General features: G+C 74.0%; 57 protein-coding genes and 1 riboswitch (1 of these 58 cut by a window edge). Of the genes, 22 read left to right on the top strand and 35 right to left on the bottom strand.

The window, feature by feature from the left end; all coding sequences use genetic code 11:
- Complete coding sequence (locus ACIRNI_RS22385) at positions 1–567, top strand: zinc-binding dehydrogenase (protein ID WP_403553576.1); 567 nt, start codon at positions 1–3, stop codon at positions 565–567.
- Here ACIRNI_RS22385 and ACIRNI_RS22380 read toward each other — a convergent pair.
- The gene (locus ACIRNI_RS22380) at positions 557–1,291 is read right to left on the bottom strand and encodes a hypothetical protein (RefSeq protein WP_403553574.1); all 735 of its coding nucleotides are present in this window, start codon (positions 1,289–1,291) and stop codon (positions 557–559) included. The genes ACIRNI_RS22385 and ACIRNI_RS22380 overlap by 11 nt on opposite strands.
- Before the next feature lie 165 nt (positions 1,292–1,456).
- Here ACIRNI_RS22380 and ACIRNI_RS22375 point away from each other — a divergent pair, with 165 nt between their 5' ends.
- Positions 1,457–1,843: a rodlin gene (locus ACIRNI_RS22375; protein ID WP_403553572.1), complete on the top strand. Its 387-nt coding sequence runs from the start codon at positions 1,457–1,459 to the stop codon at positions 1,841–1,843.
- A 134-nt stretch (positions 1,844–1,977) separates the two neighbouring features.
- Here ACIRNI_RS22375 and ACIRNI_RS22370 read toward each other — a convergent pair whose 3' ends face one another.
- The 3 genes from ACIRNI_RS22370 to ACIRNI_RS22360 are packed head-to-tail and all read right to left on the bottom strand — an operon-like array spanning position 1,978 to position 2,933.
- Positions 1,978–2,169, bottom strand: a complete 192-nt coding sequence (locus tag ACIRNI_RS22370) for a hypothetical protein (RefSeq protein WP_403553570.1) — start codon at positions 2,167–2,169, stop codon at positions 1,978–1,980.
- A gap of 30 nt (positions 2,170–2,199) precedes the next feature.
- Positions 2,200–2,694 (bottom strand): metallophosphoesterase family protein, encoded by a 495-nt coding sequence (locus tag ACIRNI_RS22365; RefSeq protein WP_403553777.1) that lies wholly within the window; start codon positions 2,692–2,694, stop codon positions 2,200–2,202.
- A 14-nt stretch (positions 2,695–2,708) separates the two neighbouring features.
- On the bottom strand, positions 2,709–2,933 hold the full coding sequence (locus ACIRNI_RS22360) for an acyl-CoA carboxylase subunit epsilon (RefSeq protein ID WP_403553568.1): 225 nt from the start codon (positions 2,931–2,933) through the stop codon (positions 2,709–2,711).
- 319 nt (positions 2,934–3,252) lie between these two features.
- On the opposite strand from ACIRNI_RS22360, the gene ACIRNI_RS22355 reads away from it, so the two are divergent.
- The 3 genes from ACIRNI_RS22355 to ACIRNI_RS22345 all read left to right on the top strand — a co-directional run bounded on the left by ACIRNI_RS22355 (position 3,253) and on the right by ACIRNI_RS22345 (position 6,227).
- Complete coding sequence (locus ACIRNI_RS22355; protein WP_403553566.1) at positions 3,253–4,341, top strand: type III polyketide synthase; 1,089 nt, start codon at positions 3,253–3,255, stop codon at positions 4,339–4,341.
- A 72-nt stretch (positions 4,342–4,413) separates the two neighbouring features.
- A complete protein-coding gene (locus ACIRNI_RS22350) occupies positions 4,414–5,661 on the top strand; it encodes a cytochrome P450 (protein ID WP_403553775.1) in 1,248 nt (415 codons plus the stop codon).
- Positions 5,658–6,227: a cupin domain-containing protein gene (locus ACIRNI_RS22345; protein ID WP_403553565.1), complete on the top strand. Its 570-nt coding sequence runs from the start codon at positions 5,658–5,660 to the stop codon at positions 6,225–6,227. Before ACIRNI_RS22350 ends, ACIRNI_RS22345 begins: the two co-directional genes overlap by 4 nt.
- 50 nt (positions 6,228–6,277) lie before the next feature.
- On the opposite strand, the gene ACIRNI_RS22340 is transcribed toward ACIRNI_RS22345, so the two are convergent.
- Both ACIRNI_RS22340 and ACIRNI_RS22335 read right to left on the bottom strand, forming a co-directional pair.
- Positions 6,278–7,573 (bottom strand): MFS transporter, encoded by a 1,296-nt coding sequence (locus ACIRNI_RS22340; protein ID WP_403553564.1) that lies wholly within the window; start codon positions 7,571–7,573, stop codon positions 6,278–6,280.
- Positions 7,574–7,794: 221 nt separating this feature from the next.
- Positions 7,795–8,262, bottom strand: coding sequence for an SPW repeat protein (locus ACIRNI_RS22335; RefSeq protein WP_403553562.1), 468 nt, complete (start codon positions 8,260–8,262; stop codon positions 7,795–7,797).
- A gap of 204 nt (positions 8,263–8,466) precedes the next feature.
- Between ACIRNI_RS22335 and ACIRNI_RS22330 the strand changes: the two genes are divergently transcribed.
- Positions 8,467–8,697 (top strand): hypothetical protein, encoded by a 231-nt coding sequence (locus ACIRNI_RS22330; RefSeq protein ID WP_403553560.1) that lies wholly within the window; start codon positions 8,467–8,469, stop codon positions 8,695–8,697.
- On the opposite strand, the gene ACIRNI_RS22325 is transcribed toward ACIRNI_RS22330, so the two are convergent.
- Positions 8,670–10,208 (bottom strand): SulP family inorganic anion transporter, encoded by a 1,539-nt coding sequence (locus ACIRNI_RS22325; RefSeq protein WP_403553558.1) that lies wholly within the window; start codon positions 10,206–10,208, stop codon positions 8,670–8,672. The two genes, ACIRNI_RS22330 and ACIRNI_RS22325, sit on opposite strands and share 28 nt — an antisense overlap.
- A 662-nt stretch (positions 10,209–10,870) precedes the next feature.
- Between ACIRNI_RS22325 and ACIRNI_RS22320 the strand changes: the two genes are divergently transcribed.
- Together ACIRNI_RS22320 and ACIRNI_RS22315 are read left to right on the top strand one after the other, a co-directional pair.
- Positions 10,871–11,305: a subtilase-type protease inhibitor gene (locus tag ACIRNI_RS22320; RefSeq protein ID WP_403553556.1), complete on the top strand. Its 435-nt coding sequence runs from the start codon at positions 10,871–10,873 to the stop codon at positions 11,303–11,305.
- A gap of 404 nt (positions 11,306–11,709) precedes the next feature.
- On the top strand, positions 11,710–12,663 hold the full coding sequence (locus ACIRNI_RS22315) for a hypothetical protein (protein ID WP_403553554.1): 954 nt from the start codon (positions 11,710–11,712) through the stop codon (positions 12,661–12,663).
- 27 nt (positions 12,664–12,690) lie between these two features.
- On the opposite strand, the gene ACIRNI_RS22310 is transcribed toward ACIRNI_RS22315, so the two are convergent.
- The 4 genes from ACIRNI_RS22310 to ACIRNI_RS22295 form a co-directional block, all read right to left on the bottom strand.
- Complete coding sequence (locus ACIRNI_RS22310) at positions 12,691–13,089, bottom strand: two-component system response regulator (protein ID WP_403553552.1); 399 nt, start codon at positions 13,087–13,089, stop codon at positions 12,691–12,693.
- A gap of 111 nt (positions 13,090–13,200) precedes the next feature.
- Positions 13,201–14,874, bottom strand: coding sequence for a phytoene desaturase family protein (locus tag ACIRNI_RS22305; RefSeq protein ID WP_403553550.1), 1,674 nt, complete (start codon positions 14,872–14,874; stop codon positions 13,201–13,203).
- A gap of 69 nt (positions 14,875–14,943) precedes the next feature.
- Positions 14,944–15,420 carry an SRPBCC family protein gene (locus ACIRNI_RS22300; RefSeq protein WP_403553548.1) on the bottom strand — a complete coding sequence of 159 codons (477 nt, stop codon included), beginning with the start codon at positions 15,418–15,420 and terminating at the stop codon, positions 14,944–14,946.
- Positions 15,421–15,494: 74 nt separating this feature from the next.
- Positions 15,495–15,881, bottom strand: a complete 387-nt coding sequence (locus tag ACIRNI_RS22295; protein ID WP_403553546.1) for a hypothetical protein — start codon at positions 15,879–15,881, stop codon at positions 15,495–15,497.
- 159 nt (positions 15,882–16,040) lie between these two features.
- On the opposite strand from ACIRNI_RS22295, the gene ACIRNI_RS22290 reads away from it, so the two are divergent.
- Positions 16,041–16,427 carry a plasmid stabilization protein gene (locus ACIRNI_RS22290; protein ID WP_403553544.1) on the top strand — a complete coding sequence of 129 codons (387 nt, stop codon included), beginning with the start codon at positions 16,041–16,043 and terminating at the stop codon, positions 16,425–16,427.
- A 69-nt stretch (positions 16,428–16,496) separates the two neighbouring features.
- On the opposite strand, the gene ACIRNI_RS22285 is transcribed toward ACIRNI_RS22290, so the two are convergent.
- Positions 16,497–17,168, bottom strand: coding sequence for an HAD family hydrolase (locus tag ACIRNI_RS22285; RefSeq protein WP_403553542.1), 672 nt, complete (start codon positions 17,166–17,168; stop codon positions 16,497–16,499).
- 264 nt (positions 17,169–17,432) lie between these two features.
- Here ACIRNI_RS22285 and ACIRNI_RS22280 point away from each other — a divergent pair, with 264 nt between their 5' ends.
- Positions 17,433–17,909 (top strand): DUF6328 family protein, encoded by a 477-nt coding sequence (locus tag ACIRNI_RS22280; protein WP_403553540.1) that lies wholly within the window; start codon positions 17,433–17,435, stop codon positions 17,907–17,909.
- Here ACIRNI_RS22280 and ACIRNI_RS22275 read toward each other — a convergent pair.
- The 3 genes from ACIRNI_RS22275 to ACIRNI_RS22265 all read right to left on the bottom strand — a co-directional run bounded on the left by ACIRNI_RS22275 (position 17,885) and on the right by ACIRNI_RS22265 (position 20,979).
- Positions 17,885–19,441, bottom strand: coding sequence for an ATP-dependent DNA ligase (locus tag ACIRNI_RS22275; protein WP_403553538.1), 1,557 nt, complete (start codon positions 19,439–19,441; stop codon positions 17,885–17,887). The two genes, ACIRNI_RS22280 and ACIRNI_RS22275, sit on opposite strands and share 25 nt — an antisense overlap.
- A gap of 81 nt (positions 19,442–19,522) precedes the next feature.
- Entirely contained in the window at positions 19,523–20,485 is a 963-nt protein-coding gene (locus ACIRNI_RS22270; protein ID WP_403553536.1) for a DUF6397 family protein, read from the bottom strand.
- A 98-nt stretch (positions 20,486–20,583) separates the two neighbouring features.
- Complete coding sequence (locus ACIRNI_RS22265) at positions 20,584–20,979, bottom strand: roadblock/LC7 domain-containing protein (protein WP_355361445.1); 396 nt, start codon at positions 20,977–20,979, stop codon at positions 20,584–20,586.
- A 245-nt stretch (positions 20,980–21,224) separates the two neighbouring features.
- On the opposite strand from ACIRNI_RS22265, the gene ACIRNI_RS22260 reads away from it, so the two are divergent.
- The 5 genes from ACIRNI_RS22260 (at position 21,225) to ACIRNI_RS22240 (ending at position 24,993) form a co-directional block, all read left to right on the top strand.
- A complete protein-coding gene (locus tag ACIRNI_RS22260) occupies positions 21,225–22,643 on the top strand; it encodes a UDP-glucose dehydrogenase family protein (RefSeq protein ID WP_403553534.1) in 1,419 nt (472 codons plus the stop codon).
- 91 nt (positions 22,644–22,734) lie between these two features.
- The gene (locus ACIRNI_RS22255; protein ID WP_403553532.1) at positions 22,735–22,908 is read left to right on the top strand and encodes a hypothetical protein; all 174 of its coding nucleotides are present in this window, start codon (positions 22,735–22,737) and stop codon (positions 22,906–22,908) included.
- Positions 22,909–22,952: 44 nt separating this feature from the next.
- Positions 22,953–23,561, top strand: a complete 609-nt coding sequence (locus tag ACIRNI_RS22250) for a class I SAM-dependent methyltransferase (protein ID WP_403553530.1) — start codon at positions 22,953–22,955, stop codon at positions 23,559–23,561.
- A 127-nt stretch (positions 23,562–23,688) separates the two neighbouring features.
- Positions 23,689–23,952: a hypothetical protein gene (locus ACIRNI_RS22245; protein ID WP_403553773.1), complete on the top strand. Its 264-nt coding sequence runs from the start codon at positions 23,689–23,691 to the stop codon at positions 23,950–23,952.
- A 111-nt stretch (positions 23,953–24,063) separates the two neighbouring features.
- Positions 24,064–24,993 carry a hypothetical protein gene (locus ACIRNI_RS22240; protein ID WP_403553528.1) on the top strand — a complete coding sequence of 310 codons (930 nt, stop codon included), beginning with the start codon at positions 24,064–24,066 and terminating at the stop codon, positions 24,991–24,993.
- A 4-nt stretch (positions 24,994–24,997) separates the two neighbouring features.
- Here ACIRNI_RS22240 and ACIRNI_RS22235 read toward each other — a convergent pair whose 3' ends face one another.
- From ACIRNI_RS22235 to ACIRNI_RS22220, 4 genes are all read right to left on the bottom strand, one after another.
- The gene (locus ACIRNI_RS22235; protein WP_355361456.1) at positions 24,998–25,243 is read right to left on the bottom strand and encodes a hypothetical protein; all 246 of its coding nucleotides are present in this window, start codon (positions 25,241–25,243) and stop codon (positions 24,998–25,000) included.
- A gap of 76 nt (positions 25,244–25,319) precedes the next feature.
- Positions 25,320–25,865, bottom strand: coding sequence for an MOSC domain-containing protein (locus ACIRNI_RS22230; RefSeq protein WP_403553525.1), 546 nt, complete (start codon positions 25,863–25,865; stop codon positions 25,320–25,322).
- 95 nt (positions 25,866–25,960) lie between these two features.
- The gene (locus tag ACIRNI_RS22225; protein ID WP_355361460.1) at positions 25,961–26,143 is read right to left on the bottom strand and encodes a hypothetical protein; all 183 of its coding nucleotides are present in this window, start codon (positions 26,141–26,143) and stop codon (positions 25,961–25,963) included.
- A gap of 83 nt (positions 26,144–26,226) precedes the next feature.
- Positions 26,227–27,312 (bottom strand): acyl-CoA desaturase, encoded by a 1,086-nt coding sequence (locus tag ACIRNI_RS22220; RefSeq protein ID WP_403553523.1) that lies wholly within the window; start codon positions 27,310–27,312, stop codon positions 26,227–26,229.
- A 255-nt stretch (positions 27,313–27,567) separates the two neighbouring features.
- Here ACIRNI_RS22220 and ACIRNI_RS22215 point away from each other — a divergent pair, with 255 nt between their 5' ends.
- Both ACIRNI_RS22215 and ACIRNI_RS22210 read left to right on the top strand, forming a co-directional pair.
- Positions 27,568–30,501, top strand: a complete 2,934-nt coding sequence (locus ACIRNI_RS22215) for an SNF2-related protein (RefSeq protein ID WP_403553521.1) — start codon at positions 27,568–27,570, stop codon at positions 30,499–30,501.
- Entirely contained in the window at positions 30,498–31,799 is a 1,302-nt protein-coding gene (locus ACIRNI_RS22210; RefSeq protein WP_403553519.1) for an SWF or SNF family helicase, read from the top strand. Before ACIRNI_RS22215 ends, ACIRNI_RS22210 begins: the two co-directional genes overlap by 4 nt.
- A 65-nt stretch (positions 31,800–31,864) precedes the next feature.
- Here the strand turns inward: ACIRNI_RS22210 and ACIRNI_RS22205 are convergent, their stop codons facing one another.
- Complete coding sequence (locus ACIRNI_RS22205) at positions 31,865–32,731, bottom strand: bifunctional 5,10-methylenetetrahydrofolate dehydrogenase/5,10-methenyltetrahydrofolate cyclohydrolase (RefSeq protein ID WP_403553517.1); 867 nt, start codon at positions 32,729–32,731, stop codon at positions 31,865–31,867.
- 20 nt (positions 32,732–32,751) lie between these two features.
- Positions 32,752–32,841, bottom strand: a riboswitch (ZMP/ZTP riboswitch).
- A gap of 118 nt (positions 32,842–32,959) precedes the next feature.
- On the opposite strand from ACIRNI_RS22205, the gene ACIRNI_RS22200 reads away from it, so the two are divergent.
- Complete coding sequence (locus ACIRNI_RS22200) at positions 32,960–33,772, top strand: aminoglycoside N(3)-acetyltransferase (protein WP_403553515.1); 813 nt, start codon at positions 32,960–32,962, stop codon at positions 33,770–33,772.
- 136 nt (positions 33,773–33,908) lie between these two features.
- A complete protein-coding gene (locus ACIRNI_RS22195; protein ID WP_403553513.1) occupies positions 33,909–35,132 on the top strand; it encodes a phosphodiester glycosidase family protein in 1,224 nt (407 codons plus the stop codon).
- A gap of 14 nt (positions 35,133–35,146) precedes the next feature.
- Here ACIRNI_RS22195 and ACIRNI_RS22190 read toward each other — a convergent pair whose 3' ends face one another.
- The 13 genes from ACIRNI_RS22190 to ACIRNI_RS22130 all read right to left on the bottom strand — a co-directional run bounded on the left by ACIRNI_RS22190 (position 35,147) and on the right by ACIRNI_RS22130 (position 48,043).
- Positions 35,147–35,341 (bottom strand): hypothetical protein, encoded by a 195-nt coding sequence (locus ACIRNI_RS22190; RefSeq protein WP_355361474.1) that lies wholly within the window; start codon positions 35,339–35,341, stop codon positions 35,147–35,149.
- A 125-nt stretch (positions 35,342–35,466) separates the two neighbouring features.
- Positions 35,467–36,384: a phosphatidylinositol-specific phospholipase C/glycerophosphodiester phosphodiesterase family protein gene (locus tag ACIRNI_RS22185; RefSeq protein WP_403553511.1), complete on the bottom strand. Its 918-nt coding sequence runs from the start codon at positions 36,382–36,384 to the stop codon at positions 35,467–35,469.
- 109 nt (positions 36,385–36,493) lie between these two features.
- Positions 36,494–37,360 (bottom strand): ANTAR domain-containing protein, encoded by an 867-nt coding sequence (locus tag ACIRNI_RS22180; protein ID WP_403553509.1) that lies wholly within the window; start codon positions 37,358–37,360, stop codon positions 36,494–36,496.
- Positions 37,361–37,403: 43 nt separating this feature from the next.
- Positions 37,404–38,066 carry an ABC transporter ATP-binding protein gene (locus tag ACIRNI_RS22175; protein ID WP_403553507.1) on the bottom strand — a complete coding sequence of 221 codons (663 nt, stop codon included), beginning with the start codon at positions 38,064–38,066 and terminating at the stop codon, positions 37,404–37,406.
- On the bottom strand, positions 38,059–38,994 hold the full coding sequence (locus ACIRNI_RS22170) for an ABC transporter ATP-binding protein (protein ID WP_403553771.1): 936 nt from the start codon (positions 38,992–38,994) through the stop codon (positions 38,059–38,061). Before ACIRNI_RS22170 ends, ACIRNI_RS22175 begins: the two co-directional genes overlap by 8 nt.
- Positions 38,995–39,029: 35 nt before the next feature.
- On the bottom strand, positions 39,030–39,896 hold the full coding sequence (locus ACIRNI_RS22165) for an ABC transporter permease (protein ID WP_403553505.1): 867 nt from the start codon (positions 39,894–39,896) through the stop codon (positions 39,030–39,032).
- On the bottom strand, positions 39,889–40,854 hold the full coding sequence (locus ACIRNI_RS22160) for an ABC transporter permease (RefSeq protein WP_403553769.1): 966 nt from the start codon (positions 40,852–40,854) through the stop codon (positions 39,889–39,891). The genes ACIRNI_RS22165 and ACIRNI_RS22160 overlap by 8 nt, the downstream gene beginning before the upstream one ends.
- A gap of 38 nt (positions 40,855–40,892) precedes the next feature.
- Positions 40,893–42,497 (bottom strand): ABC transporter substrate-binding protein, encoded by a 1,605-nt coding sequence (locus ACIRNI_RS22155; RefSeq protein ID WP_403553503.1) that lies wholly within the window; start codon positions 42,495–42,497, stop codon positions 40,893–40,895.
- An 87-nt stretch (positions 42,498–42,584) separates the two neighbouring features.
- The gene (locus tag ACIRNI_RS22150) at positions 42,585–43,670 is read right to left on the bottom strand and encodes an acyl-CoA dehydrogenase family protein (protein ID WP_403553501.1); all 1,086 of its coding nucleotides are present in this window, start codon (positions 43,668–43,670) and stop codon (positions 42,585–42,587) included.
- Positions 43,649–44,836 carry an acyl-CoA dehydrogenase family protein gene (locus tag ACIRNI_RS22145; protein ID WP_403553499.1) on the bottom strand — a complete coding sequence of 396 codons (1,188 nt, stop codon included), beginning with the start codon at positions 44,834–44,836 and terminating at the stop codon, positions 43,649–43,651. The genes ACIRNI_RS22150 and ACIRNI_RS22145 overlap by 22 nt, the downstream gene beginning before the upstream one ends.
- The gene (locus tag ACIRNI_RS22140; protein ID WP_403553497.1) at positions 44,833–45,810 is read right to left on the bottom strand and encodes an NADPH:quinone oxidoreductase family protein; all 978 of its coding nucleotides are present in this window, start codon (positions 45,808–45,810) and stop codon (positions 44,833–44,835) included. Before ACIRNI_RS22140 ends, ACIRNI_RS22145 begins: the two co-directional genes overlap by 4 nt.
- Positions 45,811–45,929: 119 nt before the next feature.
- A complete protein-coding gene (locus ACIRNI_RS22135) occupies positions 45,930–46,685 on the bottom strand; it encodes a PIG-L deacetylase family protein (protein WP_403553495.1) in 756 nt (251 codons plus the stop codon).
- Between the two features lie 41 nt (positions 46,686–46,726).
- Positions 46,727–48,043 (bottom strand): alpha/beta fold hydrolase, encoded by a 1,317-nt coding sequence (locus tag ACIRNI_RS22130; protein WP_403553493.1) that lies wholly within the window; start codon positions 48,041–48,043, stop codon positions 46,727–46,729.
- A 146-nt stretch (positions 48,044–48,189) separates the two neighbouring features.
- Between ACIRNI_RS22130 and ACIRNI_RS22125 the strand changes: the two genes are divergently transcribed.
- A complete protein-coding gene (locus ACIRNI_RS22125; protein ID WP_403553491.1) occupies positions 48,190–49,161 on the top strand; it encodes an acetylxylan esterase in 972 nt (323 codons plus the stop codon).
- A gap of 98 nt (positions 49,162–49,259) precedes the next feature.
- Entirely contained in the window at positions 49,260–51,983 is a 2,724-nt protein-coding gene (locus ACIRNI_RS22120; protein WP_403553489.1) for a SpoIIE family protein phosphatase, read from the top strand.
- A 63-nt stretch (positions 51,984–52,046) separates the two neighbouring features.
- Here the strand turns inward: ACIRNI_RS22120 and ACIRNI_RS22115 are convergent, their stop codons facing one another.
- Positions 52,047–52,424 carry a transglycosylase family protein gene (locus ACIRNI_RS22115; RefSeq protein WP_403553487.1) on the bottom strand — a complete coding sequence of 126 codons (378 nt, stop codon included), beginning with the start codon at positions 52,422–52,424 and terminating at the stop codon, positions 52,047–52,049.
- 143 nt (positions 52,425–52,567) lie between these two features.
- A complete protein-coding gene (locus ACIRNI_RS22110; protein ID WP_403553485.1) occupies positions 52,568–53,617 on the bottom strand; it encodes a M28 family peptidase in 1,050 nt (349 codons plus the stop codon).
- Between the two features lie 70 nt (positions 53,618–53,687).
- On the opposite strand from ACIRNI_RS22110, the gene ACIRNI_RS22105 reads away from it, so the two are divergent.
- On the top strand, positions 53,688–53,964 hold the beginning of the coding sequence (locus tag ACIRNI_RS22105) for a PP2C family protein-serine/threonine phosphatase (protein ID WP_403553483.1). Its footprint extends 464 nt past the window's final position; 277 of the gene's 741 nt are visible here — the first part of the coding sequence; its start codon is at positions 53,688–53,690; its stop codon lies off the right edge, out of view.

Below are 53,964 nucleotides of genomic sequence, written 5' to 3'. Positions count from 1 at the left end.
GTGGGCTCGGACCTGAGGCCCGGTCAGACGCTGCTGATCCGCGGTGGGACCTCGGCCCTGGGCCTGGCCGCGACGGCTCTGGCAAAGGACATGGGCGCCACCGTGCTCGCCACGACCCGTGATGCCGGGCGCACCGCGGCCCTCACCGCCCACGGTGTCGACCACCCCTTGGTGGACGACGGCAGCGTCGCCGACGGGGTCCGCGCCCTCGTCCCCGGGGGTGTGGACGCCGCGCTCGAACTGGTCGGCACCCCCACCCTGCCGGACACCCTGGCGACCACCCGCGTCCACGGCACGGTGTGCTTCACCGGGATGCTGTCCAACCAGTGGACCGTACGCGGCTTCTATCCGATCGCCTACCTGCCCACGGGGGTGCGGCTGACCGCCTACTCCGGCGACGCGGCCGACCTGCCCGCCGCCGTCCTGCAGGGCTACCTCGACCGGACCGCCACCGGCGAGATCGGCCTCGGGCCCGTCCACGTCTATTCCCTCGACGAGATGGCCACCGCCCAGCGGGACCTGGAGGAGGGCCGCAAGGTCGGAAAGCTCGTCGGCCTCACCGCGTGACGCGGTCGTCCGCCGCCACCAGCAGCCGCCGCTGGAGCACCGCCACCTGATGCGGGTGGCGCGTGTGCGCGTGGCGGAGCAGCAGGTCGCGGGCGGTCGCGCCGACGCGGCGCTTCTTCGGGTGGCGGGTCGTGAAGTGTTCGCTCGCGAAGAAGGTCACCGCGCCGTCCAGCCCCGTGGCGTCCGTACGGCGCACGGCCCAGGCGAGATCCGCCGTCGGCGCCTCCGTCAGCAGGGCGAAGGGCGCCAGGTGTGCGACCGCGTAGGCAGCGTCGTCGGCGCGCGGGGCCCCCAGCCAGCCGAACACGGTCTCCAGCGGGACGGACCGCGCCGTCCGGGAGTCCGGCACGTCGCCCCCGGCCCAGGCCCGGGCGTAGTGGCGCAGCGGTGCGGGGGCGGCCGCGGCCCAGGCCTCGCGGTGGCGCCTCGGGATGCTCTCCGGGGCAGACGGTTCGAGCAGGTCCGAGGGGTGCCAGCCGACTGTGCGGATGCGTTGGCGTCCCGCGTCGTAGAAGGCCAGCCGGGGATGGTCCTGGCACATGCACGCGAACGCGAGCCGCCCGGGGTCGGCGGCGGTCGCCGCCTCGGCAGCCGCGACGGCGGTGACCACCTCCCGCACCTCCGCCGGATCGGTGATCTTGTACGTCGCGGGGTGACCCGGCAGCGCGGGGACGGGCGCGCCGTCGGACACGACCACGCGTACCGCTCGGGACAGTGGCTTCATCGTGCGATCGTACGGCGCACCGCGATGCACACCGGTGGAGTGTCCCGATGTATGGCAGAAGAGTGACGTGTGCGCGGCGGCTCACGGGGCCGTGGCACCGGAGGGGTTGTGCTGTGAGGCACAGCAGACCCGGTCGTCGGGTCTGTCGACTCCGAAGGACGGAACATGATCAAGAAGGTTCTGGCGACCGCCGGTATCGCCGCGGTGATGCTGGGCGCGTCGGTTCCGATGGCCGTCGCCGTGGGAGACGGAAACGTCGACACGCAGAACGGCAACCACTCGCAGCAGGTGTACGGCAACACCGTCACCGGCGGCCACCAGAGCGGCCAGTTCGGGCTCGTGCAGGGGTCCCTCAACAAGCTCTGCGCCGCTGTGCCGATCGAGGACCTCCAGAACATCCTGCTGATCAACATCGGTGTTCAGGACGTCTTGTCCGACTCGCAGAACCAGCAGTGCACCGAGAATTCCACGGCTGTGAAGGGTGACAGCGCCCTGTCGCACATCCTGGCGAACGTGGCCTCCGAGAACGCGTCGGCGGCCGTCGACGGCTAGCCGGGCCCGCGCGCGGACGGCGCCCGGCAGGGCGGCGGACGCGACGCGGCTCACGGGCCGGGGACCGGCGGGCCGCCGGGGTGGCACCGCCTGCCGCCCCGGCGGCCCGCCGCTGTGCGGCCCGGTGCGGGGCCCTACCCCTCGCGGTCCTTCTCGCGGCGTACCGACTCCTGGGCCGTCGGGCTCGGCGTCAGGGTGTCGGCCGCCTCGCCGTCCTTCCGCCGCCTCTTGTCCCGCTCCCCCTCGCCGATGCGGAGTTCGGCCTCCTCGAACTCGTGCAGGACCTCTTCCGTCGCCGTCTCGGGCGTGTGCTTCCGCTCGTTCATGGTCTGTCGTGTTCCTCGGCGCGCGCCGTACTAACCCAGGCGGTGCAGCTCCGCCGCGGTGAGGCGGCCGCCGGTCACCAGGGCCGTCATGTACGTGCGGTACGGCTGGCGGCGCCGGTCCGTCGGGGAGCCCGGGTTCAGCAGCCGCAGCCCGCCCGGTGCCGTGGTGTCCCACGGGATATGGCTGTGTCCGAACACCAGGACGTCGAGGCCGGGGAACCGCTCCTCGCAGCGGCGCTCGCGGCCCTGGGCCGGCCCTGTCTCGTGGACGACACCGAAACGCAGGCCGCCGAGGTCGGCGTGGGCCACCTCGGGGAGGCGGGCGCGCAGCTCGAGGCCGTCGTTGTTGCCGTACACCGCGATCAGACGCCGGGCGCGGCTCTCCAGCAGGTCCAGCGTGGCGGCGTCCACCCAGTCCCCCGCGTGCAGCACCACATCGGCCCGGTCGACGGCGTCGAGCAGTTCGACGGGCAGGTGCCGGGCGCGTTTGGGCACGTGGGTGTCGGAGGTGAGGAGCAGCCGCAGGCCGTCGCCGTCGCTCATCGCCGGTGGTGGACGACCGCGCCCAGACGGGCGCGCCACGAGCCGGGCGCCGGATGCGCCCGCCAGCCGCGGTCCCACTCGGCCCTGCGCGGGGCGGGTGCGAAGTCCGCTTCCGGGCCCTCGACGGCGTACCTGGAGGCGAGTGCGGTCAGCACGGCGGTGAGCGCCGCGAGCTCGGTGGCGGTCGGGCGGCCGTGGACGATACGCAAGTGGTGCGGCATTCCCTCATGCTGCGCCGACGCCCTCCGCCGGGGCATGCCGTGCTCGTCCGCACGGGTGAGTCGTGGTCACGCCACGCCGTCGCTGTTGTTGCGCACGCCGCGCACGCCACTTCTGCGCGTCGTGCGCGTCGCGCACCGGGGTCACGGGGCCTGACGTCGTGATGCGGCCCATGAGCGGGGCGCCGGGCGTGCGGCGACGGCCCGGCGCCCCGGGCCGCGGCGGCGGTCAACCAGTGCCGGCGAGGGCCTTCGCTCCCCGGTTCGGCCCAACGGCGCCGGATTTCTTCGACGCGCGACCTGGCCGCAGGTCCGTGATTCTTTGAGCAAACGCGACGAAAGGGCTTACCTCATGGCCACGTTGTGCAGACCCGCGGTGGCGGTCCCCGAGCATGTGATCACCATGCAGCAGACGCTCGATCTTGCGCGCTCCATCCACGCGGACCACCCGCAGTTGGCGCTGGCGCTGCGACTGATGGAGAACACCGGCGTGCGCAAACGGCATCTCCTGCGACCGATCGAGGAGACGCTCAAGCACCCCGGTTTCGAGGCCCGCAACGCCGTGTACGAGGCGGAGTCGAAGGCCCGTGTGCCCGCCGTCATCCGCCAGGCTCTCGAGGACGCCGAGCTACGTGCCCAGGACATCGATGTGATCATCTACGTGTCCTGCACCGGCTTCATGATGCCGTCATTGACGGCCTGGCTCATCAACACCATGGGGTTCCGTACGGACACCCGGCAGATCCCCATCGCGCAGCTGGGCTGCGCCGCCGGGGGCGCGGCCATCAACCGCGCCCACGACTTCTGCACCGCCTATCCCGAGGCGAACGCCCTCATCGTGGCCTGCGAGTTCTGCTCGCTGTGCTACCAGCCCACCGACCTCGAGGTCGGCAACCTGCTGTCCAACGGGCTCTTCGGTGACGGCCTCGCCGCCGCGGTGATGCGCGGGCGCGGCGGCACCGGCATCTCGCTCGAGCGCAACGGCTCGTACCTGGTGCCGCAGACGGAGGAGTGGATCGCGTACGACGTCAAGGACACCGGGTTCCACTTCAAGCTCGACAAGCGGGTGCCGGGCACCATGGAGCCGCTGGCTCCGGCGCTCAAGGAGCTGGCGGGGCAGCACGGTTGGGACGCGTCCGACCTGGACTTCTACATCATCCACGCGGGCGGGCCGCGCATCCTGGACGACCTCAGCAAGTTCCTCGGGGTCCCACCGGAGGCGTTCCGCTTCAGCCGGGCGACGCTGACCGAGTACGGCAACATCGCCAGCGCCGTCGTCCTGGACGCGCTGCGCCGGCTGTTCGACGAGGGCAGTGCGGAGCATGAGGCGCGCGGCCTGCTGGCCGGGTTCGGTCCCGGCATCACGGCCGAGATGTCCCTCGGTCGCTGGACCATCTCCGATCAGTCCTGATTGAAGTCTGATCAACCTCAACCATCCCTGGACCGTTCCCGATCGCGTCTTCAACAGAGGATTCGCACCGTGCTGGATGAGACGACCACGGCCACCACGGCCGACCCGGCCGCTACGGCCGACACGGCCACGCTGCCGCCCGTACGCCCCTGGCCCGCGCTCGACCTGTTCGGGGTCGACTTCGACCCGGTGCTGGCCGAGCTGATGCGGGAGGGGCCCATCACCCGGATCAAGCTGCCCAACGGCGACGGGTGGGCCTGGCTGGTGACGCGCTACGACGACGTGCGGACCGTGACCAACGATCCGCGCTTCAGCCGCAAGCTGGTCACTCAGCACAACGTCACCCGGCTCGCCCCGCACTTCATCCCCGTCGACGGGGCGGTCGGCTTCGAGGACCCGCCCGACCACACCCGGCTGCGCCGGGCGGTGGCGCCGGCGTTCACCACGCGCGGTGTGGAGCGGGTGCGGGAACGGGCCAGGGAGAGTCTCGACGAGCTCGTCGAGGAGCTGCTGCGCGACGGGCCGCCGGCCGACTTCACCGAACGGCTGCTGGAGCCGTTCCCGCTGGCCGTGGTCTGCGAGCTGATGGGCGTGCCCCAGGCCGACCGGCCGCAGATGCACGAGTGGACCTCGCTGATCCTGTCCTCGGCCAAGGGCGCCCAGCGCAGCCAGCGCGCAAAGGACGAGATGTGCGCGTACTTCGCGGAGGTGCTGCGCGAGCGCGGTCCGGGCGGCGGCGAGGACGTCATCGGCCTGCTGGGGGCGGCGATCGAGGACGGCGAGGTCACCGCCTCGGAGGCGGTGGGACTGGCCCTGCTGATCCAGATCGGCGGGGAGGCGGTCACCAACAACGTCGGCAACATGGTCTTCATCCTGCTCACGCACCCCGAGCACCTCGCCCGGCTGCGCGCCGAACCGGAGATCCGCCCGCGCGCCATCGACGAGATGCTCCGCTACATCCCGCACCGCAGCGCCGTCGGACTGTCCCGGATCGCGCTGGAGGACGTGACGGTCGCCGGCGTACGCATCCGGGCCGGCGAGCCGGTCTACGTGTCGTACCTGGCGGCCAACCGGGACCCGGACGTGTTCGCCGACCCGGAGACACTCGACTTCGACCGGAGCCCCAACCCCCATGTGGCATTCGGGTACGGGCCGCACTACTGCGTCGGCGCCATGCTGGCGCGGCTGGAGACGGAGCTCCTCGTCGACGCCATGGCGGATCGTTTCCCCGGGCTGCGGTTCGCCGTCCCGGTGGAGCGGCTCCGGTTCCGCCGGGGCGCGCTCATCCGCGGCCCCGAGTCCCTCCCGGTGACCTGGTGACCGCGCACCACGGGCCGCCGGCCGCCCTGCTGGCCGGCGCGCCCGACGGGCTGCTGGTGCCGACGGGGCACGGCCGGACCCTGCGGACGCCCGCCCAGCAGGTGACGTTCAAGGTGACGGGCGAGCACTCGCGGGCGGCGTCCAGCTTCGAAGTGGTGGTGCCGCCGGGCTTCGACGTGGGGGCGCACGTCCACACGCGGAGCGAGGAGCTCTTCTACGTACTCGAAGGGGAGCTGGACGTACTGGCGTTCGAGCCACGGGTGCGGACGCGGGACGACTGGCGGCACTGGGAGTCGGCGTCCGGGAAGCGCACGGTGCGGGCCACGCCGGGCACGGTCATCGTGGTGCCGCCGGGCTGCCCGCACGCGTTCGCCAACCGTACGGACACCCCGGCCAAAATGTTCTTCCAGGCGTCGCCGCCGCCGGACCACGAGCGGTACTTCGAGGAGCTGCTGGAGATCCTGGACCAGGGCGGCCCGCCGGACCACGGCGCCATCGCGGCGCTGCGGGCGCGGTACGACATCGAGCAGCTGACGCCGCTGCGGCACGACGCGCGCGCCGAATAGCGCGCGTACGGCGCCGGGTTCGGTGACGTTCCCGGCGCAGCGTTCCCGGCTCAGCGTGCCAGCTCCTTGTGGGCGCTCTCCGGCAGCCGCAGGTAGACGACCGCGGACAGCAGGCACAGGGCGGAGACGTACCAGGGGAACAGCCCCGGGCGGTCCAGGTCCTTGAAGAGGGTGCCCACATAGGGTGCCGTCCCGCCGAAGAGCGCGACGGTGAGGGAGTACGGGAAGCCGATGCCGGCGGCCCGGACGCGGGCGGGGAAGATCTCGGCGTTCACGGCCGCCGAGATCGAGGTGAAGCCGGTCAGGAGCACCATGCCCGCGCACTGGACCAGCAGGAGCGTGCCGAAGCCGCTGATGGAGCGCAGCAGCGGCACGCTCAGGACGGCGAAGCCGACGCCGAAGAAGAGCAGCAGCGGCTTGCGGCCGTACCGGTCGGACAGCAGGCCGCCGAGCGGCTGGAGCAGGGCGAAGAAGCCGAGGGAGAGGGTGCCGGCGAGCAACGCGTCGGCCTTCGAGACACCGGCGTTGAGCTCGGCGTATGTGGGGAGGTACGAGGTCCACGTGTAGTACGCGAGGGTGCCGCCGGCCGTGATGCCGCAGATCAGCAGGGACGCGCGCGGATGGTGGCGCAGGGCGTCGAACAGTCCGGGGCGGGGGCGGGTGCCTCGGTCGTCGGCGCCGGGGGCGAGCGTCTCGTGCGCCCCGCGCCGGATCCAGAACCCGACGAGGCTGAGCGCCGCGCCGAGGAGGAAGGGGACGCGCCAGCCCCAGCTCTCCATCGCGCCCGCGCCGAGGGTGGAGACCAGTACGGCGGCGATGCCGGAGGCGGTGAGCTGGCCGACGGTCGTCGAGACGTACTGGAAGCTGGAGAACAGTCCGCGGCGGCCGGGGCCGGCCGACTCGACGAGGAAGGTGCTGGAGGCCGCGAACTCGCCACCCACGGACAGCCCCTGGAGGAGCCGCGCGGCGACGAGGATCACGGGGGCGGCGAGGCCCGCCGCCGCGTACGTCGGAGTGAGCCCGACCAGCAGGCTGCTGCCGCCCATGAGGAGGATCGTGACGGTCAGGGCGGCCCGTCTGCCGTGCCGGTCGGCGACGGCGCCCATGAGGAGGCCGCCGACGGGACGCATGAAGAAGCCCACGGCGAAGACGGCGAAGGTGGCGAGGAGGGGGACGAGGGAGGTCTCGGCCCCCTTGGGGAATATCTGGCCGGCGATGTACGTGGCCAGGAAGGTGTAGGCGTACCAGTCGTACCATTCGACGGCGTTGCCGACGGAGGCCGCGAGGAGTTGCCGGGCGGGGCGGTGGCCGGGCCCGGGGCGGGCCGGAGCGGAAGTCGATGTCATGATCACGGCCCTCCCCGCGCCGACGACACCGCACACCTGTCCTGTGTTACGTGTTCGTGTGACGTGCCCGCGGCCGTGTTACGTGCCGGTGCGGCGGCGTGCGGGGCCGGGCACGCGGCGGCCCCGGCGCCGTCGGTGGCGTCGGGGCCGTACGGGGTGCGCGTCGGTGCGCGCGTCAGCTCGTGTCGAGCGTGTCAGCTGTCAGCTCCTCGGGCCGTTCCTCAGTCCATGGTCGGGCCGGGGCCTCCGCGGACACGGGAGCGTCCGGAGCGGCCTTCGCTCTTGGCGGCCGCGGCCATGGCCGCGCCGAGCAGCAGAGCCACGACGCCGACGATGATGTTGTTGACCACCGTGCGGGTCGTATCGACGTTGCCGGCCACGACCCACGGGGAGACGATCGTCCATGCGCCAATGGCGCAGGCGGACCACGCCATGGCATGGGTCCGCTCGTACGCCGAGGTGAACCCGCCCATGCACAGCGCGTAGGCGATACCGGTGATCAAGTTGCTCACGGCGAGGGTGGTGAAGCCGCTGAACCCGGCGATCCAGGGAGAGGCGGCCAGGTAAACACCCGTGAGGAGGCCAAGCGTCTCGACCGCCTGGCTTCGGGGGGTGGTGGTCGCACGCTCGAACCGGGAGCGCATCTCGGCCAGATCGGGGTGTTGCTCGATGCTCGGATGAGTGGTCATTGCGGGCCCTGCCTCCTGTGGAAGACTTTATCTGCCCTTTATCTACATAAAACTCCTTTCGCACCTTTTGGTCAACAGGGAGAGATCCCCTTGTTACCCGCCTCCGGTCACGACACCTGCGGGGCTCCCCGTCGTTGATCTCCGGCAGGACTCAGGACTGACGACGTCGAGAGGGGAACCGTGAACATCCGTTCCGCCCGTACCATGCATCTCCGCACCGCCGCCGTGGCCGCGGTCGCCGGCGCGCTGATCGGCGCCGGCGCCGGGACCGCGGCCACGGCACAGGCCGCCGAGCAGCCCGTGGGGCAGCCTGCGGGACAGCCCGCGGGACAGCCCGGTGGGCACGAATCGGACCAGGCCGTCGGGCTGGTCAAGAAGGACCGGCTGACGCCCTGGTCCGTCGTCGGCTACGCCCTCGACACCGCCGGGGGCTGAGCCGCCGGATCCGTGGGGGCCTCCGGGGCTCCCGGGCCCGCCGGGGCCAAGTGGAGCAGGCGGACCGGCTCGGTCCCGGCGTCGTTGTGGCGGAGCGCCCAGTTCTCCAGGGCGACCCGGCACGCGTGGTCGAGGTGACGCACCCCGGACAGGTCCAGCTCGATGGGCCGGTCCTGGGGCAGGCCCTCCAGCCGCTCCAGGATCTTCGGCAGCCGCAGGAAGGTGGCGTTGCCGGTGAGGGCGGCCACGAGCCGCCCCCCGGTGAGCTCCCGGACCTCGACGTGGAGGTGGGAGGTCTCCCACGCGGTCTTGCACACGGCGAGCAGCAGCCCCAGCAGGACTCCTTCGAAGAGGTTGGTGAACAGGATGGCCAGGGCGGTCACGCCGAGGACGACTGCCTCGCCCCGGTGCTCACGCCACAGCGGGCCGAGGTCCCCGACCGGTACGAGCTTGCAACCCGCGTGCACCAGGACGCCGGCGAGCGCGGCGAGCGGAACGGCCCCGATCGTGGCGGGCAGCAGCGCCGCGAACAGCAGCAGCCACAGCCCGTGCAGGAAGCGCGAGAGCGATGTGCGGGCGCCCGCATGCACGTTGGCCGCGCTGCGTACGATCACGGCGGTCATCGGCAGGGCGCCGAGCGCCCCGCAGATCGTGTTGCCGACGCCCTGTGCCATGAGCTCCTTGTCGTAGTCGGTGCGCGGACCGTCGTGCATACGGTCCACCGCGGCCGCGCTGAACAGGCTCTCGGCGGAGGCGATCAGGGTGAAGGCGAGTACCGTCCCGATCGCCGCCATCCCGGCGAGGTCGGCGAAGTCACCGAGGCCGGGCGGCTGGACGGCTTCCAGCAGACCCTGCACCTCGACCTTGGCGGCGGGCAGCTCGAACAGCGCGGCCACGGCGGTGGCCAGCCCCACCGCGGCCAGCGGACCGGGCACCACTCGGACCCGGGCGGGCAGCCGCGGCCACAGGACGAGGACGGCGATGGTGCCCGCGCCGAGGAGGAACGCGGTGAGCGCGGTGCCTCCGGAGGCGACGGAGACGGCCAGCGAGGGCAGTCCGGCGAGCTTGCCGAGGCCGCCGGAGGGCTGGGTGGTGTCGGCCATCGCGTACAGCTGGCCGAGGACGATGACCAGGCCGATGCCCGCGAGCATGCCCTGGACGACGGCGACCGAGATGGCCCGGAACCAGCGGCCGAACCGCAGGGCTCCGAGGGCGAGTTGGAGCAGCCCCGATATGAGCACGATGGCGCCGAGCGCGGCGAGGCCGAACTCGCTCACGGCCTCGAAGACGAGCACGGTCATGCCCGCGGCGGGGCCGCTCACCTGAAGGGAGCTGCCGGGCAGCGCGCCGACGACGAGTCCGCCGACGATGCCGGTGATCAGGCCCAGTTCGGCGGGCACGCCGGAGGCGACCGCCACACCCACGCACAGGGGCACGGCGACGAGGAAGACGACGAGCGACGCGAGGAAGTCGCGGCGCAGCACGGAAGGGTCTTTGAAAGCGGTGAACATGAGGGTGTGTTCCTAGCGGTGCGGTCCGCCGACAGGGGCGGCGGGCAGCGGACGTCGGACGGCGAGGGGGCCGAGCGGGTCACGGAAGAGGGCCGGGCGGCTCACAGCGGCCCGAACTCCCCGTGCCGGTCCGGTCGGTGGGCGGCCGCCCGGTCAGGAACAGCGGCTTCTGGGTGGTACATCGTGGCCTGCCTCCTGCGCTCCGGGCCGTGGCCGGGGCGCGGTGTGGTCGGGTCATGGACAGGGGTCGGCGGACCGCGGGGTCTCCGCGGCAGCCGTCGGGGCGCACGACACCGTGGTGCGGCGTTTATGCGAGCGTGCGCCACTGCGACTTCGCTGACTTTGCCTGAACATTACCTTCAGATGAAAGGTGGCTCCAGCGCCACCCTGAGCCATGTTGCCGTTACGTTTCAGCCGTGTTGACCCGGCCCCGGACCGCAGGGTTCTACGCATCGTGAAGTCTTGAACCGTATCGGGCGCCCCCGTACGGGCTGGTGACGGGGTGTCGGGCGGCCCGGCCGGGCCTGGATGGAAGGCGGTTTCGCGTCACTGCTTGAATAACAGACAAAACTGAAAAGCGCCCCTGAATGTGCGTCAACAGCCTGCGCGAGGCAGTGTGTCCATCGCACCCCACCGGAAAACCAAGCGAGAGGATTCACACCATGCGGACACTGTTAAAGCGCGCCTTCATATGCGGCCTCGTCACCGCCGCGACCCTCGGCCCGCTGACCGCAGCGCAGGCCGCGGAGCACGCCGAGGCCGGGCAGCGGCTCTACGCCCCGAGCGCACTCGTCCTCACCATGGGGCAGGGCGAGGACGTCGCGTCCTCGACGCCCCTGCGGGCGACCACCCTGACCTGCGCCCCCACCCCCGGCGGCACGCACCCGGCGCCGCAGCGGGCGTGCGCGGAACTGCGTGCGGCGCAGGGCGAGTTCGACAAGCTCGGCGGGGACGAGCAGCGGCCCTGCATCAAGATCTACGACCCGGTGGTCGTCACCGCGCAAGGCGTCTGGGAAGGCCGGCGCGTGGATTACGCCCGCACATTCCCCAATTCCTGTGTGATGCAGACCGAAAGCGACAGCGTCTTCGCTTTCTGAGTCTGCGCGGCACGTGTGCGTGCCGGCATCGGAGGGCGAAACGAGCGGGCCGAACTGCCCCGACGCCCTCCTCTCGCGGCCCGCACGGCCGGCACCAAGACGGCCGTGCGGGCCGTCGTTCCCTGTGCGTACCCTGAGTGACGGCCAGAGTTTCCCTGCTCTTTCCCGGGCTCTTGCCCGCTCCGCGCACATTACGTTTCGTATACCACTTCTTGACCCGGCATCCGTCCGGCCCTCCCTCAGCGGCCGCCCACACCCGCGAGCCGGAGCCCGGAGAGACGGAAAGATGGCCAGTTTCCTTCGCTTTACGACTGCGACGGTGCGTACGCCTGCCGCTCCCGCGTCTGCCACGACTGCCACGCTCCCGGGAGGAGAAACCCGGCACGGACGGCCACAGTGGTCCTATGCGGGATCTGGACAGCGTCGCCGACGAGCTCTACGGGCTGCGGCCCGACCGCTTCACGGCGGCCCGTAACGCGCGGGCCGTCGAAGCCCGCAGGGCCGGTGACCCGGCGCTCGCGGACCGGATCGGAGCCCTGCGGAAGCCCACCCTGGCCGCGTGGACCAGCAATCTGCTCGTACGGGAGCGGCGTGAGGAGACACGGTCGCTCGTCGCCCTCGGCGAGGCCCTGCGGCGGGCCCACCACGAGCTCGACGGGGAGCGGCTGCGGGACCTCGGTCACCGCCGCCACCTCGTGGTCAGGGCGCTCGCGCGGGAGGCGGGGCAGCTCGCGGCCCAGGCGGGGCAGCCGGTCGGCGAGGACGTGCTGCGCGAGGTCGAAGCGACGCTGAACGCGGCGCTCACGGACCCGGAGGCGGCCGAGGAGTGGGCGGCCGGGCGGCTGGTGAGACCTCTGTCCGCGCCGGTCGGCTTCACGGCGGCGGCGCCGGCCGCCGTGGCGGAGCGGCCGCGGCGCCGCCCGCCGGACACCCCGGAGAAGGCACGGGAGGGGAAGGAGGAGCGGGAGGCCGAGGAGGAGCGGCGGGCGCGGCTGGAGCGGGCCCGGCAGGAGGCCGCGGAGACCGAGCGGGAAGCACACGAGCGGGAGGAGCGGCACCGGCGGGCGCAGGCGGACCGGGAGCGCGCCGAGGCGCAGCTGCACGAGGCGGAGCGCCGGGCCGCAGCCCTGGCCGCGGAGCTGAGAGACGCCGAGGAGCGGCGGCACACGGCCGCCGCCGAGGCTCGTGAGGCGCGGGACCGTGCCCGGGAGGCCGAGCGCGAGGCGCGCCGGGCGCGCCGACGGGCCGAGGAGGCGGCCGAGAAAGCGGCACAGGAGGAGCGGTCCCCGGGTCGGTCGTCTTCGGGTCGGTCGTCTTCGGGTCGGCGGGCTCCGGGGCGGTCGGGCGGAGCACGGTGAGCCGCGGGCGGAGAGGCGCCTCGAGTCCTATGCCGGTGAAAGGCGTCGGCTGGTGCCGTGGAGGTAGCCCACCTTGATGCGGAGCGCCCACGGGTCGATCGGTTTGACGAGGAGGTCGGCGGCCCCCAGGCGCAGCGCTTCTCGCTGGACCTGCGCGCCGGCGCCCCAGCCGGTGACCAGGACCACCGGGATGTGGCGGGTGTGTTCGACCCGCTGCATGTAGAGCAGAACGTCCAGGCCGCCCAGCATCGGCATGACGACGTCGAGGACGGCGACGGCGATCCCGCCGCGCAGCACCGCCTTGAGGGCGCCGTCGCCGCTGGTCGCCAGTTCCATGGGGTAGCCGAGTGGCGCGATGGCGCACTGCAGTGCGAGCAGGTTGTCCTCGTGGTCGTCCACCAGCAGGACCTTCTCCCCGACAGCCATGGCTCCTCACCTCCGCTCCATGCCGTTCGGTGGAGCCGGCGGGCGACCGCGCGACCCCACTCACCCAGCATGCGCCCATGACGTCGTCCGTGGCAGCTCCTCCGCAGGTCTTCAGAGGCGGCCCCGGCGGCCCCTGCTCGCCAGGGCGCCCTGCGCGCGGGCCAGTGTGCGGCGGACCGGGCGCGTGCTGCGCAGCGCGGCGCGCGCCGCGTTCGCGCCGGGGGCGCCGTGCACGCCGCCCCCGGGATGTGCCCCCGCCGACGCGAGGTACAGGCCCTCGACGGGCGTCTCGGGGCGGCCGGTGCCCGGGAGCGGGCGGAAGACGAGCTGCTGGTGCAGGGCGGTCGTGCCGCCGTTGACGGCACCGTCGCGGAGGTTGGCGTCCATGGCCTGCAGGGTGGGCGGCGCGAGGACGCGGCGCGCGCGGATGCGGGCGCGGAAGCCGGGGGCGAACCGTTCGACCTGCGCCTCGACGCGGTCGGCCATCGCCTCCCGCTCGCGCCGGTCCCAGGTCCCCGTGAGGGCGTCGTCGCCCGCGTCGCCGCGTACGTCGTGCGGGACGTGGGTGTACGCCCAGGCCGACTCGGTCCCCGGCGGCGAGCGGGTCGGGTCGGCGGTGGTCATCTGGCCGACGAGGAGGAACGGCCGGTCGGGCACCCGGCCCATGGCGATCTGGGCCGCGAAGCGGGTCAGCTCGTCCATGCCGTCGGCCACGTGCACGGTGCCCGCGCCGACGGCCTGCTCGGCGGTCCACGGCACGGGTCCGGACAGGGCCCAGTCGACCTTGAAGGTGGCCCAGTCCCACTGGAAGCGGCGCACGTCGTCCAGGAGCCGTGCGGGCAGGTGCTCGGGGGCGACGAGGTCCCCGTACAGCGTCGGTACGGCCACGTCGGCGAGGACCGCCCGGCCGGCCGGCACCGTCTCGCCGTCGTCGGTGCGGACCGCCACGGCCCGCCCGGAGCGTACGACGACCTCCGCGACCCGCTCTCCGCAGCGCAGCAACCCTCCGCGCCGCTCCAGGCGCCGTACGAGGGCGGCGGTGAGGGCGCTGGAGCCGCCGATCGGGACGGGGTAGCCGACGGTCTGGCCCAGCATGGACATCAGCCAGCCGAACCCGCCGCTGCCCGCCGACTCGGGCGCGAGGTCCGCGTGCAGGGCGTTGCCCGCCAGGAGCAGCCGGCCGCCCTCGCCGTGGAACTCCTCCTCGCCCAGGCGGCGCACGGGCAGCAGCAGCGTACGGGCGAGGTGCAGGCCCCCGGCGGCGCGCAGCCGGGCGAGCAGGCGGGCCGAGGAGCGCAGCGGCGGGAAGGGGGTGAAGAGGGCGCCCAGGATGTCGTCGCCGAGCCGGTCCCAGATGTCGCACAGGCCGTCCCAGGCGAGGCCGTCGCCGGGGGCGAACTGTTCGAGTCCGGTCGCCGTGGCCGCCCGGTCCCGCTCCAGCACGGCGCAGCGGCCGTCGCTCAGGGGGTGGGCGAGGACGCGGGGAGCGTGGCTCCAGTGCAGCCCCTCCTCGTGGAGGTTCAGGCGGGCGATGACGGGCGAGGCGGCGGCGAGCGGGTAGAAGGCGCTGAAGAGGTCGCTGACGTACTCCGCGTCCACGCCCCGGTCGCTGCGGACCGCCCCGCCGGGCTCGTCGTTGGCTTCCAGGACCTCGACGCGCCACCCGGCGTCGGCGAGGAGGTTGGCCGCGACGAGCCCGTTGGGCCCCGCTCCGATGACGACCGCGTCGGGCGCGGTGGTCTCCAGGGCGGGGGTGTGCCAGTCCGGTGCCGGTGTCCGGGACATCGCTCTCTCCGTCCGTCTCAGCCCGTCTGCGTCCCCGTCTGCGTCCGTCTCCGCCCGCCGGCCCGGCTCTCAGGGGGCGTCGGCGGTGCGGGCTTCGGCGGGCCCGGTGTCGGTGGCGGTCCGCTCGACCAGGTCGGCGAGGCGGCCCAGCATGGCCCGGTGGCGCAGTTGCAGCAGGGCGTCGAGGACCGTGTTGTGCAGGAGGCCGCCGGGCCCGCGCAGCGGGTGCTCGTCGAGGACGACGAGCGTCTCGTCCCCCCAGGGGCGAATCTCGATGGCGATCCGGGCGGTGCCGAGGGCGCCGCTGCGGGCCTCCAGCTCCAGGGTCCGGGGCGGGTCGCAGATGCGGACGACGGTGTCGCCCTCGGCCGTGTACGGGCCGAGGCGCACGGTGTACGCGATCTCGGAGCCGACCTTCGGCCAGTTGTCGTCCTTCTGGCGGGACGAGTCGGTGCCGACGACCCAGTCGGCGTACCGCGACCCGTCCGCGAGGACGGCCCACACCGCTTCGGGGGGCTTTCTGATCAACCGGTGCCGTACTGCCATGGTGCCTCCAGGCGTCTTTTCGACGTCCGCTGACGGAAACGGGCGGCGGGTGCCGCCGCCCCGGGCCCGCGCCCTCAGCGCGGGGCGAGCAGCAGGCGCGACTCCTTCTCGTGCTCTCCGGACACCGACTCGGAGGTGCGTACCTCGAAGAGGCGGCCGAGCGCCTTCTCCACTTCGGCCACCGCGTGGTGGTCGCCCGTCAGCAGGGCCTGTACGGGGTGTTCGAGTTGCGGCGGGCCGGGAGGCTGATCGCTCGAATGCGCCGAGCTGTCGAACGTCGCCACCCAGACGGTCGGCTCGTGGTCGTGGCGCTGCTCCGGTCCCGGCTGGGGCGCGTCGCAGGCCGAGAAGACGTGGTCGAGCGTGTCGAAGACGATCCGCGCCTCCTCACGATCGCAGTCGGTGAGCTGGACGGTGACGTCACAGTCCGCAGGGTGGTTGTTCGTTGCCTTGTTCTCCACGTCGCTCCACTCCTTGGTCCGCGGGGCTACCCGTTCAGCGTCGTACAGTCCCGCATACCTCGCCTCCGGAGCTCCAATCGGGATCTGGGGCGCGCGTTTGCGGAGGTGGGTGCCTGGTACGAGGGTGAGGACAGGCAAGGGGGGCCGTGAGGAGGAGCGATGCCCGCAGGATCCAGCCCCAAGCGGGAGCGGCAGTACGAGCACATCAAGGAGAGCTCGAAGAAGCGCGGCGCGAGCGAGGAGCGGTCGGAGGAGATCGCGGCCCGGACGGTGAACAAGCAGCGGGCGCAGACCGGTGAGGCCAAGTCCTCCAGCAAGTCCGGCAAGTCCAGCTCCAGCAAGTCGAGTGGGTCGAGCGGGTCAAGCAAGTCGAGCGGGTCGTCGAAGCAGGGCTCGTCGTCCTCCCAGCAGGGCGGTCGGCGGTCGGGTGGTGGCGGTTCCAAGGAGGCCACGTACGACCAGTTGTACGAGGAGGCCAAGCGCAAGGGCGTCCAGGGCCGGTCGTCCATGAACAAGGCGGAGCTCCAGCGCGAGCTCGGCAAGTGACGGGTGCGCTCCGGGAGGCGGCTGGGCGGCGGCCGGATCAGGGGGTGGGGCGGCTGGGCGGCGGCCGGATCAGGGGGTGGGGCGGCCGAGCGGACCGTCGTCCAGGTGCGCGAGCAGGTCGGCGGGGTCGTCGTGGATCACGGCGGCCCCCGCCTCCGTCAGGTCGGCGCGCGGGATGCCGCCGCACAGCAGTCCCACGCAGGTGACGCCGGCGCGGGTGCCCGCCCGCATGTCCCACACCGTGTCGCCCACGAAGACCGAGCCGCGGGCGGGTGCCCCGGCCAGTTCCAGGGCGTGCCGCACCGGCTCCGGTGCGGGTTTGCCCTCTTCCACGTCGTCGGCGCTGGCGGTCGCCGTGATGGCGTCGTCGGCGTCGATCGCACGGCGCAGGGCGGACAGCTCCGCTCCCCCGGCGGAGGTGGCGAGGACGACCGTCCAGCCGTTCACCGCCAGCGTCCGCAGGAGCCGGCCCGCGTCCCGGAAAGCGGGCAGCCGGTCGAAGTAGGTGCCGTAGAGGGTTTTGTGGGCGGCGCTGAGCGCGTCGTCCTGTTCGCGGTCGCGGTCCTCGCCGAGGAGGCGGGCGATCAGGTCGTGGGAGCCCAGGCCGATGGAGCGGTGGACGGCGTGCATGGGTACGTCGTGCCCGGCTTGCCGGAACGCCTCCCACCAGGTGGTGACGTGCAGGTGATTGGTGTCGGCGAGGGTGCCGTCCACGTCGAAGACCGCCGCGCGGGTCGTCATATCGTCTCTACCCCTTTCCCGTTTGCGTACGAGCATGAACGTGTGGGAGCCGCCGGTCGCTCCCGGGTGGCACGACACCCGCGGAGTTCCGTCGGCTGCCGTACCGCCGCGGTTGAGCGGGCTCCGCCGGGTTACAAGGGAGCGTGGGTTGAGCGGGCTCCGCCGGGTTACAAGGGAGCGTGGGAGGTAGGCATGGCAGACCAGGATGAGAGAGGCGCCTCCGGACGTGTCGCCGGACGCGCCTCCAAAGGGACCTCGGGATTGGTGCGGGGGCGGAACGAGACGGAGGAGGAGCGTGCGGACCGTCGCTGGGGCGAGCTGATCCAGGAGATACGGGTTGCCCAGACGGGTGTGCAGATTCTCTTCGGTTTCCTGCTCACGGTGGTGTTCACTCCGCGGTACCAGGAGCTGACGTCCACCGACAAGGGCATCTACATCACGACGGTCGCGCTCGGCGCCTGCGCGACCGGGGCGCTGATCGGCCCGGTGTCGTTCCACCGACTCGTGGCCGGGCGGCGGATCAAGCCCCAGACGGTGCAGTGGGCGTCCCGGCTGACCTTCATCGGGCTCGTGCTGCTGCTGGCGACGCTGGTGTCGGCACTGTTCCTGGTGTTGCGGGTCGCCACCAGCGACCACTTCGTGCCGTGGCTGGTCGCGGGGGTGGTGGGCTGGTACCTGGTGTGCTGGTACGTCCTTCCGTTGTGGGTCAGGCACCGCTACACGACGCGGGACGCCCCCTGAGGGCCGCTCGCGAGCACCTGGTCGACGGTGTCGGCCTCCTCGGCCCGCTTGTCGGGGCGGTGGCGTACGACGCGGGCGAAGCGCAGCGTGATCCCGGCGGGGTAGCGGGGTGAGCGCTGGAGGCCGTCGTAGGCGATCTCGACGACGAGCTCCGGGCGGACGCGGACGGTGAAACCGTCGTCCTCGACGGCCAGTTCACGCAGCCGTTCCGTCTGCCAGCGGAGCATGGCGTCGGTCAGGCCCTTGAACGTCTTGCCCAGCATGACGAAGGAGCCGTCGGCACCGCGCGCACCCAGGTGCAGGTTGGAGAGCAGTCCGGTGCGGCGGCCGTGGCCCCACTCGGCGGCGAGGACGACCAGGTCGAGCGTGTGGACCGGTTTCACCTTGAGCCAGGAGCGGCCCCGCCGGCCCGCGCTGTACGGCGCGTCGAGCCCTTTGACCAGCACGCCTTCGTGGCCGCGGCGCAGGGTGTCGGCGAAGAAGGCCTCCGCCGCCTCCACCCGGGCCGCGTCGGACGGGTCCTCGACGACGGTACGGCGGACCCGCGTCGGTTCGGGAACCATGCGGGCGAGCACCGCGTGCCGCTCACGGCCGGGCAGGTCCAGCAGGACATCGCCGTCCGCCGCGAGGACGTCGAAGAAGACCGGTGACACGGGCAGCGCGGCCGCCGCGGTCGTCACGTCGAGGCGCGAGCCGACGCGGGAGGCGATGTCCTGGAAGGGGACCGGGCGGCCGGCCGTGTCGAGGGCGATCACCTCGCCGTCCAGGACGAACTCGTCGCCGGGCAGGCCGAGGGCGGTCGCGGTGATCTCGGGAAGGCGGTCGGTGATGTCGTCGAGCGAACGGGTGTAGACACGGACGTCGTCGCCGGAGCGGTGCACCTGGACGCGGATGCCGTCGAGCTTCTCCTCCACGACGCACGGGCCGAGCGTGGCGATCGCCTCGGTGACGCTCTTGGCCGTGTGCGCCAGCATGGGCTGCACCGGGCTGCCGACCCGGAGCCGGAACCGCTCCAGGGCCGCCGGGCCCTCGGCGAGCAGCGCCTGGGCGACGCGGGGCAGCGACCCGTCGAGCATCACGGCGCGCCGTACGTCCGCGGCCGGTGCCGCGGTCGCCAGGGCGACGCCCTCGAGGGCCACGGCGTCCAGCGCGCCCTGGCGGACCTCGCCCGTGAGCAGCCGCAGCAGGAACTCCTGCTCGGGCGGCGTGGCGGCGCCCATCAGTTCCCGTACGAGGCGCTGCCGCTCGGCCTGCGCGCCGGGGCCGGCGACCTCAGCGAGGGCGGTGAACGCGGCATCGGTGTCGGCGACGGTCAGCATGGCCTCGGCGGCGGGCGAGACGGGGTCCTTGAGCGTGCTCCAGCCGACGCCGATCCGCCCCTGGGGGAGGCGGCCCGCGAGGTAGGCGATGACGAGCGGCGCCTCCTCGGGCGGGGTCGCCGCGAAGAGGTCGGCCAGGGCGGCGGTCTTGCGCGAGCGCGCGGAGGTGGCGGCGACCTGGCGGGAGACGTCCGCGAGACGGGCCAGCAGCATGCGGCCATGGTGCACGCCCGGCGCGCCGCACGCACGCGGACCGCCACATCGTGCACGCGCCCGCCCGGGCACGCCAGGCGTTCACCCCCGCCGGCCCGGGCCGGTCGGCACCCCGAGCACCGACTTGCGGCGGCGCAGCCGGAGCCGGGCGAGCAGGCCGCTGCGCCCCGGTGCGGGCCGCGCGGCCGGCAGCGCGGGGGCCGGTGCGGGGGCCGGCGCGGGGACCGGTGGCCGTGTGGAGGCCCGTGCAAGGTCCGGCGCGGTGGTGACGCCGCCGTCCGGGCGTGGCGCCTGCCGTACCGCGCGGGCTTCGTCGAGGGCGAGCGCCAGGTTGATGCGGTGCCACAGGATCTCGTCGGGCTCGTCCGCCAGCAGCAGCCGGTCGCTGATCTCGCGGGCGGAGAGGGACTCCGGGCGGCCGTAGGGCGGCTCCGGTCGCAGACGGTCGAGGTAGGCGCGCTCGTACGGGTCGTCGACCACCTCGGCCAGCTGGACCGGGTCGAGCAGCGTGGCGATGGCCGCCGCGGCCGCCCACGGGTCCTCCGCCCCGCGCAGCAGCAGGCCGAGGCGGCGGGTGCGCCAGTTGCGCGGGCGGGCGTCGTCCCCCGCGTCGAGCCTGGCGCGCAGGGCGTGGGGCAGTCTGCCGGTGAGGAGCTCCGGGTGGTGCGCGGCGAACCCCCGTACCTCACCGGCGAGGTAGAGCCAGACGACGGCGCGGTAGCGGTTGAGGTAGAACCTGACCGGCGTGAGGTGTCCGGTCCTGGCCAATTTGGTGAAGCGGTCGGCGGTGATCGAGGCGAGCTCGGCCGCCTCGGCCGTGCCCACGGTCCGAACGCGCTCGCGCAGGCCGTCCGGGAAGTCGGGAGCGCCGCGCAGCCGGTCGATCTCGGTCTGGGCGACGCGCCGCCGCCCACCGCCGGTCCCGGGCACGGTGCGCACGTGCCCGAGCTGGACGGCGAGGTCGAGCTCGCTGGGCTTCAGGGCGAGTTTCTGTGCCGCGCGCCCGAGGGTGAGGGTGCGTGCGGTGGTTTCGGTGGCCGTCATGACGGTCCTCCCCCGTGAAAGGTGACGCACTGTGCGTCGTCACTCTGTGTCACGAAGGTAGCGCGACGGGTCCCGGTCGCGTCAGGCCTGTGGACAACTCAGGCGCCGGGCCGCCGCGCGGCCACCGCGAGGTGCTCGCCGACCCGGTTGACCAGCAGCGTCATCTCGTAGGCGACCTGGCCGACGTCGGCCTCGGCGGCGCTCAGCACGCACAGGCAGCTGCCTTCGCCGGCGGCGGTGACGAACAGCATCGCCTCGTCGAACTCGACCATCGTCTGCCGTGCGTTGCCGGCCCCGAAGTGGCGCCCGGACCCGCGGGCGAGGCTGTGCAGCCCCGAGGAGACCGCGGCGAGGTGCTCCGCGTCCTCACGGGCGAGACCACTGCTCGCCCCCGTCACCAGGCCGTCGTTGGACAGCACCAGGGCATGCCGTATGTACGCGACCCGCTGCGTCAGGTCGTCCAGCAGCCAGTCGAGTCCCTTGTCCAGAGCCATGTCCGGTCTCCCCCTCGTCCGCGTCGTGGTCCCGCGTTCCCTCGTCGGCCCGCAGGCCCGTGCCCTGTGGTCGTCGGGCTTCCGTAAGCCTTCCGTACTGTCGTGAACAGGGCAAGAGCGCTCCGTCGCCGCGGTGGACGGACAGGCCGGTCACCCTTCCGCCCTCGGCGGGTGGCCGGGCGGTGGGGGCGCGGTGAAGCTGGGCTGGCCGCCACACCGGACCGGACCAGCGTCAGGAGCCCCCTATGCGTGTCGCCGTCGTCGGGCAGGGCTACGTGGGAGTGGCCGGAGCGGTCGCCCTCGCACGGCAGGGCCACCACGTGACCGGCATCGAACGGGACGCGACGCGCCTGGAGTCGTTGACGGCCGGCCGTGCGCCCGTGTCGGAGCCCGGTCTCCAGGAGGAGCTGTCCCTCGCCCTGGGGACCGGGCGGCTGCGGTTCGCCCCCGACCTCGCGCACACGCACCTGCGGGAACCCTTCGACCTCGTGCTGATCACCGTGGGCTCCCCGCCCACCGCGGACGGCTCGGCGGACCTGTCCCAGGTCGGGGTCGCGCTCGGGGAGGCGGCCGCCCTGCTGCCGGCGCCGTACGTGGTGCTGAAGTCCACGGTTCCGCCGGGCACGAGCGACGGCTTCCTCGTGGCGTACCCCCAGTTGCGGGACCGGTACGCCTACACCCCCGAGTTCCTCAACCAGGGCAGCGCCCTGGACGACTGGTCGGCGCCGTCGCGGGTGGTGGTCGGCCTGTGGTCGCAGGCCGTGGTCCTGCCGGCGCTCCAGGAGTTGTACGGGCCGCTGGCCTGCCCCTGGGTGGTGATGACTCCGGCGTCGGCGGAGATGGTCAAGTACGCCAGCAACACCTTCCTCGCCATGAAGATCAGCTTCGCGAACGAGTTCGCACGGCTGTGCACGGCTCCGGAGCTGAACATCGACCACGTGATGCAGGGGGTGGGCCTCGACCCGCGCATCGGGCACGCCTTCCTCCAGCCCGGGCTGGGCTTCGGTGACTCGTGCCTGCCCAAGGACACCGCCGCGCTGACGCACTGGGCGGTGGCCCGTGGCCTGCCCACTCCGCTGCTGGACGCGGCGGTCGCGGTCAACCGCGCACAGCCGGGGCTCGTCCGCGAAACGCTCCGCGCCGAGCTCGGTGACGACCTGGCCCGCTGTGAGGTCGCCGTCCTGGGGGCGCGCTACGAGCCGTGGAGCGACGACATGCGGGCGGCGCCGAGCCGCGTCGTCGTGCCGCACCTGCTCGAGGACGCGGCCGGCGTACGCGTCTGGGACCCCGCCATGGACGCCGAGCACCTGGGCCGCCTCTTCCCCGGCGCCCGGCCGTGCCCGGACCTCCGGACGGCCGTCGAGGGCGCCCGCGCGGCGGTCGTCCTCACCGAGTGGCCCGAGACGATCGAGGCCGACTGGTCGGAGCTGGGCGCCCGGATGGCCCCGCCCGCCGTGGTGGTGGACGGCAAGAACTGCCTGCTTCCCGAGCGGCTGTCCGGCCTGCCGTTCACGTACCGGAGCGTCGGCAACCGGATGCACCCGCGCGCCGGGGCTCCCGGGGAGGCCCCCACGGGCACGGGCGGCGTTGACGTACTGCTCGGCGAGCCGAACGACCCGACCCGGGACGACCGCGCCCGGCCGGCCGGCGACCCGACCGGATGAGGCGGTCGACCGCTCCGGCGCCGGGTCCCGGGTACCCGGTCGCGGGCGGCAGCGGCCGCCCGGACTTCCGACGACACAGAAGGGTTCAGCGATGACCGTTCCCGAGGAGAACCGCCCCAAGTCGAGGACGACCGACGACACCTCGGCCGCCCGACCGGACAAGGAGGCGCGGGAGCGCGACAGGGAGCGGCAGGAGGGCGGCCGCACCATGCGCGAGGCACTGGAGGAGGCGGGGGTCGACCGGGACGACTACGAGGAGAAGTAGCCCGTAGCCCGAGCCCGGGCCGGCGTGTGAGGGATCATGTCCGTATGGCCGATGACCACACGGATGTGCAGGAGTTCTTCACCGCCCGGGCGGCGGACTGGGACACGCGGTTCCCCGACGACGGCCCCGCTTACGCGGCGGCCGTCCACGAACTCGGGCTGCGCCCCGGCGACGCGGTCCTCGACGCGGGCTGCGGCACCGGACGCGCCCTCCCGCCCCTGCGGGACGCCGTGGGGCCGGCGGGCACGGTCATCGGGGTGGACGTCACCGCCGCGATGCTGGCGGCGGCGGTACGGGCCGGGCGCGGCGGCAGCGGAGCGCTGCTGCTCGCGGACGTGGCCCGGCTGCCGCTGCGCGACGGCGTCCTGGACGCCGTCTTCGGCGCCGGCCTCATCTCGCACCTGCCGCGGCCGGCCGACGATCTGCGGGAGCTGGCCCGCGTCGTACGGCCGGGCGGACGGCTGGCGCTGTTCCATCCGGTCGGCCGCGCCGCCCTGGCCGCGCGCCATGGTCGGCAGATCACCGCCGACGACCTGCGCGCCGAGCCGAACCTGCGTCCCCTGCTGGCGGGTTCGGGGTGGCGGATGGTGTCGTACGCGGACGAGGACCACCGGTTCCTGGCCCTCGCCGTACGGGACGAACGTCAGTACTGACGGTCCTCTTCTGCAGCCGGGTGGCGGGCCCTACGTTGGAGGGGCAGTCGGCGTCGAGGGGAAGGTGGGCCCGGTGTTCAGCAGACTCCGCACATTCTTCAAGTACCCCAGGTTCCCCAAGTCCCCGGTGCCGGGCCGTGAGAACGGCTCTGCCCGCGTCCGCGTCCGCGTCCGGCAGCACAACCTCTTCGAGGCGGCGGCGGTGTACGTGTCCGCGTCCGCGGAGGACGACCAGGACCGGATGGAGGAGGCCGCGGGGTGGGTGTCGCCCGAGGCGCTGTCGTTCGGGGTCGGCGAGCTGGCCTGCCGGGCGGTCATCGCTCTCGCACGGGAGCGGGACGAGTCCCCCCAGAGCGTGGCGCGCAGCCTCCTCGGTCTGCCCGCCGCCTGAGGTGATCGGACGGCAGGCCCCTCGACGCGGGGGTTACTCGCTGGTTAAGGTGCGCCCGCAAGCGACCGGAACGACGGTCGGGCGACCGGAGGGACCGGAGGGAGGGCTGCCATGGCCGGAACGCGGAAGGCCGGGGAGGCCGAGGGCGGGGTGGCCGGTGGGGCGGTCGGCGGGGCGGCGGAGGACGACGCGCTGTACGTGCTGACGGCCGCGCTGCTGACGCCCGCGCAGTTCCCGAGCGTGCTCGGGGACGACTATCCCGAGGCGTGCGCGGCGATGGGCCTGGAGCCGTACGCCGACGGGTACGGGCTGGTGCTCGGGCAGGACGGCGACGGCGCGCGGTGGACGGTGGCCGTCGACGACGTGTCGCTGGTCGCCGTCGCGATCGCGTCGTGGGACTGCGGGATGGAGTACGACCTCTCCCCCGACGAGCGCAGCGTGGTCATGGCGCTGCCGGGCTGGCCGCTGGAGCTCGCGGTCGCCGCGCCGGGGCTGCCTGCGCCGCACGACCCGGTGCCGGGACCCGGTGAGCCGGGCCCGCTACGGCCTCCGGACGCCGGTGTCTGGGGCCCGGCACTGCGGCGGTTGGGCGCGGACGAGGTCGCGCTGCACTGGGCGTCCTGGCGGAGCCGGCTCGGGGACGGTGACTTCGCGCCTCCGGAAGCCGCGGCGGACGCGCCGGGCACGTCGGACGCGCCGGGCGTGTCGGGCGTCGCAGGCCGCGAGGCTTCTGCCGGTGCGTCCGACGGCGGTGAGGAAGCGTCGGGGCGGGGCCGGGCGGAGTTGCGGCGCGTGCTGGAGGAGCTGGGCGGCTATCTGGAGGACCCGCCGCCTCTGGGGCGGGTGCGCTCCGGTTTCGCGCCCGACGGCGCGCGGCTGCTGCGGGCGGACGGGCCGGGCTGGTCGCTGGTGGCGCGGACGGACGACATCGCCTTCGTCCTGCTCGACGCCCTGCCGCGCGAGGTGCTGCCCGTGGGGCGTGGGCCGCGGCTGCCCGGCCTGCTGGCAGCCCTCGACGCGATGGCGGTACGTCCGGCCTGAGTGCTCAGCCGGTGGGTTCGTCGGGGGCCGGCTCCTCGGCGGGCTGACCGCCCTCGGGGTCGTCGACGGGGGCCGGCTCTCCGGCGGGGGTGCCGCCGCGGGTGTCGTCCGCCGCCCGCGAGAGGTCGGCGTCCCAGTGGTCGGAGCCGTTCCCCGCTTGTTCGTCCGGCAGGTCCCGCGGGATGCCTCGCTCGTTCCCCACGGGCACGTCCTCGCCGGGACCCTTGCGCCGCTCGTCGTCCTCGTCCATGGTCTCTCCCTCCGGCCGTGTGGCACTGTCCGGCCGTGTGGCGCGGTCGGGTATCCGGTACCCCGGTGCGCCCGGCTCAGACCCGTTCCAGCGGGTGGTGCGGCCCGTCCGGGAGCTCGGCCTCGATCGGGTCGCCGGGGCGGACCACGCCGCCGGTCCTCACGATGCCCATGATCCCGGCCTTGCGGACGATCTCACCCGTCTCCTCGTCGCGGCCGACGACCTGCTTCAGCAGCCCGGCCCGGAAGCCGTCGATCTGCCCGCAGGGGTTGCGCAGGCCGGTGACCTCGACGACGGCCTCTCGGCCTATGCGCAGCAGGGTGCCGGTCGGCAGGCCGAGCAGATCGATACCGCGGGTGGTGATGTTCTCCCCGAGCTCGCCGGGGGCGACGGTGAAGCCCGCGGCGGCGACCTCGTCGAAGAGCTCCTCGTGGATGAGGTGCACTTGGCGGAGGTTGGGCTGGGTGGGATCCCGAGCGACGCGGGAGCGGTGCTGGACCGTGACGCCCGCGTGGGCGTCCCCCTCCACGCCGAGCCCTGCCAGCAGCGTGATCGCCGGCCGGTTCGCCTTGCTGAACGCGTGCTCCCCGTGGCTGCTGACGGTCGTGACCGTCCCGCCCATCGCGTGGAGCTCCCCTCTCCCGTACGGAAGATCCCTGGATGACACCGATGATCACTGGCTGACCACGGGCATGGTAGCCGCCGGCTGACGGTGACCTAGCGGCCCAACTCCTTGCGTCCGACGCGCCGCAGCCTGCGCCGCTGGCCGGGGTCCAGAGCCAGGTAGGCCACGGCGGGCACGCCGAGGAGCACCAGCAGGGACAGCCAGAATCCGATCAGTGGCATCAGGAGGAGGCCGACGGCCACTCCCCCGATGACGATTTTGGTCCTTGTCGACATCTTCGACGCCTCCTTGACGGCCGCGAGGCCGCTCTCTGTCCTTGAGAACGCCGCATCGGGCGTCCAGGTTCCCCGCCCGGGGTCTACGCGGCGCGCAGCGGCTCGCCGACCTGGTGCAGATGACCCAGGGCCTGGCGGTACGAGTCGACGAAGCCGGTCTCGGTGTACCGGATGCCGAGCGCGCGGCAGTGGGCGCGGACCAGGGGCTGGGCCAGCCGCAGGTGGGGGCGGGGCATGTTCGGGAAGAGGTGGTGCTCGACCTGGTAGTTCAGACCGCCGAGGAACCAGTCGGTGAGGGCGCCGCCGCGGATGTTGCGGGAGGTGAGCACCTGGCGGCGCAGATGGCCCCACGGCTCGCCGTCCGGGTCGGGGACTTCCATGCCCTTGTGGTTGGGCGCGAAGGCCATGCCCAGGTGAACGCCGAGCAGCATCTGGTGGATCAGTGCGAAGACCACGGCCTGTCCGACGGACATGGTGGTCAGCAGCAGGGTGGCGTAACCGGCGACGTGGGCGAACAGCAGGCCGCCCTCGACGAGGCGCTCGCGCCGGGTCTGGCGCGGTCCGTCCTTGGAGAACAGCGCCTGGAAGCCGTACACCTTCAGGGCGAGCCCTTCGAGGGTGGTCAGCGGGAAGAAGAGCCACGCCTGGTGGCGGGCGAGCCAGCCGCGGAAGCCGGTGCGGCCCTCGGCCTGATGCCGGGAGAAGACCAGGACGTCCGGAGCGACGTCGGGGTCCTTCTCCTCGTGGTTGGGGTTGGCGTGGTGGCGGTTGTGCTTGTCGTTCCACCACTCCTGGCTCATGCCGAGCAGCAGATTGGCGTGGAGCAGCTGGATCAGGCGGTCCTTGCGCTTGTCGGCGCCGATCTGGGCGTGGCCCGCGTCATGGGCGAAGAAGCCGGCCCGCGCGGACAGGACGGCCAGCGGGACCGCGAGCAGCAGGGACCACCAGGAGTGCCCGAAGAGCATCAGCCCGACGGCGACGGCCGCCAGCGCGAGCAGGTTGGCCGTGATGCCGAGCGCGTACCAGCCGGTGCGGCGCTCCAGCAGTCCTTGCTCCTTGACGGTGCGCAGCAGGGGCGTGAACTCGCTGCCGGTGCGCTGGGTGCCCCGGGCGGCGGCGGGGGGCGGCGCGGGTAGGGGGGCAGCAAGGGTGGCAAAGGCCTGAGGCATGGATTCTCCGGGGTGTAGGTCCGTTGCGCGGATATGCGCCGACCTGATGAACGTACGGATGAGCGAGCGCCCAGAGCCATGGCACCACCACCCGGAAGCGGGCGGGGGCTTTCCAGGGTACTGGGGTGGTGCTGGCTGCACCCTGGGGGCGAAGTGGGGTATGTCACCACGATCTTGGGCGCGTTGCGGGATGCGTTCGGGTACTCTCGGCCGCTCCGACTAGCACTAGTCAAATTTGAGGAATGCGTCAGCGCTGTGCAGAGACTCACCGAAGCAACGCCCTCCCCTGAACCCGACGTCGCCCCGCTCGCTCAACTCCCCCTCCTCGCCCGCTGTTCGGCGGTCTTCCTGGCCGACGACCCCGCGCGTACCGGACGCTTCGGGTTCCTGTTCCCCGACGGCGCCGAGCCCGCGGCGGCGTACGCCGCCGCGGTCGGGGACCTCACCGCCGTCGTGGACGGCGCGGACGACGGGCCGGCCGCCCGGACCGTACGGGCGCTGATGGTCCCCGTGTCCGACGCTCTGCCCCTGCTCACCCGGGCGCGCCTGTCACCGCATGCCTCCCCCTCCGTGGCGTTCTGGGGCGCGGCCGCCCTGCTTGCCCTCCAACTGGTGGCGCGTGGGCGCCTGTTGCCCGGGCTGACGGCGACGGACCACGACGCGTGGCGGGTGGGACCGCTCTCCGCCGAGGACCTGGAACGGCTGCGTACGCTGGCCGCTTCGATGCCCCCCGACGCCCACGCGGTGCCCGTCGGCACGACGGACGACGGCATGGTCCTGCTGCCCGAACCCGAGCGGCTGCTGCGGGCGTTCCTGGACGCGGTCGCCGACACCCTGCCGCGTACACCCGCCGCGCCGCTCCTCGCGGGAGGCGGCGCGTACGCGGAGCGGGCCCCGCAGCACGTGCCGGAGCAGCGCGCATGGGCGGCGGACGTGGCGGCCGGCCACGACGCGGGCGTACGGCTGTCGCTGCGCGTCGAGGCGACGAGGCTGGACACCATCGAAGGGCTGGACACGGCGGAGGGCCCCGCCTTCCGTGCCGTCGTGCAGATGCACAGCGTCAGCGATCCGGCCCTGGTCGTCGACGCCGCCGACGTGTGGTCGGGCGCGGCCCCCGAAGTCGGCGGCGCGAGCGCCCGGATGGACGCGCTGGTCGCGCTGCGCCGTGCCGCGCGCGCCTGGCCGCCGCTGGCCCCGCTGCTGTCGGCCGCCGTCCCGGACGCGGTCGACCTCGCCGACGAGGAGGTCGTCGAGCTGCTGGGCGAGGCGGCGCGGGCGCTGGCGGCGACCGGCGTACAGGTGCACTGGCCGAAGCAACTGGCGCGTTCGCTGACCGCGCGTGCGGTGATCGGCCCACCGGAGGACGACGCGGACGACGGCGCTGCGGGCGGGGCGAAGGGCGGGGCGAACGGAGAGACCTCGGCGCTGCCGTCGTTCCTCTCCGCCGACGCGCTGCTCGCCTTCGACTGGCGCTTCGCGCTGGGCGATCAGCCCCTCACGCGGGCCGAGCTCGACCGGCTGGCCGAAGCCGCGCGTCCCGTCGTGCGGCTGCGCGACCAGTGGGTCCTGATCGACCCGGAGGAGGTACGGCGGGCCCGTGACACGCGGAACCGCGCCCTCACCCCGGTCGACGCGCTCGGCGCCGTCCTCACCGGCAGCACCGACGTGGACGGCCGCCGGGTCGACGTCCAGGCGACGGGGTGGCTGCGGGCGCTGCGGGACCGGCTCGCGGACCCGGAGGGCGGGACGCAGGAGGTCGCGCAGCCGGCGGCCCTCGCCGCGACCCTGCGCGACTACCAGCTGCGCGGCCTGAACTGGCTGCACCGCATGACCTCCCTCGGCCTCGGTGCCTGTCTCGCCGACGACATGGGCCTGGGCAAGACGATCACCCTGATCGCGCTCCATCTGCACCGGCAGACCGATCCGACCGCCGCGGGCCCCACGCTCGTCGTCTGCCCCACCTCCCTGATGGGCAACTGGCAGCGGGAGGTGGAGAAGTTCGCGCCGGGCACCCCGGTGCGCCGCTTCCACGGCCCGGCGCGCGACCTGGACGACCTGGCCGACGGCGGGTTCGTGCTGACCACGTACGGCACCATGCGGCTCGACGCGGAGCGGCTCGCGGGGGTGAGCTGGGGCATGGTCGTCATCGACGAGGCGCAGCACGTCAAGAACCCCTACTCGGCGACCGCCCGGCAGCTGCGCACCATCGGGGCGCGCGCACGCGTGGCGCTGACCGGCACACCGGTGGAGAACAACCTCTCCGAGCTGTGGGCCATCCTCGACTGGACCACACCCGGACTGCTGGGCCGGCTGGGTACGTTCCGCAGCCGCTACGCCCAGGCGGTGGAGGGCGGCGCCGACCCGGCCGCCGCCGAGCGGCTGGCGGCGCTGGTCCGGCCGTTCCTGCTGCGCCGCCGCAAGTCCGACCCCGGGATCGCGCCGGAGCTGCCGCCGAAGACGGAGACCGACCACGCCGTGTCGCTGACCGCCGAACAGGCCGGGCTGTACGAGGCGATGGTGCGCGAGACGCTGGCGGCCGTCGCCGAGGCGGACGGCATGGAGCGGCGCGGACTGGTGGTCAAGCTGCTCACCGCGCTCAAGCAGATCTGCAACCACCCCGCCCAGTACCTGAAGGAGGACGATCCCCGGATCGCCGGCCGGTCGGGGAAGCTGGAGCTGCTGGACGAGCTGCTCGACACCCTCCTCGCCGAGGGGGCGAGCGTGCTCGTGTTCACCCAGTACGTGCGCATGGCGCGGCTGCTGGAGCGGCACCTCGCGGCACGCGGCGTACGGACGCAGTTCCTGCACGGCGGCACCCCGGTGGCCGAGCGGGAGGCGATGGTGGCCCGGTTCCAGGATGGTGAGGTGCCTGTCTTCCTGCTGTCGCTGAAGGCCGCCGGCACCGGGCTCAACCTCACGCGCGCCGGGCATGTCGTGCACTACGACCGCTGGTGGAACCCTGCCGTCGAGGCGCAGGCGACGGACCGGGCGTACCGGATCGGCCAGACCCAGCCCGTGCAGGTGCACCGGCTCATTGCCGAGGGCACCGTCGAGGACCGGATCGCCGCCATGCTGGCGCGCAAGAAGGAGCTGGCCGACGCCGTCCTCGGCGCGGGCGAGGCCGCGCTGACCGAACTGACCGACGCCGAACTGGCGGAGATGGTGGAGCTGCGAGGGAGCGGACGATGAATCGTCAAGGCGACATGGAGCGTACGTTCGCGGCGCTGCCTCCCGTGGGAGGCGGGGGTTTCGCCCGGACCTGGTGGGGCCGGGCGTGGCTGAAGGCCCTGGAGGACACGGCGCTCGACGGGCAGCAGCTGAAGAAGGGCCGCAAGCACGCGCGTGACGGCGCCGTGGGAGCGGTGTCGGTTCGGCCGGGGCGGATCACCGCGGTCGTGACGGACCGGGACGGCACGGCGCTGCGCAGCGACGTCCTGCTCCAGGAGCTGACGGACGAGGAGTGGGACCGGTTCCTCGACATGGCGGCGGCCCGGGCGGGGCACATCGCGGCGCTGCTGGACCGGGACATGCCGCCGCACCTCGTGGAGGACGCGGCGGCGGCCGGCATCGAGCTGCTGCCGGGCATCGGTGACCTGGAGCCGGAGTGCGCGTGCGACGCCTGGGACCACTGTCCGCACACGGCGGCCCTCTGCTACCAGGTGGCGCGGCTGCTGGACCAGGACCCGTTCGTGCTGCTGCTCGTACGGGGGCGCGGGGAGCGGCGGCTGCTGGACGAGTTGCAGATACGGAGCGCGGCGCGCGCCGCGCGGGAGGAGGGGGCTGACGGGGAGGGCGACGGCGACCGCGAGGAGGCCGTCGTGTCCGCGGGCGTACGGGCCGACGAGGCCTTCGCCGCGCGGGACATCCTGCCTCCCCTGCCCGCCCCTCCCCCGCTGCCCGGGCAGCCGGGCGAGCCGCCCGTGCTGGACACGGAGGCGAAGCCCGCCCCGGGAGTCGACCCGGCCGCGCTGGAGCTCCTCGCGGCGGACGCGGCGGCGCGGGCGCACCGGATGCTGGCGGACGCGCTCGCACCCGGCCATGAGGTCCAGCCCCTCGAACCCGCGCTGACGCCTGATCAGGACGCCGTACGGCTGGCGGCGGCGCCGGCGCCGGACGGCGCGTCGTCCTGGGCCGCCGTACGGCTGGCCGTCGCGACCGGCCGGCGGCAGGCGGACCTGCACCTGGCCACGCGCGCGTGGCGCCTCGGCGGCCCCGCGGCTCTCGCCGTACTGGAGGGAGACGCCGCGCCCGCCCCGGAGCTCCTCGCCCGGGCGGAGGCGCTGCTCACGGAGGCGTGGGAGGACGGCGAGCGGCCCACGCTGCGGGCGGCCGCCCCCGGCCGCTGGACGGTGCCGGGCGCGGACGTCCAGCTCCGGCTGGGCGGGGACGGCCGCTGGTGGCCGTACCGCAAGGAGGGCGGCCGCTGGGCGCCGGCGGGCCCGGCCGCACCGGACCCGGCGTCGGCGCTGGCGGAGGCGGCGGGGTAGGGCCATGCACCGCTCTCCGCCTGCACAAGGTGGCGGGCGGCGGGCGGTGCATGCCCGGGCCCGGGTTACGCGCCGAGCTGCCGCTCCGCCGCGTCCACCGTCTGCGCGAGGAGCAGCGCGATGGTCATCGGCCCGACGCCACCCGGCACCGGGGTGATCAGGCCCGCCCGGGCCGCCGCGGTCTCGAAGTCGACGTCGCCGACGTTGCCCTCGTTGTAGCCGGCGTCGATCACGACGGCGCCGGGCTTGATGTCCTCGCCCTTGATGAAGCGGGGCCGTCCGACGGCGGCGACCACGATGTCGGCCTCCCGCACGGCGGCCGACAGGTCGGCGGCGGGCGTGTACGAGTGGCAGTACGTCACGGTGGCGTTGCGCGCCAGCAGCATCATGCCGGCGGGCTTGCCGAGGATGGCGCTGCGGCCGACGACGACGGCCCGCTTGCCGGCCGGGTCGACGTCGTACGCGTCGAGGAGCCGCATGATGCCGCCCGGGGTGCAGGAGACGAAGCCGGGCAGGCCGAAGCTCATCGTCGCGAAGGAGCTGATGGTCACGCCGTCGACGTCCTTGGCCGGGTCGATGGCCTCGAAGGCGGCCCGCTCGTCGATGTGGGGACCGGCCGGGTGCTGGAGCAGGATGCCGTGCACCTCCGGGTCCGCCGACAGGGACCGGAGGGTGGCGACCAGTTCGGCGGTGGTGGTCGCGGCGGGCAGTTCGACGTGCCGGGAGCTGATTCCGGCCTTCTCGCAGCGGGCGCGCTTCATCTTGACGTACGTCACGGACGCCGGGTCCTCGCCGACCAGGACGGTGGCGAGGCAGGGGCGGGTGCCGGTGCGGCGGGTGAACTCGGCCGCGCGGGCGGCGGTCTCCTCGACGAGCCGGCGGGCGAGGCCGCTGCCGTCCATGAGGCGGGCGGTGGGCGAGGTCGTGGACATGGGGACTCCTGAGCGTCGCGGTGGCTCGCCCAGGCGCGCGGCATCGACGTCGGTCCCGTCAGGCCGCTCCCCGGTGGTACTCCACCCAAGCGCCAGTCACGGCCCGCGCCCACTCTACGCGACGGAATCGAACGGTGTCCTGAACGGCTTCACCCCGGCCGGGGACGGGCGGGGGCCGCCGCCTACGATGACCGCGCACCAGCCTGCCTCAGGAGGGGACGGGGAGACGTGGCCGGGAACGGAACGCACACCGAGGAGCGACTGCGCGAGGACCTCGCCGCCCTGGGCGTGGAGCCGGGCGGGGTGGTGCTGGTGCACGCGTCGCTGCGGGCGGTCGGACCGGTGGCGGGGGGCGGCGCGACGGTGCTGCGGGCGCTGCGCGGGGTGCTCGGGGCGGACGGCACGGTGGTGGCGCCCACGTTCACCGCCCGCAACTCGGACACCTCACCCGCGTACCGGGAACGGGTGCGGGGCCTCGGCGAGGCGGAGCGCGCGGCGGTGCGGGCGGCGATGCCGGCGTACGACGCGGCGACCATGCCCTCGGACACGGGGGTCGGGGTGCTGCCCGAGCTCGTGCGCACCACGGCCGGCGCGGTGCGCAGCGCTCATCCGCAGACGTCCTTCGCGGCGCTGGGCCCGCAGGCCGTACGGGTGGTGTCCGGCCACCGTCCCGACTGCCATCTGGGGGAGCACTCGCCGCTGGCCCGGCTGTACGAGCTCGGGGCGCGGATCCTGCTGCTGGGGACCGGGTACGACCGGTGCACGGCGTTCCACCTCGGGGAGTACCGGGTGACGCGGCCGCCGCGCCGCACCTACCGGTGTGTCATCCGCGTGGGTCACGCGCGGCGTTGGTGGTCGTACGAGGACGTCGACCTGGACGACGGTGACTTCGCCGCCCTCGGGGCGGAGCTGGAGCGCGACCGTCCCGGTGCCGTACGGCAGGGCGCGGTCGGTTCGGCGTCGACGTGCCGGCTGGTGGAGCTGGCGGCCGCCGTGGACTACGCCCGGGGGTGGCTGGAGCGCAACCGCGCGTACGGGTGACCGGGGCGACACCCGTACGGCGTACCTTTTCTGACCCTTCGTCGGTTGGTCGGTTCGCGGAGGCCCGGGGCGGGGCAGCTCTTCGGAGACCCGAGTGAGGTGCCCCGTTGCCCCGACCTACTCCCCTGGGGGGACTGTGACGCGGACGCGTACGGCTCTGCTGCTGGTGGCCGCCCTGCTGAGCGCGGGGCTGGCCGGTGCCCCGCCCGCGGCTCCTGCCGCGGCCTGGTCCCGGATCGCGACGGGCGTGGAGTACCGCACGGTCGACATCCCGTCGGCACGCGGTACGGCGAGGGCCCATGTGCTGTCGGCGGACCTGGCGGACGCGCGGGTGTCGGCCGGGCTGCTGTATCCGGGGGTGGTCGCGGCGCGTTCGGCGCTGTCGGTGCTCGCCGACGGCGCGGGCGCGACGGCCGGGGTCAACGGTGACTTCTTCCACATCAGCGAGACCCAGCACCCGGGCGTGGAGGCCACCGGCGCACCGGTCGGGCCCGCGGTCGCGGACGGCCGGCCGCTGAAGGCGGCGGTACCGGACGGGCAGCGGTTCGGGCCCGCGCTGCCGCCCGGGACGAACGCCCGCCAGGTGCTGGGTGTGGGCGACGACGGCAGGGCCCGGGTCGGGGAACTGGTCCTGGACGGCGCCGTGTCGACGCCGTACGGCGAGCTGCCGCTCGGCGGGCTGAACCAGTACGCGCTGCCGGTGGGGTCCGTCGGAGTGTTCACCAAGGACTGGGGCGGCGCCTCACGCGTCCGCGCCACCTGCGGCACGGACACCCAGCGCTCCGCGCCGTGCAGTGAGGAGACGTACGAGGTGACCGTGCGCGGCGGCAAGGTGGAGGCGGTCGCCGAGACGCCCGGCAGGGGCGTGATCGAGCCCGGCACCGAGGTGGTGGTGGGGCGTGAGGCGGGCGCGCGGGAGCTGCGCAAGCTGGCGGTCGGGGACGTGGTGAGCGTCCGGCACAAGCTGGTGGCGGCCGGGGCCGCGCCCGACGTGACGTACCGCTTCGCCGTGGGCGGGTTCCCGGTGCTGCGCGGCGGGGAGCCACTGGGCGGGCTGGACGGGGTGACGGCGGCGGTCCGCACGGCGGCGGGCGTCGGCGGCGACGGCACCCGGCTGCTGTTGCTCGCCCTGGACGGCGGGCCCGGCTTCAGGTCGGGGCTGACCGTGTCGGAACTGGCCGCCACCATGAAGGGCTTGGGCGCTTCGGACGCCGTCAACCTGGACGGCGGCGGCTCGTCGACACTGGTGGCGCGGCAGGACGGGGCGGCGAAGGTGAGCGTCCTCAACCACCCCAGCGGCGGGGTGCAGCGGGCCGTGCCGAACGGCATCGGGATCTTCGTCAGGCCCGCGGCGCCCTAGGCGGCCCAAGCGGTCTACGGCTTGAGGCTGCTGACGACATCGGCCGTGGCCGAGACGCCGTTGTAGATGGTCGGCGCCAGGCTGGTGCTCGCCATGAAGAACCCGAGCAGGGCGCAGACCAGCGCGTGCGACAGCTTCAGACCTCCGTTGCGCAGGAAGATCACCGCCAGGACCAGCAAAAGCAGCACCACGGAGACGGATACGGCCATGTGTCGCCCTCCTCGGCCAGTTGCCGCGCCCGTTGTGCGGCATTCGGCGGCCAGTCTGGCGGAGCGGGGGCGCCGGACGGCCGTACGGCATGTCGGCCGAACGGGTATGAACGGGCCGCGACCCGTTACACGCCCCCGGCGGCGGCCCCGCCGCCGTCCGTGCCACCGTCCGTGCCGGCGTCCGTGCGCCGCAGGAAGGCCGCGAGCCCGGCGAGGTCGTCGGTGTTCAGGTGGTCGACGCGGGCCGCGAGGAGCTCCGTCCACAGGGCGTCGCGGGCCGGTCCCGGGCGGTCGGGCGTGGCCCAGAAGCGGACGCGTTGTCCGGCCCGGTGGGCGGCCGTGACGAGGGCGTGGAGCCGGGCCCGTTCGGCGTCGGGGAAGGGGCCGGTGCCCTGCCAGGTGAAGCTCTGGTTCCAGTTGGCGCTGATCAGCGGGACGAAGGAGGCCGGGGCGGTGGTGCCGAGGTCGTCCGGGCGGCCGTCGTAGAAGGCGTACCGCACGCGCTGCGCCTCCATGGGAGTGCGGGCCGCGCGGTCGCCCGATATGACGGCCGTGACGGCGCCGGGCCGTACGGTGCCGTGTGCGCAGCTGCTCAGCATGCGCCGGTACGGAACGAGTTGGCGGTGCAGTGCCCGGTAGGCGGCCGCGCCGTCCGCCTTGATGTCGATGAGCAGCTGCACGGGCATGCGGTGCCCCGCGTACACCGTCCCGTGGTTGGCTCCGACGCGGGCGAGCAGCGGGTCGAGGTAGAGGGAGCGGAGCGTACGGGTGGGGTCGAGCTGTGCGGGCTCGTGGGCGACGAGGAGGTCGCCGCCGACCAGGAAGACGTCCGCCTCGACGCTGGTGAAGCCGTGCGCGAGGGCGTCGTGGAGCGGGCGCCGGTGGAGGTAGTCGTTGTGCGCGTGGGCGCGGCGCAGGGGCCTGACGGGCGCCGTGCGTGCAGCGGCGGCGGCCCGCGGTGCGGGCAGGGCGAGGGATGTGCCGGTCGTAGCGGCCAGCATGGCGAAGGCGGCGACGGCGGACCGGCGGGACAGCGGCGCCATGGGGGCCTCCCGGGGGCAGTGATGGGACGGGACCGAGTATGCGGCCCGCGCCTCTCAACCGGTCCGGCCTCGCGCACAGTTGGCCGATACGCCGCCTGCGCGAGCGTTCTCACCGGCGCCGGGCGCGCGTCATACCGGGGCGACGGGCCACGGCGTGCAGGTACTCGAGTGCGTCGAGGACCACCGTGCGGTCGTACCAGTCCAGCCAGCGCCCCACCTGGCGGCCCGTCCGGTCGAGGGCCTTGAGCTGGGCGGCGTGGAGCTCCTGAATGGGGCGGGCGAAATGGGCCGAGACCATCCCGACGCAACGGCCGTCGCTCACCAGGGGCACGCTGTGCACGGAGCGGCTGCCCGCGTCGAGGACGGCCTGGCGGGCGTCCTCCGTGAACACCGGGGCCGTGGAGACGTCGCGGACGGTGACCTGCGTCAGGTCCTGCGCCGCCCGCGAACAGGCGGTGCCGTCCTCGCCGACGTACTGGAAGAAGCTGACGAAGTCCTCGCTCAGCCCCGCGTGCTTCTCCAGCCACAGCCCGCCCGTGGTGTGGTCCCCGATCTGCACGTTGCCCATGTCCGTGGCGGTGACCGCCAGCGCCTGCGAGAGCGTGGCCTGGAGCACGGCACCGCGGTTCGCGCGCGCCGCGTCGTCGATGGCGAGCAGATCCAGGCTCGGGGCGGGGCGCCGGGCCCGGCCCGGGAACCACCGCTCCGCCCCGTGGTCCGGCCGCTCCAGCCGCACCACGGCCCCGGCGAGGGTGCGCAGCTTGACGTTGAAGCGCTGCGACGCGTGCTGCATCAGCGCGAACGCGGCCTCCGCGTCCGCCAGCCGGTAGCGCTCGCGGAGGATGCCCTGAGCCTGGGCGATCAGGGGTCGGTTGCGGGCCTGGGCGCGCAGGTGCCGCACCTGGTCGCGCAGCCGCGCCAGCTCGTCGAGGGTGCCGTCGGTGTCCCACGCACCGGGCCAGGGGGTGTCGGTCATGGGGGCGCGCCTGCCCCGATCTCCGCAGATCACACGGGCGTGGTCACTCTTCACGCACGCATTCCGCCCACTGGGCCGTACGGTCGCACCAGCGTTCCAACAGCACCCGGTCGTGGCCGACGGCGAGGAGTCCGGCACCGTGCTCACGGCGGTACGACTCGACGACGGCGACCAGCGCGGCGGTCGTGGAGGCGTCGAGCATCGCGGTCATCTCGTCGCAGATCAGCCAGCGCGGGCGCAGGACGAGGGCGCGGGCGAGGCAGGCACGCTGGAGCTGGCCGTCGCTGACCTCGTGGGGGCGGCGGGCGAGCAGGTCGTCGGTGAGGCCGACCGTGCGGGCCAGCTCGGCCGTGCGGCTCTCCGCCTCGGCGCGGCGGCCGGTCGCGCGCAGCGGCTCGGCGATCAGGTCGCGCAACCGCAGGCGGGGGTCCGCGGACAGGCGGGGCTGCTGGAAGACGACGCCGATCGCGGTGCGCAGCTCGCGCGGCGCGCGGTGGCGCCAGCCGCGTACGGGCTCGCCGTCGACGGTGACGCGGCCCGCGTCCGGGCGGTGCAGCAGGGCGGCCACCCGCGCGAGGGTCGACTTGCCGCAGCCGCTGGGGCCGAGGAGGCCGACGGACTCGCCGGGCGCGAGGGTCAGCGAGGCGCCACGGAAGACGGGCCTGCGCGGGTCGTAGCCGGCGGTGACGGCGTCGAGTTCAAGCACGGGTCGGCTCCTCGGCGACGTGGGTGGGGTGGGCGTGGTGGCAGGCGACGCCGTTCGTGAAGCGCGGCACCGCAGCGCAGGCGTCGGTGGCGCGCTCGCAGCGGGTGGCGAAGGCGCAGCCGTCGGGCAGGGCGCCCAGCTCCGGGGGCAGGCCGGGGACGGGGGTGAAGTCCCGCTCGGGGAGCGCGGCGAGCAGGCCCCGCGCGTACGGGTGGCGGGGGCCGGGGTCGCCGAAGAAGCGCTCGGCGTCGGCGAGTTCCACGATCCGCCCGGCGTACATCACGGCGACCCGGTCGGCGATGCGCTCGGCCGCCGCCAGGTCGTGGGTGATCATCATCAGCGCGCGGCCCTCGTCGGCGTGGCGGCGCAGTTCGTCCACCGTGCGGTCGACCAGGTCGCGGTCGAGGCCGGTGGTCGGCTCGTCGGCGAGCAGCAGCGGCGCGTCCCCGACGAGCGCGAGGGCGGTGGCGGCGCGCTGGGCCTGGCCGCCGGAGAGCTCGTGCGGATGGTGGTCCAGGAGGTCCGGCGGGAAGGAGGCCCGCTTCGCCGCCGCGACGGCCGCCGCGCGGAGGTCCGCCCGGGGCGTGGCGGTCAGTTCGCGCAGGGTCTCCTCCAGCTGTGCCCGGACGGTGCGTACGGGCGTGAGGTGCGCGGCCGGGGACTGCGGTACGAGGCCGATGCGCCGGCCCCGTACCCTGCGGGCCAGGGTCCGCTCGTCGGCCGCGAGGAGGTCGATGCCGTCGATCGTCGCCGTGCCGGAGGTCTGGGCGTTGCCCGGCAGCAGGCCGAGCAGGGCGGAGGCGAGGACGGACTTGCCGCAGCCGCTCTCGCCGACGAGGGCGAGGCACTCCCCCGCCGCGAGGTCGAAGCTCGCGCCGCTGACGGCGGCGATGTGGCGGCCGCCGCGCATCCGGAAGCGTACGGACATCTCCCGTACGGAGAGGACGGGAAGAGGAGCGGGGCTCACAGCATCAGCTCCGATCGGCGGCGCGGGTTGAGCCGTTCCCGCCAGGCACCGGCGAGGCCGGCGATGGCGAGAGTCGGGATGATCAGGAACAGCCCGGGGAAGAGCGTCGGCCACCAGTCGCCGGCCAGCAGCGAACCGCGTGCCGTCTGCACGAGGTTGCCGAGGCTCGCCTGGTGGGGCGGCAGCCCGAGCCCCAGGAAGGACAGCGCCGACTCGTGCCACATGGCGTGCGGCACCATCAGCACGGCGGCGAGGCCCGCCTGCGGCAGCACGGCGGGCAGCAGGTGCCGGACGGTCACGCGCCACCGCGAGGCGCCGCCGGAGACGGCGGCGTCGATGTACGGGCGCGAGCGCAGCGACAGCACCTCGGAGCGGACGATCCGGGCGGTGGACAGCCAGTGCGTGAGCGCGACGGAGACGATGACGGGCCACACGCCCGGGCGGAACATCGCCACGATGAAGATGCCGAGCAGCAGGTGCGGTACGGACGCGAAGGTGTCGACGAGCCGCATCAGGAGCCGGTCGGTCCAGCCGCCGAAGGCGGCGGCGGCCGCGCCCACGGCCGTGCCGATGACGGTGGCGACGAGCGCCGCGACGAGCCCGACGAGCAGCGAGACGCGCAGCCCGTACACGCAGCGCAGCAGCAGGTCGCGGCCGACGTCGTCGGTGCCGAACGGGTGCGCCCAGGAGGGCGGCTGGAGCTTCAGCGACAGGTCGACGGCCTGCTGGTCGAGCCGGACGAGCGGCGGTACGACCAGCACGGCGAGGACGACCGCCGCGACGATCACGGCGGAGACGGTGATCCGGACGGCCCGGGTGGAGCGGCGGGTGCGCCCGTGGGAGCGCCACACGAGATCAGCCATCGAAACCCACCCTCGGGTCGGCGAGTCCGTACAGCAGGTCGGACAGGAGGTTGCCGAGCAGTACCGCCGCCGTGGCGAGCACGGTGAGCGCGGCGAGCAGCGGGAAGTCGACGGAGGTGGCGGCCTGGACGGTCGCGGCGGCGATGCCCGGCCAGCTGAAGACGGTCTCGACGAGCAGCGCGCCGGTGATGAGCTCGGGCACGCGGGAGCCGATGAGGGTGAGCATCGGCAGCATGCCGGAGCGCAGCGCGTGCCCGAGCAGCACGGTCCGCTCGCCGAGGCCGCGTGCGCGTGCCCCGCGCACCGGGTCCTCGTCGAGCGCGTCGGCGACGCCTTGGCGTACGTACAGGAAGAACCACGGCAGCTGGGAGACGCCCAGCACGAGCGCGGGCAGCACCAGGTGGGAGGCGACCTGCCCGAAGGTGACGGTGTCGCTGGCGGTGTCGGTGAGCCCGCCGGCCGGCAGGACGCCCAGTTCGAGGGCGAAGAACCAGATGGCGAGCAGCCCGAGCCAGAAGGCGGGCGCGGCTTCCAGGGTGTACGCGGCGGAGGTGGCGCACCGGTCGAGCCATCCGCCCTGCCGCCGGGCCGCCAGCACGCCGAGGCCCGTGCCGAGCAGGATGGCGACGGCGAAGGCGGTGGCGGCGAGGAGCACGGACCAGCCGATGCGTGCGCCGATGACGTCGGCGACGGGTTGGCGCATGACGCTGGAGTCGCCGAGGTCGCCGGTGACGGCGCCGGTGAGCCAGTGCCACCAGCGCGGGACGAGCGGCTGGTCGACGCCGAGGTTGGCGCGCAGCTGGTCGAGGTTCTCCTGGGAGGCGGTGAGTCCGGCGGTACCGGCGTACGCCTTGACGGGGTCGAAGGGGGAGGCGGCGGCGACGGCGAAGACGCCGAACGTCACGACGAGGAGGACGGGGACGGCGAACAGGGCGCGCCGTCCCGCCATCCGGGCCATCGCCCCCCAGGGGAGGCGGCGGCCGGCCTGCTTCACGGTCACTTCTTCGGGGTCCAGTCCTCGACGTTCCACCAGGGGCCGGCGGCGAGGCCGTGGTCGTGCGGCTCGACCTGCGTGGACAGGCCGTCCCAGAAGGTGTTGAGGACGTACACGTGGTCGATGTGGGTGAGGAAGGTGTAGCCGGGGTTCTTCACCAGCTCGCGCTGGACGGTGTCGTACGCGGCCTTCCGGGCGGCCTTGTCGTTGGTCTTGCGGCCGTCGCCCAGGGCCTTGTCGACGACCGGGTTGTCGTACCAGGCCATGTTGTTGAAGCCGTCGCCGCCGAGGGAGGACTTCAGCAGCAGGTACTGGTCGAAGTCGGGGTCGCCGGGCGATCCGCCGCCCGCGAGGACCGCGTCCTGCTTCATGCGCGGCTGGATGACCTCCCACGTACCGGCCTGGGTGGTGATGTCGATGCCGGCCTTCTTGGCGTCGGAGGCGTACGCGAGGGCGTGGTCCTGGCGGAGCTTGTCGCCGGAGAGGTACCAGAGCGGGAAGGCGGCGCGGACGCCGTCCTTGACGCGGATGCCGTCGGGGCCGGGCTTCCAGCCCGCCTCGTCGAGGATCTTCTTCGCCCGCCCCAGGTCGTGGGGGCGCTCGGTGCCCTTGGTGAACCACTCGCTGTCGGTGGGGACCGGGCCGTAGGCGGGCTTCCCGGCGCCTTCGAGGATCTTGTCGACCATGGCCTGCCGGTCGACGGCGACGTCGAGGGCGCGGCGGATCGCGGTGTCGCCGGTGACCTTGTTGTGGGTGGGCAGGGTCACGGTCCGGTAGTCGTACGTCGTGGCCTCGTACGTCTTCTTGCCGCCGTCGCTCTTGAAGCCCTTGGCGAGGTTGGGCGGCAGGATCGCGCCGTCGAGGTCGCCGGAGCGCAGGCGGGTGGCGCGGACGTCGTCGTCCTTGATGATCGCCATGGTGAACTTCTTCACCTTCGGCGCGCCGCCCCAGTAGTGCGGGTTGGCCTTGAAGCTGAGCTTCTCGCCCTTGGACCAGCCGGTGAGGATGTACGGGCCGGTGCCGATGGGCTTGGTGGTGAAGGGGCCGGAGTTGACGTCCTGCTGCGCGGCGATGTGCTCGGGGGCGATGGCGAGGACCGTGCGCTGGGCGAAGGGCGCGTACGGGTACTTGAGCGTGAAGACGACGGTGTCGTCGCCGACCGCCTTGACGTCCTTGAGAGCGTCGAGCTCGGTCTTCGAGGGGTTGTTGGTCTTCGCGTCGAGGATGGTGCGGTACGTGAAGACGACGTCCTTGGCGCCGAACGGCTTGCCGTCGCTGAAGGTGACGCCCTTGCGGAGCTTGTACGTGTACGTCAGACCGTCGGCGCTCACCTCGGGCAGCGCGGCCGCGAGGGCGGGCGTGAGCTTCATGTCGCCGTCGAAGGCGAGCAGCCCGTCGAAGATCTTGGAGTTGCCGTCCTTGCCGTAGCCGAGGAGGGGGCTGAGCGTCTCGGGCTCGTACGCGATGCCGACGACCGCGCTGTCCCCGGCGCCGTGGAGCTTGGCGTCGGGGACGGGGTTCGAGCAGGCCGCCGCGGTGAGGGCCAGGGCCCCGGCCAGCGTCGCGACGGCCGTGCCGCGTATGGCGCGTATCGATCGGGCGGTCATGGTCCGCACCCCTCTTGAAGATCGGATGTTGTTGCGAGCGATTCGCAATTAAACATCATGTAGAGGGGTGGGCGCATACCGCGGTCCTTACCCGGCCGCCCCGGGCGCCGGGAGATCCACCAGCTCGGCGAGGATGCGCTTGTGGTGCCCCGCCGAACCGTAGGCGGTCTGGTCGGCCTTGGCGCGCTTGAGGTAGAGGTGCGCCGGGTGCTCCCAGGTCATGCCGATGCCGCCGTGCAGCTGAACGCACTCCTCGGCGGCGCGCACCGCGACGCGCGAGCAGTACACCTGGGCGACCGCCACGGCGAGCGGCGCGTCCGGGCTGCCGGTGGCGAGCGCGTCGGCGGCGCCCCGGGCGGCGGCCCGCGCTCCCGCGACGTCCAGCCACAGCTGGGCCATGCGGTGCTTGAGCGCCTGGAAGGAGCCGACGGGCCGGTTGAACTGGTGGCGCTCACGGGTGTGCCGCACTGTCTCCTCCAGGCACCACTCGGCCACGCCCAGCTGCTCGGAGGCGAGCAGCCCGGCCCCGGCGAGCAGACCGCGGCGGACGGCCGTCCGAGCTGCGTCCGCGTCCGCGAGACGGGTGCCGCCGGCGTCGGCGGTCACGGTGGCGAGGGGCCGGGTCAGGTCCAGCGGGGTCTGCGGTACGACGTCGGCGTCGGCGGCGTCGACCGCGTACAGCCCGTCGGGGCGCGGCACGAGCAGCACGTCGGCGCGGACGGCGTCGGCGACCGCCGAGACCGCCCCCGTGGTGCCCGGCTCGTCACCGGGCCCGGCGGCGAGCGGAACGGCGAGCACGGCGACCGTGCGGCCGGTGGCGAGCTCGGTGAGCAGGTCCCGGGCCTCCAGGGCCAGCAGCGTCTCGGTCGCGACGACCGAGCTGGTGAGGTACGGGACCGGCGTCACCGCGCGGCCCAGCTCCTCCAGCACGACGGCGGCCTCGCGGTGCGTGGCGCCCTGTCCGCCGAGCTTCTCGGGGACGAGGAGCCCCGCCGCGCCCATGTCGGCGGCGAGCGCCTGCCAGAGGGCGGGGTCGTACGGCGTGCTCTCCTCGACGCGTCCGGGCAGGGCGGCCGGGTCGGCGCGGTCGGCGAGGAGGGACCGTACGGCGGCCCGCAGGTCGTTCTCCTCCTCGGTGTACAGCAGGTCCGTCATCGCGCCAGGTCCTTCCATGCGACGTCCTTGTCGGTGCGCGGCTCGGCGGGCAGGCCGAGGACGCGCTCGGCGACGATGTTGAGCAGCACCTCGCTCGTACCGCCCTCGATGGAGTTGCCCTTGGAGCGCAGGTAGCGGTAGCCGGCGTCGCGGCCGGTGAAGTCGACGTGCTCGGGGCGGCGCATGGTCCAGTCCCCGTACAGCAGGCCCTCCTCGCCGAGGAGTTCCACCTCCAGTCCGCTGATCTCCTGGTTGAGGCGGGCGAAGGCGAGCTTCATGCCGCTTCCCTCGGGGCCGGGCTGGCCCAGGGCGAGCTGCTGGCGCAGCCGCTCGCCGGTGAGCCGGGCGACCTCGGCGTCGACCCACAGGTCCAGCAGGCGCTGGTGGAGGTCGTGGGTGCGCAGCTCGGGACGGTCGCGCCAGGTCCGCGCGGCGGTGGCGATCATGCCGCCCTCGCGCGGGATGCGGGCACCGCCGATGGCGACGCGCTCGTTGTTGAGCGTGGTCTGGGCGACCTTCCAGCCCTCGCCGACCGCGCCGAGGCGGTGTGCGTCGGGGATGCGGACGTCGGTGAGGAAGACCTCGTTGAACTCGGCCTCGCCGGTGATCTGGCGCAGCGGCCGCACCTCGACGCCCGGGTCGGTCATGTCGCAGAGGAAGTAGGTGATACCGCGGTGCTTGGGCACGTCGGGGTCGGTGCGGGCGATGAGGATCGCCCAGCGGGCCACATGGGCGCTGGAGGTCCACACCTTCTGCCCGTTGACCACCCAGTCGCCGTCCTCCCCGTCCCGGACGGCCCGGGTGGAGAGCGCGGCGAGGTCGGAGCCGGCGCCGGGCTCGCTGAAGAGCTGGCACCAGACCTCCTCCCCCAGCCACAGGGGCCGCAGGAAGCGGCGCTTCTGCTCCTCGGTGCCGTACGCGAGGATCGTCGGGGCCGCCATGCCGAGCCCGATGCCGATGCGGCGCGGGTCGTTGTCGGGCGCTCCGGCGGCTGCGAGCTCGGTGTCGACGACGGCCTGGAGGGAGCGGGGCGCGTCGAGGCCGCCGAGGCCGACGGGGTAGTGGACCCAGGCGAGCCCGGCGTCGAAGCGTGCCGCGAGGAAGTCGGCGCGGTCGGTGGTGGCGGGCGGGTGGGCGGCCAGCAACTCCTGGGTGCGGCGGCGCAGTTCGGCGGCGTCGGTCACTTGGCGGCTCCTTCCGTGACGGCCGGGAGGACGACCAGGCGGCCGGTGGTCGTGCCGTCGGCGACGCGCTGGACGGCGTCCGCCGCGTCCGCGAAGGCGACCCGGTCGCTGATCAGCGGCTTGATCAGGCCCTTGGCGGCGTACTCGGTGAGCGTGTCGTGGCAGCGGCGGACGGCCTCGGGGTCCTTCTGGTTGTACAGGCCCCAGTGCAGGCCCAGGATCGAGTAGTTCTTGACGAGGGCGTGGTTGAGGGCCGGGGCCGGGATGTCGCCGCTCGCGAAGCCGACGACGACGATCCGGCCTTCGAACGCCACGCACTTGGCGGACTTGGCGTAGGCGTCGCCGCCGACCGGGTCGTAGATCACATCGGCGCCCCGGCCGCCGGTGGCCTCCTTGACGGCCGCGACGATGTCGTCGGCACGCCGGTCGATGACGAGGTCGCAGCCGAGCTCGCGCGCGACGGCGGCCTTGTCGGCGCCGCCGACGACACCGATGACGGTGGCGCCGGTCGCCTTGCCGAGCTGGACGGCGGCGCTGCCGACGCCGCCCGCGGCGGCGTGGACGAGGAGCGTCTCGCCCTCCCGCAGCCCGGCCCTGCGGTGCAGTCCGAACCAGCCGGTCTGGTACCCGATGTGCAGGGCGGCCGCCTCGGCGTCGTCGAGCGCCTCGGGCGCGGGCAGCACCGCCGCCGCGTCGGCGACGGCGTACTCGGCGAGGCCGCCGTACGGCAGCGCGGGCGTGGCGATCACGCGGCGGCCGTCCTCGGTCTCGCCGCAGATCTCCACGCCGGGCGTGAACGGCAGGGGCGGGCGCACCTGGTAGTGGCCCCGGCACAGCAGCGCGTCCGGGAAGTTGATGTTCGCGGCCCGGACCTTCAGCAGGAGCTGCCCCTCGCCGGGCGTGGGCCGGTCCACCTCTTCGAGCCGCATCACCTCGCTCGGCTCACCGTTCCGGTGTACGCGCCATGCCTGCATGGGGGCCTCCACTAGGGGTCGGGCAGAACCACGATGGGCCGCATACTAAGCGGTCGCTTGCCGGTCGGGGAAGAGGTGGGCCCCCGGAGGCGTACCCGCGCACCGGGGGCCCGGCGGTGTCAGCGGCCGAAGACCTCGAAGGTCACGGCCGGGCGGCCGCCGAACCGCGCCGCGGCGGCCTGCGCGGTGCCGGCGAGGAAGGTACGGCAGTACTCCTCCGGGTCCTGGTCCGTCAGCGCCTCGATGTACGCCCGGTGTTCCAGCAGCGAGCGCACGGCGCGGTCCATGCCGGGCGTCGCGTCCACGGCGTGGGTGGGGTTGGCGGAGCCGGCGACCGCCACCCAGCGCACGCCGTCCCACGGTTCGAGGCCCTGCTCGATGAGCTCGGGGAAGATCCAGCGGTTGCCCGCGTCGGCCGCCGCGTCCAGCGTGGCGCGGCCGACGGCGACGTGGTCCGGGGTGTTCCAGGCGACACCGCCCCAGGTGTCGCGGTGGTTGAGGGTGATGACGAGCTCGGGGCGGTGGCGGCGGATCGCGGCGGCGATGTCCCGGCGCAGTCCGAGGCCGTACTCCACGACCCCGTCCTTGTGGTCGAGGAACTCCACCGCCGAGACGCCGACGACCGCCGCGCTCGCCCGCTGCTCCCGCTCCCGCAGCGGCCCGCAGGTCGCGGGGTCGATGGTGTCGATGCCCGCCTCACCGCGCGTCGCGAGCACGTACGTCACCTCGCGGCCTGCGTCGGTCCAGGCGGCGACGGCGGCGGCGCACCCGTATTCGAGGTCGTCGGGGTGGGCGACGACGGCGAGGGCGCGCTGCCAGTCCTCGGGCATGGGCTGGAGCTGGGACGTGGTCCGACCGGTCGTTTGATCACTCATGGCCGCAGGATACGGCCGCGCCGATCGGACCCGACGCTCCGTCAGGCCTCACCCCGCGCCAGGGCGAGGAGCCGGTCCAGGACGCGGTGGCCGCTCGCGCGGAGCCCGTCGTGTTCGTACTCGTCGGTCACCCAGGTCCGCAGGCCCGGGATCGTCCGCGCGGTGGCGAGCGAGTGCGCCGTGTCGACGTACAGGTCGTCGTGGTACACGGCGGCGGCGACCGGCACGGTGGTGGCGGCGAGGCGCTCGGCGTCGTACAGCGGCGTCCAGTCCGCGCGGGCGGCGAGCAGCTCGGCGGTCTCGCGCAGGGGCCGCAGGGCCGGGTCGGTGTCGAAGTGCCAGGGGTGGATGGTCTCCCCGGTGAAGAGCAGCGGCCCGTCGCCCGCCAGGGTCTCGGCGGCGTCGAACTCCGGGAACTCCCCGCGCACCCGCTCGGCCGCCCACGCCGTGGGGCCCTGGCCGCGCGCGGGGCCCTGGGCGTAGATCGCCTCGTGCAGCAGGGCGTACAGCGGGTGTGCCGCGAACGACAGCGCCGCCCGCACCTCCTCCTGGAAGGCGTCGGAGAGGACCGGGCCGCCGGCGCCGCGGACGAACGCGTTCTCCAGCAGGTAGTGGAGGCGGTGGCTGCCGTCCCCGCTGCCGAGCAGGATGCCCAGCGACTGGAAGGCCTCCGGGGTCAGCACATGGCCGCCGGGCAGGACCGTGCGGTGCTCGGCGAGATGGGCGGCGATGCGGCGGGCGCGGGCGACGTCCTGCGGATAGCGGGCGTAGTGGTCCTCGGCCTTGCGCCGCATGCGCGGGTAGGCGGCGCGGTAGACGTCGTCGGCGCGGGCGTCCAGCGAAGGCAGGCCGCCGGTGATGAGGACGGTCCGCAGGCTTTCGGGGGCGGCGGACAGGTAGTGGGTGGCGCAGAAGCCGCCGAAGCTCTGGCCGAGCACGGTCCAGGGGGCGCCGCCCGTCAGCCGGTGCCGGATCAGTTCGCAGTCCCGCACGATGGAGTCGGCGCGGTAGTGCGCCAGGTGGTCCGCCTGGGCGGCCGGGCCGCCGTGCAGGGGCAGGGTCTGCCGGTTGGCGGGGGTGGAGCGGCCGGTGCCGCGCTGGTCGAGGAGCAGCACCCGGAACTCCTGGACGGCGCGGCCGAGCCACGCCTGGGCGCCGACGAAGCGGCGGGCGCCGAAGCCGGGCCCGCCCTCCAGATAGACGAGCCAGGGCAGGTCGGCGCCCACCATTCCGGAGGCCACGACTTCGCGGGCGTACAGCTCGATGTGCGCGCCCGACGGGTCGCCGTGGTCGAGCGGGACGGTGAAGCGGTGGTCGGTGAGGACGACCCCTGGCTGGCGGTAGCGGTGGCTGGTCAACGCGGCTCCTGTCGCCTTTCCCTGTTCGGTGCGCCGAACAGTCCACCACAGGTGGAATCCGCCGGTGACCAGGGGCTTCTGCTCGCCATCCCCGCCCCCGTACGGTGATCACGACCGTATCCCGCGCATCCAGGTGGAGCCGCCGCATGTCTCGATTCGACCTGCCCCTCGACGAACTCCGCGCCTACCGCAGCGCCTCGCCCGAGCCGGAGGACTTCGACGCCTTCTGGGCGAAGACCCTCGACGAGGCCCGCTCCCACGCCCTCGACGCGCGCTTCGAACGGGTCGAGGCGCACCTGGCGACGGTCGAGGTGTACGACGTCACCTTCGCCGGATTCGGCGGCCACCCGGTCAAGGGCTGGTTCGTCATACCGGCCGGCGCGCGAGAACCGCTGCCGGTGGTGGTGGAGTTCCTCGGCTACGGCGGCGGGCGGGGCCTGCCGCACGCGCACCTGCTGTGGGCGTCGGCCGGGTTCGCGCACTTCGTGATGGACACGCGGGGCCAGGGCAGCGGGTGGGCCGTCGGCGACACGCCCGACCCCGTGGGCAGCGCGCCCTCGTACCCGGGTTTCCTCACCCGCGGTATCGAGGACCCGGACGCCTTCTTCTACCGGCGCGTGTTCACGGACGCCGTACGCGCCGTGGAGGCGGCCCGGTCGCACCCGCTGGCGGACGCGGCGCGTACCGCGGTCATCGGGGAGAGCCAGGGCGGCGGGATCACGCTGGCCGTCGCGGGCCTGGTCCCGGACCTGGCGGCGATCGCGCCGGACGTGCCGTTCCTGTGCGACTTCCCCCGGGCCACGACCATCACCGACCGCAACCCGTACCGGGAGGTGGCCGCGTACCTCAAGACGCACCGCGGCAGCGCGGAGCGGGTGGCGGGGACGCTGGCGTACTTCGACGGGGTTCACTTCGCGGCGCGCGGCACGGCGCCGGCGCTGTTCTCGACCGCGCTGGAGGACCTGACATGCCCGCCGTCGACGGTGTTCGCGGCGTTCAACGCGTACGCGCACGAGGACAAGGCCATCGAGGTGTACGACTTCAACGACCACGAGGGCGGGGGCGTCTTCCAGCAGGCGGTCCAGCTGCGCTGGCTCCCGGGCAGGCTGACGGCCTGACCACCGCCGGACGGCCTGACCGCCTGACGGGCCCGACCACCGCCGGACGGCGCCGCACGCGGTCGCTACCCCCGGGGAACCGGTGCTAGAAATGGGACATGAGCGGACGTCTCGGACGACCCAGGCGCGTGTCGGGCGCCCGGCTCCGTTCCCTGCTGCGGGCCCGCAGCGTGGCCGGGCAGGTGCTGCTGCTCCAGGTCGTCGTCGCGGTGCTGCTGATCGTCGCCGCGGTGGTCGCACTGGCGTTCCAGGAGCGGCGCGACGGCGAGCAGGAGGCGAAGAGCCGGTCGCTGGCCGCCGCCGAGTCCTTCGCGGACGCCCCGGGCACCGCGCGGGCGCTGACGTCGCCGGACCCTGCGGCGGCCTTGCGGTCCCACGCCGAGGAGGCGCGGCGTGGCGCGGGCGTGGACTTCTTCGTGGTGATGGCGCCGGACGGCACGCGCCTCGTCGACACCGACGCATCGCTGGTGGGCACGCGTGCCGAGGGGGTCGAGCGGGCCACCCGGGGCACACCCTTCGCGGAGATCTTCGAGGGAGCCCCGAACGACGCGGCCCGGGCCGTCGTCCCCGTCGAGGACGCGGACGGCACCATCGTGGGTCTGGTGAGCGCCGGGGTGGAGATCGAGAACGTCGGGGCGGCGGTCAACCGCCACCTGCCGGTGCTGCTCGTCTCCGCGGCCGCCGCGCTGGCCCTCGCCGTCGGCAGCTCCGCGCTGGTGAGCCGGCGGCTGAGCCGCCAGACACACGGCCTCGGCCCCACCGAGATGACCCGGATGTACGAGCACCACAACGCCGTCCTGCACGCCGTGCGCGAGGGCGTGATCCTGATCGGCGGCGACGGCCGCCTGACGCTCGCCAACGACGAGGCGCGCAGGTTGCTCGAACTGCCCGCGGCGGCCGAGGGGCGCCGCGTCACCGAGCTGGGCCTGGACGAGGACATCGCGGAACTGCTGGCCTCCGGCCGTACCGTCACCGACGAGGTGCACCTGGCCGCCGACCGGCTGCTGGCCGTGAACACCCGCCCCACCGCCCCGTACGGCGGCGCCTCCGGCACGGTCGCGACGCTCCGCGACACCACCGAGCTGCGCGCGCTGTCGGGCACGGCGGAGGTGGCGCGGGAGCGGCTGAAGCTGCTGTACGAGGCGGGGGTGCGGATCGGCACCACGCTGGACGTGCGGCGGACCGCGGAGGAGCTGTCGGAGGTGGCGGTCCCCCGGTTCGCGGACTTCGTCACGGTGGAGCTGCTGGACCCGGTGCTGCGCGGCGAGGAGCCGACCGACGAGCACACCGAGATGCGGCGCGCGGCCGTGAGCGGCATCCGCGAGGACCCGCCGCTCCAGCCCGTGGGCGACCTGATCAGCTTCGACGATCCGGCGACGCCGATGGCGGCGGCGCTGGCGAGCGGTCACGCGGTGCTGGAAGCGGATCTGAGGCACGCGTACAGCTGGCGGGCCCAGGACCCCGAGGGGGCCGACACGGCGCTGGCGTACGGCATCCACTCGCTGATCGCGGTGCCGCTCCAGGCCAGGGGCGTGGTGATGGGGATGGCCAACTTCTGGCGTGCGGAGCGGGCCGAGCGGTTCGAGGAGGAGGACCTCGCCTTCGCCGAGGAGCTGGCCGCCCGCGCCGCCGTCGCCATCGACAACGCCCGCCGCTTCACCCGTGAGCACACCATGGCCGTCACGCTCCAGCGGAGCCTGCTGCCCCGGGTGCTGCCCGAGCAGGAGGCGCTGGAGGTGGCGTACCGCTACCTGCCCGCGCAGGCCGGGGTGGGCGGCGACTGGTTCGACGTGATCCCGCTGCCGGGCGCGCGGGTCGCGCTGGTGGTCGGCGATGTGGTGGGGCACGGCCTGCACGCCGCCGCCACGATGGGCCGGCTGCGTACGGCCGTGCACAACTTCTCGGCCCTCGACCTGCCGCCGGACGAGCTCCTGGGCCATCTGGACGAGCTGGTCTCCCGGATCGACGAGGAGGAGTCGGGCGACGGCGGCGGCGACGGCATCACGGGCGCCACCTGCCTGTACGCCATCTACGACCCGGTCTCCGGGCGCTGCTGTGTGGCGACGGCCGGGCACTTCGCCCCGGCGCTGGTCATGCCGGACGGGACGGTCGACTTCCCCCCGGTGCCCGTCTTCCCGCCGCTGGGCCTGGGCGGCGGGCCGTTCGAGACGGCCGAGATGCGCCTGCCGGAGGGCAGCCGGCTGGTGCTGTACACCGACGGCCTCATCGAGCACCGCGACCGCGACGTCGACACCGGCCTGCGCCTGCTGTGCGACACGCTGGCCGGGCACCGGGCGGACCGGACGGCGGAGGAGACCTGCCAGGCCGTCTTCAGCGCGATGCTGCCCCCGCACCGCAGGGACGACATCGCGCTGCTGGTGGCGCGCACACGGCTGCTGACCCCCGACCGGGTGGCGGACTGGGACGTGCCCGCCGACCCGGCGGCCGTCGCGCCGGTGCGCGCCGCGTGCGGCCGCCAGCTCGAGGCGTGGGGCCTGGGCGACATCGGGTTCACCACGGAGCTGATGCTCAGCGAACTGATCACCAACGCGATCCGGTACGGCTCCGAGCCCATCCACGTGCGGCTGCTGCGCGAGCGCAGCCTGATCTGCGAGGTGTCCGACGGCAGCAGCACCTCGCCGCACCTGCGGCGCGCGGCGACGACGGACGAGGGCGGGCGCGGGCTGTACCTGGTGTCGCAGTTCGCGGGGCGGTGGGGGACGCGGTACACGCCCACGGGGAAGGTGATGTGGACGGAGCAGCCTCTCACCGGCGGACCGCAACCGGTGGCGGAGCTGCTGATGGACGACTTGTCGTGGTGACGGCGAGCCGGCCCGGCGGAGCAGGGGCCGGCCGCGAGCCCGGCGAGACCGGGGAGACATCCCCTACCCGCGGTGGGCGCAGCTCCAGGCGCCCATGCCCTGCTGGGCGGCGAGCCGCTTGGCGGTCGCGATCTGCTCGCTCTTGGTGGCGAGATCCGCCCGGGGCGCGTACCGGCGGCCTCCGGCCGCCTCCCAGCTGGACTGGGTGAACTGCAGGCCGCCGTAGTGGCCGTTGCCGGTGTTGGCCTTCCAGTTGCCGCTGGACTCGCACCGCGCGATGGCGTCCCAGTCGACGCGGGGCGCCGCGTGGGCAGCGGCGGCGGGGGCGGCGGCGACGAGGAGCACCAGGGCGTGCGCGGCGATCGCGGTCCGCAGCAGCGACCTGCGGCGGCCGGCCGCCGGTGTGCCGACGGGGCCTGAGTTCGTACGACGACGGGACATGGGCGTCCTTTCCCTCGGGGACCTGCCACGAGCCGGGCAGGGTGCTCCGACCGTAGAACCGGGTCTCCGGAGCGGCACGCGCAGTTGCGCCCAACGGGCTGTCGTGGTCGATGTATCGACAATTTGCGCCCGGGAAGCGTCGGTCAGCGCGCCCGTACGGAGCGGGGCCAGAACACGGCGGTGGCTGCGGTCGCGGCGGCGACCGCAGCCAGGCGCGGGTAGTCGAGGGTGTCCGGGGTGTCGGTGGGCTGGTGGTAGTGGGAATTGCGGAAGTTCGCCGTACTGGTGAGCATCAGGGCCGGGATGCCCACGTTCCAGAAGGCCGCGTGGTCGCTGCGGTCGAGGTGGGCCAGCGGGGGCACCACGACCCCGGCGAGCGCGCCCAGCGGGCCGAGCGGCCGCGGATCGCGCAGGGTGACGCAGGCCAGCGGCGTCCGCCCGGCGCCGGCCGCCAGGCACCACAGCCGGGCCGCCGCGTCCGTCGCGCGGCGGTGCACCACGAGCGTGAAGTCGCCGCGCAGCCCGCCGGCGCGGACCTCGGCGGCCACGTCGGGGAACGCCGCCTCGAAGCCCAGCGGCATCAGCTGGCTCCCGGGCTCGTCCGTGAAGAACCCGACCGACTCCAGGCAGATCATGCCCACGGCCCGCCGGCCGCGCCGCAGCCGCCGGGCCGCGTACCGGGCGCCGATCAGCCCGAGCTCCTCCATGTCGAGGACGGCGAGCGTGACCGGGGGCGGCTGCGGCAGTCCGGCGAGGAGCCGGGCGGCCTCCAGCAGCGCGGCGACGCCGGAGGCGTTGTCGTCGGCGCCCGGGCTCGCCTCGACGGTGTCCAGGTGGGCGCCGACGACCACGGTCCCCCGGCACGGGGCGCCCGGCAGACGGGCCAGCAGGTTGGCGCCGGCCAGCCGCCGGTGCAGCCGGAACTCGAGCGGGAGCGCCTGGTGGCCCCGGCGGTCCGTGGAGCCCAGGCGGCACCGTACGTCGAACGGCTGCCGCTCGGTGCGCCAGCCCGCGGCGGCGAGCTCCCGCGCCGCGTACGCCTCGGCCCGCCGCATGGCCTCGGGCGCGCGGGTGCGGCTGCGCGGCCCCTCGGCGAGGAACTCCACGTCGCACCGCAGGCGCGCCGGGTCCGCCCGTGCGCCGAGCTCCCGTACGAGCCCGGCCACATCCGCGGTCGCGAAGGCACCGCTCATGGCACCACGGTGCTCTCCTTCGCGCGGCGCCACAATGGGAAGGGAGGCGAGGGAAGGGAGGGCGATCCCGGTGGCGTACGCGGCGGTGACCGCCTTGAGCCACGTCGGGCTGGTCCGGGAGCACAACGAGGACAGCCTGGCCGTCGGGCCGTGGACGCTCTGCGGCACGGTGACGGAGAGCCCCCAGACCCTGGTCTTCCCGCTGGGCACGCCGCTCGTCGTCGCGGTCGCCGACGGCCTCGGCGGCCAGCCGGCCGGCGAGGTCGCGAGCGCCCTGGTGGTGCGTCGGCTCTCCGCGCTCGGCCCCGCGCTGGACGGCGAGGACGCCGTCCGCGACGCGGTGGCCC

Origin of the sequence: Streptomyces sp. NPDC093546, from assembly GCF_044765045.1 — a bacterium.
Taxonomy (GTDB): Bacteria; Actinomycetota; Actinomycetes; order Streptomycetales; family Streptomycetaceae; genus Streptomyces.
Note: the sequence above shows the minus strand (reverse complement) of the source record. Positions and strands in the feature narration are given on the sequence as shown.

Coding starts and splice junctions, on each gene's coding strand:
- ACIRNI_RS22210 (WP_403553519.1), top strand. CDS start 30,498: ATGAATCGTCAAGGCGACATGGAGCGTACGTTCGCGGCGCTGCCTCCC.
- ACIRNI_RS22360 (WP_403553568.1), bottom strand. CDS start 2,933: ATGCCGCACCACTTGCGTATCGTCCACGGCCGCCCGACCGCCACCGAG.
- ACIRNI_RS22160 (WP_403553769.1), bottom strand. CDS start 40,854: ATGGCCCGGATGGCGGGACGGCGCGCCCTGTTCGCCGTCCCCGTCCTC.
- ACIRNI_RS22310 (WP_403553552.1), bottom strand. CDS start 13,089: ATGGCTGTCGGGGAGAAGGTCCTGCTGGTGGACGACCACGAGGACAAC.
- ACIRNI_RS22290 (WP_403553544.1), top strand. CDS start 16,041: ATGCCCGCAGGATCCAGCCCCAAGCGGGAGCGGCAGTACGAGCACATC.
- ACIRNI_RS22260 (WP_403553534.1), top strand. CDS start 21,225: ATGCGTGTCGCCGTCGTCGGGCAGGGCTACGTGGGAGTGGCCGGAGCG.
- ACIRNI_RS22190 (WP_355361474.1), bottom strand. CDS start 35,341: ATGGCCGTATCCGTCTCCGTGGTGCTGCTTTTGCTGGTCCTGGCGGTG.
- ACIRNI_RS22170 (WP_403553771.1), bottom strand. CDS start 38,994: ATGTCCGTACGCTTCCGGATGCGCGGCGGCCGCCACATCGCCGCCGTC.
- ACIRNI_RS22250 (WP_403553530.1), top strand. CDS start 22,953: ATGGCCGATGACCACACGGATGTGCAGGAGTTCTTCACCGCCCGGGCG.
- ACIRNI_RS22325 (WP_403553558.1), bottom strand. CDS start 10,208: ATGTTCACCGCTTTCAAAGACCCTTCCGTGCTGCGCCGCGACTTCCTC.
- ACIRNI_RS22330 (WP_403553560.1), top strand. CDS start 8,467: ATGCATCTCCGCACCGCCGCCGTGGCCGCGGTCGCCGGCGCGCTGATC.
- ACIRNI_RS22255 (WP_403553532.1), top strand. CDS start 22,735: ATGACCGTTCCCGAGGAGAACCGCCCCAAGTCGAGGACGACCGACGAC.
- ACIRNI_RS22125 (WP_403553491.1), top strand. CDS start 48,190: ATGTCTCGATTCGACCTGCCCCTCGACGAACTCCGCGCCTACCGCAGC.
- ACIRNI_RS22120 (WP_403553489.1), top strand. CDS start 49,260: ATGAGCGGACGTCTCGGACGACCCAGGCGCGTGTCGGGCGCCCGGCTC.
- ACIRNI_RS22275 (WP_403553538.1), bottom strand. CDS start 19,441: ATGCTGCTGGCCCGTCTCGCGGACGTCTCCCGCCAGGTCGCCGCCACC.
- ACIRNI_RS22165 (WP_403553505.1), bottom strand. CDS start 39,896: ATGGCTGATCTCGTGTGGCGCTCCCACGGGCGCACCCGCCGCTCCACC.
- ACIRNI_RS22150 (WP_403553501.1), bottom strand. CDS start 43,670: ATGGAAGGACCTGGCGCGATGACGGACCTGCTGTACACCGAGGAGGAG.
- ACIRNI_RS22185 (WP_403553511.1), bottom strand. CDS start 36,384: ATGGCGCCGCTGTCCCGCCGGTCCGCCGTCGCCGCCTTCGCCATGCTG.
- ACIRNI_RS22340 (WP_403553564.1), bottom strand. CDS start 7,573: ATGACATCGACTTCCGCTCCGGCCCGCCCCGGGCCCGGCCACCGCCCC.
- ACIRNI_RS22300 (WP_403553548.1), bottom strand. CDS start 15,420: ATGGCAGTACGGCACCGGTTGATCAGAAAGCCCCCCGAAGCGGTGTGG.
- ACIRNI_RS22285 (WP_403553542.1), bottom strand. CDS start 17,168: ATGACGACCCGCGCGGCGGTCTTCGACGTGGACGGCACCCTCGCCGAC.
- ACIRNI_RS22110 (WP_403553485.1), bottom strand. CDS start 53,617: ATGAGCGGTGCCTTCGCGACCGCGGATGTGGCCGGGCTCGTACGGGAG.
- ACIRNI_RS22315 (WP_403553554.1), top strand. CDS start 11,710: ATGCGGGATCTGGACAGCGTCGCCGACGAGCTCTACGGGCTGCGGCCC.
- ACIRNI_RS22220 (WP_403553523.1), bottom strand. CDS start 27,312: ATGCCTCAGGCCTTTGCCACCCTTGCTGCCCCCCTACCCGCGCCGCCC.
- ACIRNI_RS22205 (WP_403553517.1), bottom strand. CDS start 32,731: ATGTCCACGACCTCGCCCACCGCCCGCCTCATGGACGGCAGCGGCCTC.
- ACIRNI_RS22180 (WP_403553509.1), bottom strand. CDS start 37,360: ATGACCGACACCCCCTGGCCCGGTGCGTGGGACACCGACGGCACCCTC.
- ACIRNI_RS22225 (WP_355361460.1), bottom strand. CDS start 26,143: ATGTCGACAAGGACCAAAATCGTCATCGGGGGAGTGGCCGTCGGCCTC.
- ACIRNI_RS22240 (WP_403553528.1), top strand. CDS start 24,064: ATGGCCGGAACGCGGAAGGCCGGGGAGGCCGAGGGCGGGGTGGCCGGT.
- ACIRNI_RS22265 (WP_355361445.1), bottom strand. CDS start 20,979: ATGGCTCTGGACAAGGGACTCGACTGGCTGCTGGACGACCTGACGCAG.
- ACIRNI_RS22270 (WP_403553536.1), bottom strand. CDS start 20,485: ATGACGGCCACCGAAACCACCGCACGCACCCTCACCCTCGGGCGCGCG.
- ACIRNI_RS22230 (WP_403553525.1), bottom strand. CDS start 25,865: ATGGGCGGGACGGTCACGACCGTCAGCAGCCACGGGGAGCACGCGTTC.
- ACIRNI_RS22115 (WP_403553487.1), bottom strand. CDS start 52,424: ATGTCCCGTCGTCGTACGAACTCAGGCCCCGTCGGCACACCGGCGGCC.
- ACIRNI_RS22305 (WP_403553550.1), bottom strand. CDS start 14,874: ATGTCCCGGACACCGGCACCGGACTGGCACACCCCCGCCCTGGAGACC.
- ACIRNI_RS22320 (WP_403553556.1), top strand. CDS start 10,871: ATGCGGACACTGTTAAAGCGCGCCTTCATATGCGGCCTCGTCACCGCC.
- ACIRNI_RS22335 (WP_403553562.1), bottom strand. CDS start 8,262: ATGACCACTCATCCGAGCATCGAGCAACACCCCGATCTGGCCGAGATG.
- ACIRNI_RS22135 (WP_403553495.1), bottom strand. CDS start 46,685: ATGAGTGATCAAACGACCGGTCGGACCACGTCCCAGCTCCAGCCCATG.
- ACIRNI_RS22140 (WP_403553497.1), bottom strand. CDS start 45,810: ATGCAGGCATGGCGCGTACACCGGAACGGTGAGCCGAGCGAGGTGATG.
- ACIRNI_RS22235 (WP_355361456.1), bottom strand. CDS start 25,243: ATGGACGAGGACGACGAGCGGCGCAAGGGTCCCGGCGAGGACGTGCCC.
- ACIRNI_RS22370 (WP_403553570.1), bottom strand. CDS start 2,169: ATGAACGAGCGGAAGCACACGCCCGAGACGGCGACGGAAGAGGTCCTG.
- ACIRNI_RS22155 (WP_403553503.1), bottom strand. CDS start 42,497: ATGACCGCCCGATCGATACGCGCCATACGCGGCACGGCCGTCGCGACG.
- ACIRNI_RS22380 (WP_403553574.1), bottom strand. CDS start 1,291: ATGAAGCCACTGTCCCGAGCGGTACGCGTGGTCGTGTCCGACGGCGCG.
- ACIRNI_RS22375 (WP_403553572.1), top strand. CDS start 1,457: ATGATCAAGAAGGTTCTGGCGACCGCCGGTATCGCCGCGGTGATGCTG.